The following is a 51,026-nucleotide window of genomic DNA, read 5'->3' as shown; positions in this document are numbered from 1 at the left end:
CTTCTCGTCGCCCTCAGCTCAATGGCCCGCCAGAACAGGCCATGGCAAGACAAACCGCCCTCCAAGACTTGACGTCAGACACAGTCGCCAGGGGGACGTGGAGCGCTGCCGCCCTGGATTGCTTCGCTGCGCTCGCAATGACGGGCGTCGGTTCGCGTGAAAACAACACCCTGGTCTCCCCCTCCTCACAATGACGCTCTCCGCCGAAAGACGGCTTTCGCATTCCCCGGAATCTCCCCTATGCTGCATCGCAACAAAGGGAGAGCAAACATGAGCGCTGCCGAAGCCGCCGCCGAACCGCAGACGCAAGGCTCCGCCGTCGCGCTCATCGCTGCCGCTCTGCCGGGCTTCGAGGCGCTGCTCGAGGAGGCGATCGCCGCGCTGCGCCGCAAGGTGACGGCCGACGGCAAGATCTCCTCCGCCAGGCTCGAGGCCGAGCAGCACGCCGCCCATGGCCTGTCCTGGCTCGCGACCTATGTCATGGCGCTGCGCGAGATGAAGGCCTATGGCGAGCGCCTCCAGGCCGAGGATCGCTACGGCGCCATCGAGGATTATGCGCTGCGCGTCGGCGCCGGCGAATATGCTGCGCAGATCTTCGGCGGCATCCCGATGAGCCAGGGCGAGATCGTGCGCCTGCCGGCGCTCGGCCTCTCGGCCGATGCGGTCGCCTCGGCCTGCGGCGATGCGGCTGAAGCGCTGATCGCCGAGGGCAATACGCCCGAGAACCGCGCCCGCCTCGTCGCCCTGTTCAGCCAGAGCGACGGCCTCGCCAGCGTCGGCGATCCCGGCCTCGACGAGATGCTCGAGGCGATCCGCTCGGAGATGCGCCGGTTCTGCGCGGCGGAGGTGACGCCGCATGCCCATGACTGGCACCTCGCCAACGACTACATCCCGATGCCGGTGGTCGAGAAGATGGCCGAACTCGGCGTCTTCGGGCTGACCATCCCCGAGGAATTCGGCGGCATGGGCCTCTCCAAGGTCTCGATGTGCGTCGTCTCCGAGGAGCTCTCGCGCGGCTATATCGGCGTCGGCTCGCTCGGCACCCGCTCCGAGATCGCCGCCGAGCTGATCCTCAACGGCGGCACGGCCGAGCAGAAGCAGAGATGGCTGCCGCGGATCGCCGCTGGCGAGATCCTGCCGACCGCCGTCTTCACCGAGCCCAATACCGGCTCCGACCTCGCCTCGCTGCGCACCAAGGCGGTGCGCGAGGGCGATGTTTTCAAGGTCCATGGCAACAAGACCTGGATCACCCATCCCGTCCGCGCCGACATCATGACGCTGCTGGTGCGCACCGATCCCGATGCGCCCGGCTATCGCGGCCTCTCCATGCTGATCGCCGAGAAGCCGCGCGGCACCGATGCCGACCCGTTCCCCGTCGAGGGCCTGACCGGCGGCGAGATCGAGGTGCTCGGCTATCGCGGCATGAAGGAATACGAGCTCGCCTTCGACGGCTTCGAGGTGAAGGCGGAGAACCTGCTCGGCGGCGTCGAGGGGCAGGGCTTCAAGCAGCTCATGCAGACCTTCGAGGCGGCCCGCATCCAGACCGCGGCGCGCGCCGTCGGTGTAGCGCAATCGGCCTTCGATCTCGGCCTGCGCTATGCCCAGGAGCGCATCCAGTTCGGCAAGCCGCTGATCGCCTTCCCGCGCGTCGCCGACAAGCTTGCGATGATGGCGGCCGAGATCCTGATCGCCCGCCAGCTCACCTATTTCGCCGCCCGCGAGAAGGATGCCGAGCGCCGCTGCGATCTCGAGGCCGGCATGGCCAAGCTGCTCGGCGCCCGCGTCGCCTGGGCCGCGGCCGACAATGCCCTGCAGATCCATGGCGGCAACGGCTTCGCGCTGGAATACCCGATCAGCCGCGTGCTCTGCGACGCCCGCATCCTGAACATTTTCGAGGGCGCGGCGGAGATCCAGGCGCAGGTGATCGCGCGGCGGCTGGTGGAGGGGTGAGCCGGCGCTCGCACCATCTGATGCAGCGCCATTGCCCCGGCGACGAGCCTTGATCGCTTCGTGCCAAGCGGGGAATTTCGTGACCCTGGCTTGCGCATCGGCTTGAAAAGCTGATTGCGATCAAGGCGCTGGATCACCTGACCGGATACGATATCGGTCCGATGATTGAGAGCATCTTCGGATCGGCGGCGCCGCAATGCTGCCGACCAAGGCGCGTCGGCCATCCACCGCAACGCCGCGTGAGCTTCGGCGTGCGGTTTGTCAGCGCTTCCACCCCGAACTTCATCAATCGAATGGCCTTCAGCGCCGCCACCGTTGCGCAAGGGGGAGCGTCCACGCGAGCTCGTAATGTCGTCTTGCATTCCAAATTGCATGCAGTACGCTTGCTGCAAAGAACAAGATCGGGGAAACGCAAAATGGATTGGACGAGGAGAAATCTGTGCGGCGTGCTGGCCGGCGGGGTCTCTGCGCTGACGCTGGCGCGGATCGAACCGCTCGGCGCGCAGGAGGCCTATCCCACGCGCGGCGTGAAGGTGGTCGTGCCGTTCCCGGCCGGTGCGGGCTCGGACGTGGTGATGCGGCTTATCGCGGAGCAGATGGCGCGCGATCTCGGCCAGAACTTCATTATCGAGAACCAGATCGGTGCGTCCGGAGCGATCGGCACGGCGACAATCGCCAAAGCCGCGCCCGATGGCTATACGCTCGGCGTCGGCGGCACCTCGGCCCTCGCGACGGCGGAGCGGCTCGTCCCGAACCTGTCCTATAATCCGCGGAACGATCTCACGCAGATCGCCTTGCTCGCGACATTCCCGCAGATCCTCGCGGTCAACGGCAAGCTCGGGATTTCGAGCCTTGCGGACCTGATCGCCCAGGCCAAGGCGAACCCCGGGAAGCTGAATTTCGGCTCGCTCGGCCGCGGCACGAGTTACCATTTCGGCGGCGAGCTCTTGAAGCTGCGGGCGGGCGTCGACCTGACCCACGTCCCGTATACGAAGTCGAGCGATCTGCTGTCCGACCTGATGACGGGGCGCATCGACCTGTCCTTCTCGCTGTGGCCGATCATCCAATCGCAGGTGAAGGACGGCACTCTGAAGGCGCTTGCCGTATCGACGCCAGCCCGCCTGCCGGGACTTGCCGACGTGCCGACTTTTGCCGAACTCGGCTTCGACAATTTCAACCTGATGGGCTGGATCAGCCTGATGGGGCCGGCGAAGCTTCCGCCCGAGATCGTCGCCAAGCTGAACAAGTCCGCCAATGCCGCGTTGGCGACACCGTCGGTCGCGGAGAAGATCGCGGCCACCGGGGGCACGCCCGGCGGCGGTACGCCGGAGGCGATGCAGCGTTATCTCGAGAGCGAGATCGCGCTGCTCGGCCAGCTCATGGACCATCTCGGGATGACGAAGGCTTGACAGCAAGGGAACGAAAAATGGTCAGTTGGTCGCTGCATCACGTTAATCTCAACGCTCACAACGTCGCCGAGAGCGCGAAGTTCTTCGGGGAGATCCTTGGTCTCGACGGCGGCCGCTCCCGCGACGCCATTGCCGGCGTCACCTCGAACGCCAAGACCGGCGCCTATTATTTCGGCGAGGGGACCTCGGGCCTGCATATCTGCCGGCCGGATCTCATGCTCGCCCTGAAGCACAACATGCCGATCAACCCGAGTGTCGGCGGGCATGTCGCCATCACCGTGCAGGATCTCGATGCCGTCAAACGCCGGCTCGATGCGGTGGGAATCGTCTATGCGGATCCGGGGTCCTGGGCGATCGCCGGCCTCAGGCAGATCTATGTCTGCGATCCCAGCATGAACGTCATCGAACTCAACCAGATCGTCGGCTGACCCAAAGCATTTTCGAGCGAAGTGGATTCCGGTTCGCGTGAAGAAAATGCGTAAAAACAAATAACCCAAGCATTTTCGAGCGAAGTGGATTCCGGTTCGCGTGAAGAAAATGCGTCAAACAAATAACTGGAGAATCTTTGCGGTTCGGAGAAGCGCGAAAATTCTCTATCCCCGCAGCCGATACTTCGCAAAGCCCTCGCCGCCATCGCCCGCCGGCTCGGCCTTCAAGCCCTCCGGCAGCTTCCCGGCCGCCGCCGGCGAGGTCACGAAGGTCACGTTCACGCCCTCCGGCAACGGCTTCAGCGACCAGTTGCCGTCGGCCTTGGGCTCGATCGTCTTCTTCTCGATGATGTAGCGCACGATCGCGTCGCGGTTGAGATCGGGCGCCTCCAGCACGACGGTGGTCTTGGTGCCCGGGAAATTGCCGCCGCCCGAGGCGCGATAGTTATTGGTGACGATGATGAAGCTGGCCTTCTCGTCGATCGGCTGGCCGTCGAAGGCGAGATCGACGATCCGGTTAGCGCTGGCATTGGCGAGCCCGCCATTGCCGTCATAGCGCGAGGGCTGGGTGACATCGATCCTGTAGGTCACGCCGTCGATCACGTCGAAATTGAAGGCCGGGAAGCCGGGGTCGATCAGCGCCTGCTCCTCGGTCTTGGCCGGATCGATCCGGTTGAAGATGCCGGCCGAGCGCTCCAGCCATTCGCGCACCTGCGCGCCGGTGACCCTCACGATCTGGATCGTGTTCGGATAGAGATAGATGTCGGCGACGTTCTTGATCGCGATCGGCCCGGCCGGAATGTCGGTGAAGAAGGAGGGGCCGGCGCGTCCGCCAGACTTGAACGGTGCGGCCGCGGAGAGGATCGGCAAATCCTTCCAGCGTGTCTGCGCCATCAGCGGCGTGGCGTAGGCGATCTGCGCCTCCGAGACGATCTGCACGGACGGGTCGTCCGTCACCAGCGCGAAATAGCTGTTGATCGGGCTCGCGGTGGCGCCGACCGGCTCACGCATATAGACCAGCGTCGCCTCGTGATCGGCCTTCACCGTCGCCAGCACATTGGCCTCGGCATTGGCCTTGGGCACGATCTTGCGGTCGGGCGTGCGCTCATAGATCGGCCGCGGCTCGACCTTGAAATCGGCGATCCTCCAGCGCCCGTCGCGCTGCGCCAGCTCGAGATCGACGATGCCGAGATGCGAGCCCCAGAAGCCGGGCTGGCAGGCCGGCTTGCCGTTGAGCGCGCCCTTCTTGTTATCGACGCCCGGCAGGTCGTCAAAGGCCTTGCCACCCGGGAAGACCAGATGCTGGTGCCCGGTCAGGATGACGTCGATGCCGTCGAGCCTGGAGAGATGCAATGCCGCATTCTCCTCCATGCCCTTGCGCTCGCCGCCGGCAATGCCGGAATGGCAGAGCGCGATCACGAGGTCGGGCTTGGCCGCGAGCAGGTCCGGCAGGTGCTTGCGGGCCGCGTCGACAATGTCGGTCGCCACCAGCTTGCCGTCGAGATTGGCCTTGTCCCATTGCATGATCTGCGGCGGCACGAAGCCGATGATGCCGAGTTTCAGGACGTGCTTCTGTCCGGCCTCGTCCTCCAGGCTCTGGTCGATCACGATCCACGGATCGATCAGCGGCGCGCCTTCGACCTTGGTGACATTGGCGCAGACCAGCGGGAATTCGGCCTTGGCGAGGCCGTTCTCGAGGAACTCCATGCCATAGTTGAATTCGTGATTGCCGAGCGTGCCGCAGACGTAAGGGAGCGCGTTCATCGCGGCGACCATCGGGTGGGTGTCGCCGGCCTTCAGCCCCTTCTTGTAGGCGACATAGTCGCCGAGCGAGGAGCCCTGCAGGAAGTCGCCATTGTCGAAGAGCAGGCTGTTCCTGGCCTCGGCCTGGGCGATCTTGATCAGGTTCGCCGTCTTGGCGAGGCCGACCGTGTCGTCGGGCGCGTCGCGGAAATAATCATAGGGCACGACATTGACGTGGAGATCGGTCGTCTCCAGCACGCGCAGCTTCAGCTTGGCGGGCGTCTGCGCCGCGAGCGAGGCGGGCAGGGCGGCGCTGGCCGCGATCGCGGCTCCCGCCTTCACCATGTCACGGCGGTTGAAACACGAATCCTGTGCCATGGCGCTCTCCCGGGGCAATGCGCGCAGAAGGAGACGCTAGCACTGCGGCGCGACCGTGACACGCTGAAGATGCGGGCCCGGTGAAACCGCCGCCGGTAGCCGTTACGCCCCATCATCACGATGGTCAAATGAGTGTCATTCTCGCAACGGCCGCGGAGAGATGGCGCGGAGTTCGGCATTCGCATTGCAGAATCGGCGGGTGCTCTTTTACGTCTTGGTCGGTTTGAATGAAGCGATTGCGCAAACTTGGCCGTGGTGACCCGTCGATAATGTCGCTGCGCAAGCGCAAGCCAAGCTCGTGCATGTCTCTTCATATCACTTCTTAGCTGCCGGAACTCCGGCGGCGCCGCCGTGAGATGCCGATGCCTGCGCCTGCTTCGCCTTTGCCTGCCGCCCGCCAGCCGAACGGCCGCTCGCGAACAATCAGGGTGCTGCGTGCCTCCGCCCTTCTCTCGGGTGTGGCGCTCCTGAGCATCCTGGCCGTCAACCCGGCCCTGGCAGTATGCCCCGACACTTCGACGATGAATGGTGCCAACGCCATCGGGGGCGCAGGCGGCTCGGGTTGCGGTCCCGGCGACATGGGCGGACTGGCCGGGACGGCCGGCACCGTGACCGGCGGGGGCACCTTCGGCGGCAGCAACGGCATTCCCACCGGGTTCCCATCTCCCGGCCCGGGCTTGGGCGCGGGAAATGGCGGGAACGGTGGTGGAAGCGGAACTGGCGGCGGCGGCGGCGCCGATAGCGGTGGTGGTGGCGGCTATAATGCGGGCGGCGGCGGAGCCGCCGGGAGTGGCGGCGGCGGCGCGGATGCGGCTGGCGGCGGAACAGCGGGCGGAATCGATGGCGGGTCCGGCGCGGCAGGCGGCGGCGGAGGTGGCGGAACGCTTGCCGCCTCGATCAATCCCGGCGGCCCGATCGGCCCATCGGTCGGTGGCAGCGGTGGAAATGGCGCGAGTACCAGCAATTATGGCGGCGGCGGTGGCGGCGGTGGAACCGCTGCCATCCTCAGCACCAGCGGCCCGTTCGATGCATCGGGCTCGACCCTGATCGGCGGAGCGGGCGGTGCGGGTGGCAACGGTTCCTTCGGCTGGGCCGCCGGCGGCGGCGCCGGCGGTCAAGGCATCCTCATGGGAGGCAGTGCCGCCCTGACGATCGATCCGACGTCTTCCATCGTGGGCGGCCACGGTGGCTCCGGCGGCGTCGGAGGCTCCGGCGGCGGTGGCGGCGGCGGCGGTGGCGGTAGTGGTATCTACGTCACGTCAGGTCAGGTCGAGAATGCCGGGTCCATCACGGGCGGAGCCGGTGGTGCAGGCGGGACCGGCAATGCCGGCTTCGGCGGTGGCGGCGGCGGCGGTGGCGGCAACGGTATCGCGCTCTGGGGCAGCGCCGAACTGACCAATTCGGGCACCATAGCCGGTGGCGCAGGCGGTGCAGGCGGCACCACCTCGAACGCCAGATTCGGTGCGTCCGGCCTCGGCGGTGCGGGCGTCTATGTGAATGCTGCCGGCGTCACCATCAGCAATACCGCGGGTGGCCTGATTAGCGGTGGCGGCAACGGCACCTTCGGCGGCGCCGGCATTCTCGTCGCTCCCACAGCGACCAACGTCTCCATCATCAATTCAGGCGCGATCGACGCGGCGAGTGGCTCCGCCACCGCCATGAGCCTGAGCGCCGGCACGACGCTGGAGATCCGGCCCGGATCCTCCGTCGGCGGCAATGCGCTGGGCAATGGCGCGGTCCTGGCCCTGGGCGGAACGGGGCCGGCCAGCTTCGCTGCCAGCAGCATCGGCGACAGCGCGACCTATCGCGGCTTCAGCACGGTCAACAAGATCGCCAGCGGGACCTGGACACTGATCGACGCCACCACCGCCACCATCCCCTGGGTCGTGGCGGATGGCACACTGGCCCTGTCGGGCGCGGCATCGATCGCGACCGCAAGCAGCGTCACCGTGAACGGCACGCTCGACATCTCCGGCACCACCCTGAGCGCCGTTGCCATCTCCAACCTCTCCGGCTCGTCGGCGGGAACGCTGAGCCTGGGCAGCAAGACGCTGAACCTCAACCAGGGCAGTAACACCGCCTTCGCGGGGGCCCTGACCGGCAGCGGCACCTTCGCCCTGGCGACCGGCACCGGCACGCTCACCTTCTCGGGTGATAGCAGCGCCTTCACGGGCGCGGTCGGCGTCCAGTCCGGGACCCTGGCCCTGGCCGGCGCCGCGTCCTTCGCCGCGGCGTCATCCGTCACCGTCGACGGCATATTGGACATTTCGAACACGATTTCGGGCACGACGATCGCGCAGCTGAGCGGCGTATCGAGCAGTGCGCTGGTGAATCTTGGCACCAAGTCGCTGACGATCGGCCAGAACGGAGACGGCACCTTCGCGGGCGCGTTCCAGGGCTCCGGCGACCTGATCAAACAGGGGACCGCCACCCTCACACTCTCCGGCGACAGCAGCAGCTTCGCGGGCGGCACCACCGTCAGCAACGGGACCTTGGCGCTCCTGTCGGGCAGCACCCTCGGCGGGAATGTCGGCGTTTCGAGCGGTGCGCGCCTCGCGGGTTCCGGAGGCACGGTCGGCGGCGCCGTCACCATTGCGTCCGGCGGCATCCTCGCGGGCGGTCCGGGCGGCGGCCTCGCCATGGACTCCCTGACGCTCCAGGACGGCGCCATCGTCAACGTGACGCTCGGCGCTGCCGGTCCCTCGCCGCTCTTCACCGCCAATGCGCTCAGCCTGGACGGTACGCTCAACGTCGCCAGCGATACCGGCTATGGCGCGGGCATCTATCGGGTCTTCAAGAGCAACGGGATCCTGACGGATTCCGGCCTGGCGCTTGGAACCGTGCCTGCGGCCAACTTTTCCGTCGCTATGGACGTGGGTGCCACGGCCGTCGACCTCGTGGTGACCGCCTTCGACACCAGCATCCAATATTGGAGCCCCAATGCCGGCACGCTGGGCGGCAGCGGAATCTGGGACTCCAGCACCACCTGGCTGAACCGCGACAATTCCCGCTCCACCTGGGCCGGCGATTTCGGTGTATTCGACGGCACGCCCGGCCTGGTGGCGGTGCAGGGCACGCAAAGCTTCGGTACCCTGGAATTCCTCACCTCGGGCTTCATCATTGCGACCGGCCTCGGCGGCGCGCTCGATCTCGGCACCGGTGGCCGGCTCTGGGCGGAGGGCGCGGACACAACCGCCACCGTCTCGGCCGAGATCACCGGCACCGGCGCCCTCACCAAGACGGGTGCCGGCACCATCATCCTCGCGGGGTCCAACACCTATCAGGGCGGAACGGTCATCCAGGCCGGCACGCTGCAGATTTCCGAGAATGACGCCCTCGGCGCTGGTTCCGGCGGGGTGAGCTTCGACGGCGGCAGGCTTGCGGTCACGGCGACGATGACCACGCCCCGCGCTTTTGAGTTCGATGCGGGCGGCGGCACATTCGACGTGGCAAGCGGCCAGACGCTGCGGATGACCGGCGCCTTCACCGGTGCCGGCCGCCTCACCAGCACCGGCGCGGGCACCCTTCTTGTCGGCGGGGACCTCAGCGCCTTCACCGGAAGTGTCGCGATCGAGCAAGGGACGCTGTCGCTGTTCCGGACCGCGAGCCTTGCGAGCGCAAGCAGCGTGACGGTGAACGGCACATTGAACATTGCGGACCTGACGCCGGCTGCGACGACCATCCCCAGCCTGTCCGGCGGGGCGGGCGGCCAGGTAACCCTGGGCGGCAAGGCCTTGACCGTGGCGCAGACTGCAGACGGCACCTTCGCCGGCGTCATCTCGGGAACAGGCAGCCTCACCAAGGATGGCACCGGCCGGCTGATCCTGACCGGCGCCAACAGCTATGCCGGCGGCACCACCGTCGCAGCGGGCACCTTGCAGCTCGGCGCCGGCGGCACGAGCGGCTCGCTCCTTGGCGATGTCGTCAATAACGGCACGCTCGCCTTCGACCGCTCCGATGCGGTGAGCTTCGCCGGGGCGATCTCCGGCTCCGGTTCGCTCGCCCAACTCGGCTCGGGCACGCTGACGCTCACCGGCACGAGCGGGCTCACCGGCGCGACCACGGTCGCGGCCGGGCGGCTTGCGGTCGACGGCTCGCTCGCGAATTCGGCCGTGACCGTGCTGGATGGCGCGACGCTCGGCGGCAACGGCACGGTCGGCGCCACCACGATCCAGTCCGGCGGCACGATCGCGCCCGGCAACTCGATCGGAACGCTCACCGTCAACGGCAACCTCGTGCTGGCGCCCGGCTCGACCTATGAGGCCGAGATCGCCGGTAACGGCTCGTCCGACCGCATCGTCGTAAGCGGCAGCGCCACGCTGACCGGCAGCCGGCTCGCGATCAGCGCGCTCGATCCGCAGACCAGCTACATCAACGGCCAGCGCTATACGATCCTGACCGCGACCGGCGGCGTCACCGGCAGCGCCCAAGGCCCGGTCTCATCATCGGCCTTCCTCGATCTCACGGTCGACCAGCAGCCGGGCCAGGTCGACCTCGTCATCGCGGTCAAGGGCAGCGATCCCGGCACGCCGCCTGGCGGCGATCCCGGTACGTCTCCCGGAGGTAATCCAGGCACGCCGCCGGTCACCCCGCCGGTCACGCCGCCGGCCGTGTTCCAGACGGTGGCGCAGTCGCCGAACCAGTTCTCGACCGCGCTGGCCCTGAACAGCCTGCCGCAGCTGGGCGGGACCTTGGCTCTCTACAACAGCCTGCTCATGCTCGATGCGCCCGGTGCGCGCGCCGCCTTCGACGCGCTCTCCGGCGAGATCCACGGCTCGGCGAAGACGGCGCTGCTCGAGGAAAGCTGGCTGCTGCACAACGCGATGAACGATCGGCTGCGCTCGGCCTTCGGCGCGGTCGGCTCGGCCCCGATGGCGACGATGAATTACGGCTTCACGGCCGATCTCGCGCCCGCCGTGAAGGGGCCGATGCCGCGGCTGAACACCGAGCGCTTCGCGGTCTGGGGACAAGGCTTCGGCTCCTGGGGCAGGAGCGACGCCCAGCCCGGCATCGCCAAGCTGACACGCTCGACCGGCGGCGTTGTCGTCGGCGCCGATCTCGGCGTCTTCGACACGATGCGCTTCGGCCTCCTCGCCGGTTACAGCCACAGCGAATTCGATGTGAAGGGCCGGCTCTCCTCAGGTGAGAGCGACAATTATCACCTCGGCCTTTATGGCGGCGGGCAATGGGGCGCGCTCGGGCTGCGCACCGGTGCCAGCTATACCTGGCACGACGTCTCGACCCGCCGCAGGGTTGCCTTCGCCGGCTTCGGCGACGGGCTGCAGAGCGACTATAATGCCGGCACGGCGCAGGTCTTCGGCGAGCTCGGCTATCGCATCGAACTCGGCCAGGCTTCGTTCGAGCCCTTCGCAGGCTTGACCTATGTCAGCCTGCACACCGACGGCTTCAACGAGATCGGCGGCGCGGCGGCGCTGTCGGGCCGCGGCGACGATACCAATCTCGGCTATGCGACGCTGGGCCTGCGTGCCTCGACCGCGTTCGCGCTGTCGGGCATGGACCTGACGCTGCGCGGCACCTTGGCCTGGCGTCATGCCTTCGGGGATGTCGACCCGGCCACGACGCTCGCCTTCTCGGGTTCCAACGCCTTCACCGTGGCCGGGTTGCCGATTGCGAAGAACGCGGCGCTGGTCGAGGCCGGCCTCGACCTCGCCATCAGCAAGAACGCCACGCTCGGGGTGTCCTATGCCGGCCAGCTCGCGACCGATACGCAGGACCACACCTTCAAGGCGAATCTGGCGGTGAAATTCTGAGGGCGAGGCGAGGGCAGGACAGGAATGCGCCGCGTTGATCGGGTTGCCGGCCGCATTCCTGGCAATCGGGTATCTCCGGCGGGACTGAGGAGCTCCTTTCATAGCGCCTCACGGCCGGTAGCCGACACGGTGCAGTGCAGCTTTGCGGCCAGCACGCCACCCAAGCGCTGTTCATTTCAAACGGCATCGGTATGATCACGCCCGTTGGATCGAACGGAAAGGGGAGGCTGGTGGCGCACCACTGCTTCCAGGCGCAAACCCGAGGACCTGTCTCCGCCCCGCGCTTCACCTCGCGGGGCTGACCGGGAGCGCATCGCCGTCTCATCGTCAGTCCTTTTCGGCGCGTTTTCGCGCGCCTGCCTGACTCAATGAGACTCCGATGTCCCTGATCGCCATCAAAGGCCTTTCGCTCGTCCGCAGCTCGCCCCTGTTTGCCGGGCTCGATCTCTCAATCGCCAAAGGCGACCGCCTTGGCCTCGTCGCCGCCAATGGCCGCGGCAAATCCTCGCTCCTGCGCATCATGGCCGGCGAGGACGAGGCCACCACCGGCAGCGTGACCCGCGCGCGCGGCCTCGTCACGGCATTGGCGCCGCAAGACCCGCCCGAGCGCCTGATGTCCCTGAGCCTGCAGGAGGCGGTGCGCGATGCGCTGGACGCCGCGACCGCGGAGGCCGAGAGCTGGCGGGTGGATGTCCTGCTGGATGATCTCGCCGTCGACGAGGCCCTGCGCGATCGACCGGTTCGTGGCCTGTCCGGCGGCTGGCAGCGGGTCATGCTTCTGGCACGGGCCGCCGTGGTCGAGCCCGATCTTCTGCTGCTCGACGAGCCGACCAACCATCTCGATCTTCAGCGGATCGGCGTGCTGGAGCGCTTCCTCGCCGCGTTGCCGCGTGATTGCGCCGTGGTTGCGGCGAGCCACGACCGTGCGTTTCTCGACGACACCAGCACGCGCACCTTGTTCCTGCGGCCGCAGGACAGCGCTGATTTCGTCCTGCCCTATGCGCGCGCCCTGCAGGCTCTGGAGCAGCGCGATGCGGCCAGGGAGAGACGATTCGAGAACGACATGCGCAAGGTCAAGGCGTTGCGGCAGCAGGCGGCGAAGCTCAAGAATATCGGCATCAATTCCGGATCCGACCTGCTGGTGGTCAAGACCAGGCAGCTGTCCGAGCGGGCCGACAAGCTGGAGGAAAGCGCGCGGCCTGGACACAAGGAGCGCTCGGCGGGGGCAATCCGCCTGACCAATAGCGGCAGCCATGCCAAGGCGCTCCTGGCGATCAAGGACACCGCGATCGTCGCGCCGGATGGGCGGCTGCTCTTCCGCACTGGGGAGCTCTGGATCGAAAATGGCGATCGGATCGCCCTGCTGGGTGCCAACGGAACCGGCAAGACACGGCTGATCGGGCGGTTGCGGGCAGCATTGGACGGATCGGACCCGGCCATCCGCGGCGCGGCGAGCCTGAAGGCCGGCTATTCCGATCAGGCGCTCTCGCAGCTCGATGCCTGGCCAACGCCCTGGGAGGCGGTCAAGCGCTCAAGCGATCTCGGCGATCAATTGGCGCGCACCGTGCTCGCCGGAGCCGGAATTGCCAGCGATGCCCAGGGCGCGCCCATCGCCCGGCTGTCGGGCGGGCAGAGGGCGCGGCTCGCCATGCTCCTGCTGCGTCTCGTCCAGCCCAATTTCTACCTGCTGGACGAGCCGACCAACCATCTCGATGTCGCAGGCCAGGATATGCTGGAACACGAGTTGATCGAGCATGGAGCCGCCTGCCTGCTGGTCAGCCATGATCGCGCCTTCATCCGCGCCGTCGCAACGCGGATCTGGGTGATCACAGGCAGGAGATTGGTCGAGGTCGATGATCCCGAGCCGGTCTTCGACAGGCTGATGGCTGGCTGATCGCCCATGATAGTCGCGGGGGCCTTGCGCCCTCGCGATCTGACCTGGAGAACGCTGGCACGCAGAAGCTGTCGGCGGCGTCCGGGCCGGCTCCCGGCCAGTTGCCGATCTGTTCGTCACTCCGCAATCGAATGAATGGCCCGCGCCGGATTTCCGCCGACAAGGGTGTTCGGCGGAACGTCCCTGGTGACGACTGACCCCGCCGCCACGACCGAATTCTCGCCCACGGTGACGCCGCCGACGACAATCGCACCGGCTCCGATCCAGACATTTCTCTCGATCACGATGGGTCTTGCGACGACGCCGGCGCGACGCTGCGAGGGAGCAAGCGGGTGGCCGGACGTGATGATGCTGACATTGGGCCCGATCATCACGTCGTCGCCGATGTCGAGCCCGCCGAGGTCGTAGAAGGTGCAGTTCTGGTTGACGAAGACGTTGCGCCCGACACGGGTATCGGCTCCGCCGGTTGCATAGAACGGCGGTAGCAACACAAAGCTGGCGTCGACCGTCCTGCCGATGAGATCGCTGAACAAGACTCGGATCTGATCCGCATCATCGGGGGGCAAGCGATTGAGAGCGGCGGTGATCGCCATCGCTCGCCTGACCTCTGCCGACATGGCGGCGGATTCCGGCGTTCTCCTGGGAATGAACTTGGTGCGCTCGTCATTCGCCATTCGTCAGGACCTTCGGGCGCGGTGCATTTTCGAGCGAAGTGGGAGTGCCGGGATAAAAGTTGATTAGCCGGCTCTATTCATCCCCTCCATGCGCACGCCGCCATCGTCCCCCTCGGTCCAGGCCGCGATGGCGCCATCCGGCAGGCGCTTCGCCTTCACCTTGAACGGCGCGCCGGCGATCAGGGGAGCGAGGCCGCGATAATCGAGCCGGATCGGCTCGCCGCCGGAGAGCGTCGCGATGATGTTCATGATCAGCGTCGCCTGGATCGGCCCATGCACCACCAGCCCCCCATAGCCTTCCTCCTGCGTCACATAGGGGAAGTCGTAATGGATGCGGTGGCCGTTGAAGGTGAGCGCCGAATAGCGGAACAGGAAGACCGGCGAGCTCTCGACCTCCCAGGTCAGGTCGGCCGGGCGCGGCTCGACCGATGCGGGCGCTGCCTGGGCCGGGGCGCCCGGCTTCGCCGCCTCGCGATAGACGATGTTGTGGCGCTCGCGCAGCGCAAGGCCGCGCGGCGTCAGGATCTCATGGTCGACCGCGACGAAGCAGAGCGGCCCGCTGCGGCCTTCCTTGTAGGAGACGTCGCCGATCACGGAGCGGCGCGTGACCTCCTCGCCGATGCGCAGGGGCTGAAGCGTCTCGATCGTCCCGCCCGCCCACATCCGGCGCGGCAGCGGCACCGGCGGCAGGAACTCGCCCTTCGCCGCATGCCCGTCCGGGCCGAGCGCGGACATGGGCGAGATCGGCGGCGCCAGGCACCAGTGCAGCGCCAGCGGTGCTTCGCCTTCGCGATGAGCAGCGAGATTGGGCGCGAAACTCGCCTGGAAGCTCTGCACCAGCCGCTTCGTGACGATGTCGGAAGCGTCCTCGCTCCTGCCGATCCAGTTGCTGAGCGCGGCGATGTCGATGGTCATGTCTGTCTCGAACCCAACTTTAAAAAGGCGCGGGAAACCCTCTCCTGTAACGAGAAGGCTCCCGCGCCACTCGTCAATAGCGCGAGCCCTGCCACGAGTGCACGCGGCAACGGCATCCCGGCATCGCCCCGACCATTGCCAAAGCCGCTCGCGCCATGCTCGAAGCTTGGCCAACGGATTTGGAAGGACGCCCCATGACCCATTTCATCAACGGCCGTCGGGTCGCAGGCCGCAGCGGCGAGACCATGGCCGTGCTCGCGCCCGCGACCGGCGAGGAGTTCACCCGCATCGCCTGCGGCACCGCCGAGGATATCGATGATGCCGTCAATGCGGCGCGCGCGGCCTATGAGGGCGCCTGGGGCAAGCTGACAGCCGCCGAGCGCGGCCGGCTGATCTCGAAGCTCTCCGCCAAGGCAGCCGATCATTTCGACGAGCTGGCGAAGATCGAGGCGCGCGATACCGGCAAGCCGATGGCGCAGGCGCGCGCCGATATCGAGGCGACCGTGCGCTATTTCGAGTTCTATGGCGGCGCGGCCGACAAGGTGCACGGCCATGTCATCCCGTTCCTCAACGGCTACAGCGTCAATGTCGTGCACGAGCCGCATGGCGTTACCGGCCATATCCTGCCCTGGAACTATCCGGCGCAGATGTTCGGCCGCTCGCTGACCGCTTCGCTCGCCATGGGCAATGCCGTGGTGCTGAAGCCGGCCGAGGAAGCCTGCCAGACGGCGCTGCGCCTCGCCGAGCTCGCCACCGAGGTCGGCTTCCCCGATGGCGCGATCAACATCGTCACCGGCCGCGGCCATGAGGCGGGCGCGGCGCTCGCCGCCCATCCCGGAATCGGCTTCATGTCCTTCACCGGCTCGCCGGAGACCGGCAAGCTGGTGCAGAAGGCCTGCGCCGAGAACCTGATCGCCTGCACGCTCGAGCTCGGCGGCAAGTCGCCCCAGATCGTCTTCAGCGACGCCGATTTCGACGCCGCCGTGCCGATCGTCTGCAAGGCCATCGTCCAGAACACCGGGCAGACCTGTTCGGCCGGCAGCCGCGTGCTGGTGCAGAGGCAGGTCTATGACGACTTTATCGGCGCGGTCGCCAGGGAGTTCGTCAAGCTGCGCGCCGGCACGCCGGAAATGGACCTCGATTGCGGCCCGGTGATCAACGCGAAGCAGCGCAGCCGCGTGCAGAGCTTTGTCGATCAGGCGCGCGAGCAGGGCATTCCGGTCATAGCCGAGGGCCAGATCGCGCAGGGCGTGCCCAATGGCGGCTTCTATGTCACGCCGACCCTGTTCGGCCCGGTGCCGCGCGGCAACCGGCTGGAGCAGGAGGAGGTCTTCGGCCCCGTCCTTTCCGCCTTCCCCTTCGATGACGAGGCCGACGCCATCAAGCTCGCCAATGCGACGTCCTACGGCCTCGTCGCCGGCATCTGGACGAAGGATGGCGGGCGCCAGCAGCGCGTCGCCAAGAGCGTCCGCGTCGGCCAGGTCTTCATCAACGGCTACGGCGCCGGCGGCGGCATCGAATTGCCCTTCGGCGGCATGGGCAAGAGCGGCCATGGCCGCGAGAAGGGCTTTATGGCGCTGGAAGAATTCGCGGTCACCAAGACGATCGTGCACAAGCACGGCTGAGGGCAGCCGTCATGCTCGGGCTCGACCCGAGCATCTCGTGAAGGAGGGGCACCCGTGACAGGGAGCCCCTTTCTGCTTCGCTCTGCCCGAGAATGACCCGCGGGGCAGCCCGCCGTCAGCCCTTGACGCGCCGCGGCCATTCCTGGGTGATCCCCGGCTGGACCGGGCGTTCCAGATAGGTCGACAGCACGACATAGCTGCGCGTCGCGGTGACGCCGGGCACGTCGTAGAGCTTCGCCAGCAGGCCCTCGAGCGCATGCGTGCTCTCGGTGCGCACCTTCAGCAGCATGCAGGTATCGCCCGCGACCGAATGGATTTCCTCCACCTCCGGATGGGACTCGACGGCGAGGAGCGCCGTGGTCTTGCCCCAGCCGGTCGTGTCGACATGAACGAAGGCTAGCAGCGTCTTGCCGGTCGCCTCCGGCTCGATCAAGGCAGCGACCCGCTTGATCGCGCCCGAGCGTCGCAGCCGCTTCACCCGCTCATGAGCTGCGGGCGGGGACAGGCCGACGCGCTCGCCGAGATCGGCATAGCTCGTGGTCGCGTCCTCGACGAGAACGCCTAACAGCTTTCGGTCCATCGCATCGAGTTCGCGATCGGAACCGCGGTTGCGCCGAACCCCATCTGTTTTTCCGAGCATCCGAGAATTCTCCGTTGAACCAGAATATCATTCGGCCATTCTGCGGGAATGACGAATACAGATCAAACAATCTCGGCCTCGCCCCGGATTCCCGCCGCGGCCTATGCGCTCTGCCTGTGCATCGGCCTGATCGGCGCGAACTCGCTCGCGCTGGGGCCGATCGCGCCGCGCGTGGCGGCGAGCTTCGCCAGCGACGTGCCGGCGGTGATGTCGGCCTCGGCCGCCTTCGGCATCGGCACGGCGGCGAGCGCGTTGCTGCTCGGCGGATTGATCGACCGTTTCGGGCCGGGCAGGGTGCTGCGCTTCGCCCTGCTGGTCTTCCTGGCCGCGCTCGCGGCGAGCGCGGCAGCGCCCATTCTCTCCGCCTTCGTCGCCGCACAGCTCCTGGCCGGCCTCGCCGCCGGCCTCGCATTGCCGTCGATCTATACGCTTGCCGCGCTGGCGGCTCCGTCTGGCCGCGAGAGCGATACGCTCGGCGTCGTCCTCTTCGGCTGGACGCTGAGCATGGTCGCCGGCGTCTCGCTCTCGGCCGTGATCGCCGACATGGTCGGCTGGCGCATGGTCTATGGCATCGTCGCTGTCGCCGGCCTGGCGGCAATCGCCGGCACCGCGACGCTGGGCGCAAGCGGCGCATCCGCGCGCCCGGCGCAATCGCCGCTCTCGGCGCTGCGCGTGCCGGGCATCACGCCGCTGCTTTGCGCCTGCGCCGCCTTCATGGCCTCGTTCTACGGCGTCTACGCCTATGTCGGCGACCATCTGCACCATGCGCTCGGCCTGCCGGTCAGCGCCGGCGGGCTGCTCGCCCTGTGCTATGGCCTCGGCTTCGGCGCGACGACCTTCCTCGATCGGGCAATCGACCGTCTCGGACCGGCCCGCTTGCTGCCGGCCTTCTTCCTCGCGGTCTGCGGCATCTATCTGCTGATGGCCCTGGCTGCTGCGTCCTATGCCGCCCTGCTCGCGGTGGTCTTCGGCTGGGGCATGGCCAATCATGCCGCCCTGAACGTCCTGATCGTCCGGCTTGCCGCGCTCGATCCCGGCCGCCGCGGCGCGATCATGGGCCTCAATAGCGGCGTGACCTATCTGGCGCTCTTCGTGGGGACGGCGGGCTTCGGGCCGATCTACGCCGCCGCGGGCTTCGCGGCCCTGGCCGGGCTGGCGGCCGCGCTCACGCTCGTGGCGGCTCTCGCCGCCACGCTCGCGCCACGTCCCGCCGTCGCGAGCGACTAGCGTATTCTCGAGCGAACCGTTATCCGCGTCGCTCGAAAGTGCCTTAGAGAGACATAGCGTGGCCCACACCCAGGCGTCTGGCCTCGCGGTATGCGAGGTCGGCGGCCACCATATCCTCCATGGCGACGCCCATGGCCTTGTAGATCGTGATCTGCTGATCTGACGTCCGGCCTGGTCGCTGCCCCAGCAACATCGCACCAAGGTCGGTGCCTGCCTCCGGATCGATATTTGCAAGTTCGCAGCAACCCACCGGTGTTGGCAAGAAGGAGTCCCGCGCCTCGACGAAGAGCTTGCCGCGAGCGATCAGGTCGATCGGCAACTCGCCGCCGGGTGGCGCGACGCCGACCGAAGACACATGCGTCCCCGGTCGAACCCATTCCGCGGATATCACCGGGACGTAGGAATGCGTCGCGAGGCACACGACATCCGAAGAGCGCACCGCGGCCTCGAGGTCCTCGACGGCTGTGACACCTGGGTGGCGTGAAGCCAGCGCCTGCGCATCGGCAAAATCCTTCGAGACGACCCGGATGTCCTGAAAATCCCGAACGAGCGGCAACAGGTGAAGGTGTTGGCTGGCTTGAACGCCGGCGCCCACGACGGTCGCGACCTTGGCATTGCGCCTGGCGAGCTCCCGCACCGAAAGGACGGCCGAGCCGGACGTGCGTACGGCCGTGATGTAGGTGCCATCCATCATGCAAACAGGCGCGCCTGTTTCTGGATCGAAGAGGTGGATTGTCGCGAGGTGGCTTGGGATTCCCCGGGCGATATTCCCTTCGAACACATTGACCAGTTTTACGGTCAAATGCATGCCCTTCATCCAGGCCGGCATCGCCAGCGAATAGCCTGCACCGGGAATATCGAGCTGCGGTCGCGCCGGATTGGCGACATGACCGTCGGATAGTGCTTTGAAACCCTCCGCCAATGCGTCGAGCAGGTTGCGGAGGTCGATACATTCTTTGACCTCCGCTTCGCTCAGCGAGAGAATCCTGATCTCACCCTTTGCGTGATTGCTCGAGGCAGGTTGTGTGCTGTCCATGATGCTGCTTGCCTTCGTTCCGGCCAGGCGTTCAGTGCCTTTCAAACCGTATTGCGGCAAACCGGCGTGATGAAATATGCTGATTTCGATGAGTTTGCGTGATTGTCACGCTTCTTGGCCCAAAAGGGTGCGAATCCAATATGAGTGATCTGGACCGCGTCGACCGGATGCTGCTGGGGCTGTTGCAGGAAGATGGTCGTCGGACCGTGCTCGACCTCGCCCAACGCGTCGGGTTGTCACCGACCGGCGCATCGCAGCGCATCAAGCGTCTTTTCAGTGAAGGCTTTATGCGCGCCGTCCGGGCCGTGCTCGAACCCTCTAAGATCGGACGCGGCACGCTCGTCTTCATCGAGGTGAGGCTCGATCATACCGCCCCGCACGTCTTCGACCGCTTCGCGGACGCTGTTGCGAAGGCACCCGAAATCATCGAATGCCATATGGTGATTGGTGGTTTCGACTACCTGGTCAAAGCACGAATAGCTGACATGGCGACATTTCAGGACTTCCTGCAGAGGGTCATCCTGCCGCTTCCAGGCGTCAGGGAAACGCACACTTACGCATCGATCGGCGACGTGAAGCCTGACGCGTTGTTGCCGCTTTGACAGCTCCGGTCTTCGGGACCGTCTGAAGGGCGCGGCCTCACATCACGATCACATGCCGGATGGTGCGGCCTTCCGCCAGGGCGTCGAAGCCCTCGTTGATCCCGTCGAGCCCGCTGGTGCTGGTCAGGAGCTTGTCGACCGGCAGCTTGCCGCGCTGATAGAGCTCGATGAAGCGCGGGATGTCGCGCAGCGGGATGCAGCTGCCGACATAGGAGCCCTTCAGCGTCCGCTCTTCGGCGACGAGCTTGACCGGCGCCAGCGAGAGCGAATGCGAGGGCGCCGCGAGCCCGGCAGTCGTCGTCGTGCCGCCACGTCGGGTGATCTGGTAGGCAAGGTCGAGCGCCTTCACCGAGCCGGCCATTTCCAGCCCATGGTCGACGCCGCCCCTGGTCGCGGCCTTGATCCTGTCGATCACGTCCGGATCGGCGGCGTTGAACGTATCGGTCGCGCCGAGCTCGCGTGCGATCCTGAGCTTGTCCTCGGCGAGGTCGACCGCGACGATGCGCGAGGCGCCGGCCGCTGCCGCGCCGAGCAGGGCGCTGAGGCCGACGCCGCCGAGACCCACCACGGCGACGCTCTCGCCGGCCCTGACCTTGGCCGTGTTCACCACCGCGCCGACGCCGGTCAGCACGGCGCAGCCGAAGAGTGCCGCGATCTCGTGCGGAATCTCGGCCTCGACCTTCACCAGCGAGCGGCGCGAGATCACCGCATGCTCGGCGAAGGCGGAGACGCCGATATGATGGTTCACCGGCTTGCCATTGGCGGAGAGCCGCTTGCCGCCGCCGATCAGCTCGCCCCGCCCATTGGCGGCATTGCCCGGCTCGCACAGCGCCGGCCGGCCCTCGCTGCACGGCGCGCAATGGCCGCAGGAGGGCACGAAGACCATGATGACCCGGTCGCCCTTCTCGAGGTTGTCGACGCCCGGCCCGGGCTCGACCACCTCGCCCGCGGCCTCGTGGCCGAGCACCATCGGCACCGGGCGCGGCCGGTTGCCGTCGATCACCGAGAGATCGGAATGGCAGAGGCCCGCGGCCCGGATCCTGACCAGCACCTCGCCATGGCCGGGCGGGGCGAGCTCCAGCTCCTCGATTGCGAGCGGCTTTGTCTGCGCATAGGGCGCGGCGACGGGGCTGGCGTTCAGGACGGCGGCGCGGATCTTCACGGCGTTTCCTCGATGCATGACCACGATCTGCAGCATCCGGAGCGGATATCGATCCGGTCAGATGCTGCAGCTTGTCCTGCGAGCTTATCAGCCCGATTGTTCCGCCCGCCAGTTCCGAGACGAGACCGACCGATGCGCGAGCCCGCTGCCGACCATGCCGAGATCCGTGAGGAGGTGCGCAAGCTCTGCGCCGGTTTCCCCGGCGAATACTGGCGCAAGCTCGACCGCGAGCAGCGCTACCCGGCCGAGTTCGTGACGGCGCTGACCGAGGCCGGCTATCTCGCCGCCCTGATTCCCGAAGAGTTTGGCGGCGCCGGTCTGCCGCTGTCGGCCGCCGCGGCGATCCTGGAGGAGATCCAGCGCGCCGGCTGCAACGGCGCCGCCTGCCATGCCCAGATGTACATCATGGGCGCGCTGCTGCGGCATGGCAGCGAGGCGCAGAAGCAGCGCTACCTGCCGGCGATCGCGCGCGGCGAATTGCGCCTGCAGGCCTTCGGCGTCACCGAGCCGACCAGCGGCACCGATACGACCTCGATCAAGACCTTCGCCACTCGCAAGGGCGATGTTTACGTGGTCAACGGCCAGAAGGTCTGGACCTCGCGCGCCGCGCAATCGGACCTGATGCTGCTGCTTGCCCGCACCACGCCGAAGGATCAGGTGGCCAAGCGCACCGACGGCATGTCCGTCTTCATCGTCGACATGCGCGCCGCCAGCCAGGCCGGCATGAGCATCCGCCCGATCCGCGCGATGATGAACCATTCCACCACCGAGGTCTTCTTCGACAATGTCGAGGTTCCCGCCGAGAACCTTGTCGGCGAGGAGGGCAGGGGCTTCCGCTACATCCTCTCCGGCATGAATGCCGAGCGCATCCTGATCGCGGCGGAATGCGTCGGCGATGCCAAATGGTTCATCGAGAAGGCGAGCGCCTATGCCGGCGAGCGCGTCGTCTTCGGCCGGCCGATCGGCCAGAACCAGGGCGTGCAATTCCCCATCGCCAAGGCCTATGCCCAGATGCGCGCCGCCGAGCTGATGGTGCGCGAGGCAGCGCGGCTCTACGAGGCCGGGCTCGATTGCGGCGCCGAGGCCAATATGGCGAAGCTGCTGGCGGCGGAAGCGTCCTGGGCGGCGGCCGAGGCCTGCGTCCAGACCCATGGCGGCTTCGCCTTCGCCGAGGAATATGATGTCGAGCGCAAGTTCAGGGAGACGCGGCTCTATCAGGTCGCGCCGATCTCGACCAACCTGATCCTGTCCTACCTCGCCGAGCACGTACTCGGCCTGCCGCGCTCCTACTAAAGGGTCTTTGGGAATCTCAGAGCTCTCGCAGCGGCCGCGGCACCGTCACGGGCCGCGCCTCGCGGGCCTGCGCAGCCAGCCTGACCGGCGCGTTGACCGCGCCGAAGCCGGAATAGCCGCCGCGCCGCTCGACGATCTCGAAGAAGAAGCGCTGCGCGAAGACATGGGTATAGACCTGCAGGAACTCGGCCTCGCCGTCGCGGTCGTAGAGGATATGGTGCTCCTGCAGCCGGTCGATGAACTCAGGGTCGAGCCCGTGCCGCGCCTCCAGATCCTCATAATAGTTCTCGGGAATGTCGAGGAATGACAGTCCCGCCGCCCGCATCGCGTCGACCGCCGCGAAAATGTCGGGCGCGTCGAAGGCGATATGCTGCACGCCCGAGCCGAAATGCTCGGAGACGAAGCGCGAGGACAGCGTCCGCTGTGCCTGCGAGCCGTTCAGCACGAAGCGCACGGCGCCGTCATGGCTGATGATCGGCCGGCTCTCGACCAGCCCGGCCGGGTCGGCGACCGCGGTCTGCGGAATGCGCTCCAGCTCGAACAGCGCGGTGTAGAACAGCAGCCAGGACAGCATCTCCTCGTAGTCCATCGACTGCGAGATATGGTCGACGCTGGTCAGCAGCGCCGGCGAGGACGCCTGCGCCTCGGCCGAAGCGACGAACTCCTTCTCCCAGACATGGCCGAGATCGCCCTTCGGCTCGGTGAAATAGATCAGCGAGCCGCCAACGCCGCGGATGGCCGGGATCTGCATCTCGCCCGCCGCGACCGGCTGCTCGAAGGAGGGAATGCGCAGGTCGCGCGCCCGCGCCATCGCCTGGCCGACATCGGCGACGCGCAGGCCGATGGCGCAGACGCCGGGCCCGTGCATGATCGCATGCGACTGGGCGAAGCCGTCCTTCTCCGTGTTGAGCACGAGGTTGATGCCGCCCTGGCTCCAGCGCGTCACGGCCTTGCTGAGATGCGTGCCGGTCTGGCGGAAGCCGAGCGCGGACAGGAGATTTGCCAGCTCATGCGCGGTCTCCTCGTCGAGTGCGAACTCGATGAACTCGACGCCGAGGCAATGCGCGCGCGGCGGCAGGGTCGGCTCGATCTGGTCCGCAAGCTGGATCAGCGAGCGCACCCCGTCCGTCGCGAGCCGGCGCGCCGAGCCGGCACGGAACTGGTCGTTGAAGATCTCCAGCGACAGCGCCCCCTTGTAGCCCGTCGCCTCGATCGCCCTGACGAAATCGGCGACCGGCAGGTCGCCCTGGCCGGGGAAGCAACGGAAATGCCGGCTCCAGCTCAGCACGTCCATCTCGAGCTGCGGCGCATCGGCGAGCTGGACCAGGAAGATGCGGTCGCCGGGAATCGAGGCGATCGGCCCCAGCGGCGAGCGGCGGGCGAAGGTGTGGAAGGAATCGAGGATGAGCCCGATACTGGAATGGCCGGCGCGGCGCACGATCTCCCAGGCGTCGCGATAGTCGCTGACATGCCGGCCCCAGGCGAGCGCCTCGAAGCCGACCTTGACGCCGTGCTTCTCGGCCAGCGCACCGAGGTCGTGCAGATCGGCGGCGGCGCGGTCGATCCCGCCCAGCGCCTGCGGCGAGACATTCGAGCAGATCAGCATCAGCTCGGCGCCGAGCTCGTTCATGATCCCGAATTTGCGCTCGGCCCGGGCGAAGGCGCGAGCACGCAGCGGCTCCGGCATGCCCTCGAAATCGCGGAAGGGCTGGAACGCGGCGATCCTGAGGCCGAGATCGGCGATCATCCTGCCGACATCGCGCGGGCTGCCGTCGAAGGTCAGGAAATCGTTCTCGAAGACCTCGACCGCATCGAACCCGGCCGAGGCGATGGCGGCGAGCTTTTCGGCGAGATCACCGCTGAGGGAAACGGTGGCGATCGAGGTCGGGTTCATGCCGCGCGCATCCCGCTGAAGCTTGGATCGGAGAGTGAGACGATGCTGCCGGTCGCTGCCGCTTCGCTCACGGCTTCGACCACGGCGAGCGTTTGAGCCGCATCGGCGGCGCTGGTGATCGGCTGTTCCTCGCCGCGGATCACCGCACAGAAATGTCGGAGCTGTTCGGCGAGCGGCTCGACGGCCGGGACGCCGCGATCGCTCTGCGAGAGCGGCTCCCACCAGCCGGCCTTGCCCTCGTAGCGCCAATGCTCGAGCTTCGGCAGGGCGAGCGAGCCCTCGCTGCCGGCGATCAGGTAGCAATGCCCGTCGCGCTGCGGATAGGCCTTGTTCTCGCCTGAACTGAGCTCCCAGCTCCAGGGCGAGGGCGTCGCGTCGGAGACCGTCGCCGTGCCGAGCGCGCCATTGGCGAAGCGGAAGATCAGCGCTGCGGTATCCTCGACGGCAAGGCCACGCGTCGCGCTGGACACCATCGCCTGCACGCTCGCGATCTCGCCGCAGATGAAGCGCAGGTTGTCGATATCGTGGATCAGGTTGATCAGCACCGGCCCGCCGCCCGGCTCGCGCCGCCAGGCGACCTCGAAATAATCGTCGGGCTTGCGGATCAGGAAGAGCGCGTTGACGGCGACCAGCCGGCCAATCTCGCCGCCCTGCACGATGCGGCGGGCTTCCCTTACGATCGGGTTGTGGCGGCGGTGATGGCCGGCAAGCACGGCGATGCCGGTCCGCGCCTGCGCATCGATCAGCCTTTGCGCCGCGGCGACGCTCTCGGCCAGCGGCTTCTCGACCAGCACGGGAACGCCGGCTTCCAGGCAGTCGATGGCGCCAGGCACATGCAGCGCATTGGGTGTCGCGATGATCGCGCCGTCCGGCTTGATCAGCGCCAGCATCTCGCGCTGCGAGGGAAACCAGCGCACGCCGCGCTCGGCCGCGAGCGCCTGCGCCGCTTCCGTCGGGTCGCAGATCGCGGCGATCGCGCAATCCGGCGAGGCCTCGATCCGGGTGAGATGCGCGCGCCCGATCAGCCCGGCGCCGATCAGCGCGATCTGGAGCTTTGCGCTCATCGAGCTGGCCCTTCCACGGAAATGCGACCTGCCGCCTCGCGCGACGCCTGCCGATAGGGACGAGCAAGGTCGCGCGACCCATCATCCGTCTCGGCTACGCCGAGCCACCTTCTCCCGCAGGGGGAGAAGGGCAGGTTCCCGCAGGGGAAGAAGGGCAGATGCGCCTTGTCCGTCATCACGCCGCCTCCGTCATCGCGCCGCCCAGGAAGAGCTGGCCGACGCGCGGGTCGGCGAGGATCTCGGCTGCCGGGCCCTGCATCCGGGTCTGGCCGAGTTCGAGCACCAGGCCTTCGTCGGAGATCTCCAGCGCCGAGCGCGCGTTCTGCTCGACCATCAGGATGGTGACGCCGCGCGAGCGCAAATCCCTGAGGATGCCGAAGGTCTCCTGCACCATCATCGGCGAGAGGCCGATCGAAGGCTCGTCGATCAGCACGAGCTTGGGGTCGAGCAGCAGGCCGCGCACGATCTCGAGCTGTTTCTGCTCCCCGCCCGACAGGGTCGAGGCCTGCTGGTCGGCCTTGCGGCGCAGCGCCGGAAAGCGGTCGAGCGCGGCCTCGAGCCGCCGGGGCATGTCGGTGATATGGCTGTGGGCCGCGACCGAGCCGAGCTCGATATTGTGCCGCACGGACAGTTCCGGGAAGATGTTGCGGCCCTGCGGCACGTAGCAGATGCCGGCCTCCAGCAGCCGGCGCTGGTTCCAGTTGGTGATCTCCTTGCCTTCGAGCCGGATATGGCCCTCGCGCACTTTCAGCAGGCCGAAGATCGCCTTGAACACGGTCGATTTGCCGGCGCCATTGGGGCCGATCACGGTGGTGATCGCGGCGCGCCTCACCTTGAACGTGGTGCCGTTGAGGATGGTCATGGCGCCGTAGCCGCCGACCACGCCGTCGAGTTCGAGGATGTGACTGTCCATCACGTTTCTCCCGTCGTCTTGCGCGTCATGCCCGGGCTTGTCCCGAGCCTCTCCTGCAGGAGATTCTCGGGTCTGCGTTCGCTTCGCCCGAGAATGACGTGGCCGTTTCAGTGTCCCAGATAGGCCTCGATCACCTGCGGGTTCGCCCTGACCTCCGCCGGACTCCCCTCAGCAAGAACCTTGCCTTCCGCCAGCACCAGCACGCGGGTGCATAGCGACATGACGAAATCCATGTTGTGCTCGATCACCACGAAGGTCGCGCCCTGCTCGGCATTGATGGCGCGCAGCCGCTCCTTCAGGTCGCCGAGCATGGTGAGATTGACGCCGCCGGCCGGCTCGTCGAGCAGCACGAGGCGCGGGCCGGCCATGAAGGCCATCGCGGCGTCGAGCAACTTCTGCTGGCCATAGGAAAGCCCGCCGGCCTTGGCGTCGACGAGATGGCCGAGCTTGAAGAAGCCGATCATCTTGTCGGCCTTTTCGGAGAGCCCGGCATCGCGCCGCCCGAAGAAGCGCGAGAGCATCGTGCCCTCATGTTCCTGCCCGGCGAGGATCAGGTTCTCGCGCACCGACAGCTCGGGGAAGACCTGCAGCAACTGGAAGGTGCGGCTGACGCCGAGCCGGTTGAGCTCGGAGGGGCGCATGCCCGTGACCTCCTTGCCGTCCAGCTTCACCGAGCCCTCGCTCGGCTCGAGCTGGCCGAGGATGCAGTTGAACAGGGTCGACTTGCCGCAGCCATTCGGGCCGATGATGCCGAGGATCTCGCCTTCGTTGACGCCGAAGGAGACGCCGTTCACCGCCTTGATGCCGCCGAAGGCCTTGTGGATGTTGGAGACTTCGAGGACCTGTCCCATCAGCGCGCCCCGGTCTTGGCGAGATTGTTCTTGCCGGTGAGTTTCGCCCAGCCGCGCTCGAGCAGCCCGCTGACGCCCTGCGGGCAGGCGATCAGCAGCAGCATGACGATGGTGGCGAAGACGATCAGGTAGAGCGAGCCGACGACGCGCAGCCATTCCGGCAGCACCACCCCGAGCAGGGCGCCGATGAACGGGCCGAGCAGGTAGCCCGAGCCGCCGGCGACCACCATAAGCAGCAGGAAGAAGCTCTGCGACAGCGAGAAGGGCGAGGGGTCGATGAACTCGACCAGCGGCGCATAGAGCGCCCCGGCGAAGCCGGCATAGGCCGAGCCGATGGCGAAGGCGAGCAAGGTGTACATGCGCGTGTCGACGCCGAGGCTCGCCGCCCGCACCGGGTTCTCGCGCAGGGCCATGAAGGCGCGGCCCCAGGGCGAGCGGATCATCCACCACAGCGCGATGGCGAGGATGAAGGTCACCACCACGACGAAGCGATGGAAGGCGAGCGCGCCGTCGAGCTTCAGGCCGAAGACGCTCGGGCGCGGGATGTTGGAGAGGCCGAAGACGCCGCCGGTCAGCCATTGCTCGTTGCGCAGGATCAGCCAGATCAGCGTCGAGAAGGCGAGCGTGACGAAGGCAAGGTAATGCGCCTGCACGCGCAGCGCCGGGAAGCCGAGCAGCAGGCCGACCGCGAAGGTGATCAGCCCCGAAATCGCGAAGGCGGCGTACCAGTTCATGCCGAGCTTGCCGGTCAGCAGCGCCGTCGCATAGGCGCCGAGCCCCATGAAGGCGGCCTGCGCCAGCGATTTCAGGCCGGCATAGCCGAGCGTCAGGTTCAGCCCCATCACGGCGATGCTCATCACCAGCCAGAGCGAGAGCACATAGGTGCCGTAGCGGCCCATGCCGACCGGCGCGAACCAGAGGATGACGGCGCCGAGGACGAGCGTGACCAGGATGCCGTCGACCGAAGCAGGCAGGGCGGCGATGCGGCTCTGGCGTGGCGTGGCGGAGCCGTGGGTTGCGGGCGCGGTCATACGCGGCGCTCCTCTTTGCGGCCCATCAGGCCTTCCGGCTTGAGCAGGATGATGACGACGAGCAGGATAAGCGGCACGGCGAGCCGATAGGAGGCGGAGATATAGGCCGCCGCAAGGCTGTCGACGATGCCGACCAGCAGCCCGCCGACCAGCGCGCCGCGCACCTGGTTGAAGCCGCCGACGATGGCGGCGATGAAGGCGAACAGGCCGATCACCTCGCCATTCGAGAATTTCGCCAGGTAGATCGGCGAGATCAGCACGGAGGCGACGACGGCGAGCGCGGCATTGATGACGAAGGTCAGCAGCACCATGCGCTCGACGGGGATGCCGAGGATGCGGGCGACCGTCGGGTTCTGCGCGGTCGCCTGCATCTGCCGGCCGAGCCTGGTGCTGCCGACGAACCATTGCAGCAGGCCGATCACGGCGAAGGCGACGATGATGATCGCGACATGCTGCAGCGAGATCGAGGCGCCGAGCACCGAGATCGTCTCGGTCGGCACGAAGGAGGGGAAATTCTGCGCCTCGGCCGAGAACGCGTCCTTGGCGCCTTCCTTCATGATGATCGAGAGGGCCATGGTGGCGATGGCGAGCGGCAGCACGCCGTGCCGGATCATCGGATCGACCACCGCGAGCTTGAAGCCGGCGCCGAAGATCAGGATGAAGGCGGCGATGCCGATCAGCGCGCCGAGCCAGATCGGCGCGCCGAACAGCTTGATCGCCAGCAGGACGAGCACGGCCGGCAGCATGACGAACTCGCCCTGGGCGAAGTTGATCGTCTGCGAGGTCTGCCAGACCAGCGTGAAGCCGATCGCGGCCAGCGCATAGATCGCGCCCGTGGCGATGCCGGCGATGAGATAGGCGATGAATTCGGCCATGGCTTGTCTCGCTCTGCTAGAGCATTTTCCACGTTTCTCCGAAACGCGGTGGTCCAGCCACCGGCAGCGGCGGGACAGGACAAATCCGTCATTGCGAGGAGCGTAGCGACGAAGCAATCCAGGGCCGCCGGGCACCCGGTCTTACTGGATTGCTTCGCTGCGCTCGCAATGACGCCAGCGCTTCGGGCCTTACGGCTTGATCTTCGGCAGCGTCGCCGTGATCACCTGCTTGCCGTCCTTGACCTCGGCCAGGAAGCTCTCGCGGTCGAGATCGCCATTCGGCTCGATCGTGGTCTCCATCAGGATGCCCGGCTCGTCCGAAGGCTTGATCGTCGCGCCGCGCAGCGTATCGGCGACGCCCTTCTTGTCGAACTTCTTCTGCTTCTCGGTCGCCCACTTGACCATGTAGACGGCCATGTAGCCCTTCAGGCCGTTATGGTCGGAGGCGTAGTTGTACTTCGCCTGGAACTTCTTGCCGAACTCCTGGAAGGCCGGGATCGGCGCGTCGATCGAGAGGCCGACATGGCCCTTGACGCCGTTGGCGGCATCGCCCGCGAGCTCGATCACCTTGGCGCCGAGCAGCGTGGTCTCGCCGATCATCGGCTTGGTGATGCCCTGCTGCTTGGCGGCGCGCAGGAAGCGGGCGCTCTCCTCCTCGTTCAGGTAGACGAAGACGGCGTCGGCATTGGAATTCTTGACCTTGATCGCGTCGGCCGCGAAATCGGCCTGGCCCTGCTCGGTCGGGATGTCGACGGCGACCTTGATGCCGGACTTCTCGAGCTCGGGGATGATGGCGTCGCGGCCGCCCTTGCCAAAGTCGTTATTGACCCAGACCACCGCGACCGAGCCGGCCTTGACGGTATCCTTCAGGTATTTGGCGATCTTCGGCATCGCCGCCGTCTGGCTGAGCGAGGTGCGGAACAGGTACTGGTTGCCCTGCTTGGTCAGGTTGGCGGCCTCGCCGCCGACGAGCTGCGCGATCTCGGCGCGCTGGGCGATCTGCATGGAGGCGCCGATCGGGCCGGAGAAGACCGGGCCGAGCACCGCATAGGCGCCTTCGTCGATGGCGCGCTGCACGGCGGCGCGGCTGTTCCCCGGATTGGTCTGCGTGTCGTAATGGACGATCTCGATCTGCTTGCCGAGGATGCCGCCCTTGGCGTTGATATCGGCGACGGCGAGATCGATGCCGTTCTTCCAGTTGGTGCCGGCGGTGGCGCCCGCGCCCGACAATTCGACCACGTCGACCAGCTTGACCTTGTCCTGCGCCAGCGCCGGCAGGCTGAGGGCGCCGAGCGCGGCGGCCAGAATCCATTGCATCTTCATGGTGTTGCTTCCTCCACTCATCTCTGTTTCTTGTCGCGCCCGGCTCTTGGATCAGTCGCATCGGCCTTTTCCCGAAAACCGCAATCCACGTTTCGGACCGATGCGCCAGCCGGGGTCTTCCTCATGCGGCGCGTTCCGCCCCAGCCCGCTCCGCCATGATCCTGTCGAAGGTCTCGCTCATCGCCCGCTCGGAGGCCTCGATCCCGGTGAACAGCCGGAACGCGTCGAGCGCCTGGTGGATGGCCAGTTCCCGCCCGGTCATCACCGTCGCGCCGGCCTTCTGCGCGGCGAGGAGCAGGGGCGTCCAGAGCGGGTAGTAGACCGCGTCCGCCACCCATTGCGAGGCGTCGATCAGCGTCGGCGGCACCGGCATGTCGCGGTTGGGCAGCATGCCGAGCGGCGTGCAGTTGACGATGCCGGCGGCGCCTTCGACGGCGGCCGCGACGCTGCCGGCGATCTCGATATCGACGCGCCGCTCCAGCAGCCGCGCCAGCGCGGTCGCGCGCTCGCGGTCGAGATCGAACAGCCGCAGCCGCGTCACCCCGCAAGAGCTCAGCGCGAAGGCGATCGCCCGGCCGACGCCGCCCGCGCCGATGATCGCGACCGGCCGCTCGCCGTCCTGACGTTTCAGCGCGCGATAGGCGGTGGCGAAGCCGCTCGCATCGGTGTTGTGGCCGATGAGCTGGCCGTCATCGACCACGACCGTATTCACCGCGCCTATCGCCTCTGCCGCCGGTGAGAGCGCGTTGAGCAGCGGGACCACGGCCTCCTTGTAGGGATAGGTGATGTTGACGCCGGCAAAGCCGAGCCGGCACACGCCCTCCAGCATCACGGCGAGATCCGTGCGCCCGGCGCCGGCGACTTCGATGAGATGGTAATGCGCCTCGAGCCCGGCCGCCCGCGCCGCCGCCTCATGCATGGCCGGCGAGGCCGAATGCCCGACCGGCGATCCGATCAGGCCGAGCAGCAGGCGCTGCGCCTTCTTCGCTGTGGCAAATGCCGCCATTTCTTCCCCTCGGCTCACCCGTCTGTGAAGCGGGCGTTGCCATAGCTCACTTAGACAGATTTGGCTTCATAACGCGATAACCAATCCATCGTGATTACCTAACCCGATGTTATCTTTTGGGCGATGCCGAACCGCGATGTCTCCCGACGGGGCGATACCACGGCATTCATCTCTTCGCGCAGCAGCTTCACGAAGGTCTCGGCATAGAGCGAGGGCGCCTTGTCGTTCTTGATCGCGACATAGGTCTGGAACTGCGTCGGCTCCGCGATCGGTACCGCGACGATGCCCTGCATCGAGTCATGCGCCACGGTGAACTGGTCGATCACCGCGATGCCGAGCCCGGCCCTGACCAGCGAGCACACGGTGGTGCCGAAGCGCGCCTTGATCCGCATGTCATAGGCCAAGCCCTGCCGGCCGAAGATCTCGCTCATGATCCGGCCGTAAGGGTCGTTCGGGTCGATGCCGATCAGCTCGTGGCGCACGATCTCCTTCGCCGAGATGACGGGGCGGCTCGCGAGCTCATGCGCCTGCGGCACGATGCAGAGCAATTCGCCCATCGCCAGTGGCATGAAGTCGATGCCGGGATGGTCGAGCTTGTAGCTCATCGCGGCGATCTCGCCCTTGCCGAGCAGGAGATAGTCGAGCGCCTCCTCGATCTTCAGGATGTTGATGTCGATGCGCAGGTCGGGATGCTTGCGCCTGAGCCGCTCGATCGCGCGTGGCACCATGACATGGCAGATGCTCGGCACCGAGCCGAGGCGCAGCTCGACATCGCCGCCGCGCTCGATCCGGGCCAGCGTGTAATGCAGGTCGTCGACCTTCTTGTAGACGCCGTTGATCTGCTCGAAGATGTCGTTGGCCTCCGGCGTCGGCACATAGCGGCCATGGCGGCGCTCGAAGAGTTTCAGCCGCAGCGAGCGCTCGGTATGTTTCATCAGCCGGCTGATGCCGGGCGCCGAGACATTGAGCAGCTTTGCCGCCCCGGCGATCGTGCCGGTGATCATGATGGCGCGGATCACCTCGATCTGGCGCAAGGTCAGCATGACCGGCATGTCCCCTTATGCTTTGTTTTGCCGCAAACGGAGGCGAGCAGCCCCGCACTGTCAAGCCAGAGGACGCGCGTGATGGCCAAGACCGATTTCAAGTCGGTGGACGAGTATATCGCCGCCCAGCCCGAGGCCGTGCGCGGGATCCTCGAAACCATTCGGAGCGCCATCCGCAAGGCGCTGCCCGACGCCGACGAGGTGATCTCCTACCAGATCCCCGCCTACAAGCTGGAGGGCGGCGCGGCGATCTACTTTTCGGGCTGGAAGAAGCATTATTCGCTTTATCCGGTCACCGAGGGACTGGTCGCCGCCTTCAAGGACGAGTTCGCGGAATGGGAGGTCGAGAAGGGCACGATCCGCTTTGCCCTGACGAGACCGGTCCCGACCGGACTGATCGAGCGTATCGCCTCCTTCCGCGCCGCCGAACTCGTGGCGGAGCGCAAGCGCAAGGTGGCTGCGAAAAAGCGATAAGAGGCTGGCGGCGGCTGCGCCGGTGAACCAATTTTCGGTCGTGGCCGAAGGGGGAGTGGGGATGGACGTCGAGATCAAGCTGGTGACCCCTGGCGATGCCGGCCTTTTCGGCCGCGTCGCCGAGGATGTCTTCGACGAGCCGATCCATCCCGAGCGCCTCAAGGCCTATCTCGCCGAGCCCGGCCATCCGATGGTCGTCGCGCTCGCCGGCGGCGAGATCATCGGCCAGGTCGCGGCCGTCATCCATCGCCATCCCGACAAGCCGACGGAGCTGTATATCGACGAGGTCGGGGTGACGCCGGCCTGGCAGCAGCGCGGCATCGCCAAGCGGATGCTGGACGCCATGCTCGTGCATGGCAAGGCGCTTGGTTGCGAGGAGGCCTGGGTCGGTACCGAGCCGCATAACCTGCCGGCGCGCCGGCTCTATGAACGCCATTGCCGCGAGGCGGAGACGTTCGTGATGTATCTCTGGCCGCTCTGAAAGATTGAGCGAGCGCATCGGCCCGAAAAGTGGATTGCGGTTTTCGGTAAAGCCGATGCGAAAACAAGAAGCTAGATCATAGGACCGGATATCCGGTCCTATGATCTAGTCGGTGGCCGGCAATGCCTTGGCCTGCCTTGCATAGTCCTGCAAGGTCGCGAGATTCTTGCTGGCGAAGCTCTTCAGCTCTGCGTCGGACCCGCGCTCGGCATAGGCCGCGAACAGGGCTTCCGCCTCCTCGTTGGCCGCTTGCTGGGCTTGCACATAGGCGCGGTCGAATTCCGGACCCTGGAGATTGCCGAGCTGGCGCAGGATCGCCTGGCGCTTGTCGTCGGGCATCTCCGGCGCGCTGATGCCGGTGCGCTTGGCCACGATCTGGCGCAGGCCGGTGCCGAGCGTGGTGCGGTCGCTCACGGCCTGATGCGCGAATTTCTTGATTTCCGGGGAATTGCTCTTCTGCAGCGCCATCGTGCCCGCCTCGATGGCGAACATGTTGGAGATCGCAGCCTCGGTGATGAATTGTTCGGGCGCCGGCACCTGCGCCCGCGCCGGCAGGGCGGCGAGCGCAAGCATCGCCAGCCCGAGCAGGAACGATTTCGGAATCATGTTGAAGCGGCCGGTTTCCATGGACGGTCATGGAACCGTGGAATGCGCCGAAGGTTCCCTGCCGCTCCGGCCTGAATGCGCGTCAGAGCACTTCGCGCACGCGCTCCAGGGTCGAGTCCATATGCCGGCCGATGATCTCGGCGAGCGTGTCGGCGTCGCGCTTCAGCAGCGCCACCATCATTTCCTCATGCTCGGCCACGGCGCCGGCCCATTTCACCGGCCCTTCATTGCCGATGAAGCGCAGCCGCTTGATCCGCGACTGCAAGGTGCTGTGCATCTCGACCAGCACCGCATTCTCCGAGGCCGCGACGAAGGCGCTGTGGATCGCCTGGTTGAGCTTGAAATATTCGAGCCGGTTGCTGGCCCGATAGAGCTCCATCATCTCGACATGCAGGTCGTTGATCGCCGCGATCGCAGCGTCGCTCGCCTGCTCGCAGGTCATCCGCGCGCCGAGCTGTTCCAGCGCCTTGAGCACCTGCAGGACCTGGTAGAGATCCTTGGCGGTGAACTTGCGGACGACCGCGCCCTTGGCCGGCTGGATCTCGACGAGGCCCTCGCTGGCGAGCGTCTTGATCGCCTCGCGCAACGGGGTGCGGGAGACGCCGAGCTGCGCGCCGACCTGCCCCTCGTTGATGCGCTGGCCCGGCGCGAGCCGGCCTTCGATGATCATGTCGCGCAGGCGCTCGAGCACCTCTTCATGCAAGGTGCGGCGTGTGATGCGCGGATAGAGCTCGGGCCCTTCGCTGGTCGTCTCGGCTTCGCTCGTCATTGCCGCTCCTGTTTACATCGTTACGGCACGCGGTTCTAACCCTGTCAACGCGTTGCGGCGGCGCGCTCCACTTGGTTTTCGGCGAAGATCGCGTCCTGCTTGCGCCGGGTCTGCAGCAGGATCGAGCTCTCGTCGATCTCGACATCGCCGAACCTGATCGCCTCGCCGGCCTTGACCGGGCGCACGAGCTTGCGGTCGGCGACGAGATAGAACGGGGCAGGGCGGTCCGCCGCCAGCGCCGCAGCCGGGCGCATCTCGGCGCCGACGCCATCGATATTGTGATGATGGCCACCCATGTGCAGCACGGTGCCGGCGGGCAGGTCGCGCTGCGCCACGGCGACGAGATCCTGGCGCGGGCGGTAATCCTCGCCATAGCCGGAGCGGCCGAGCCCGACCGCGTCGAGCACGCTGGTCGCGGCTTCCACGCCAAGCAGATGGCGCGGCAGGTAGATCATCGCCGTGCCCGCCGCCTTGCTGACGACATGGCCCTTGCCGGCGAGCACGTCCCAGGTCGTGTCGTCCTCGCAGCGCACCACGATGAAGACGCCGCCGGCGAAGCTCGCTTCCTCGGCGAGGCGGATATGGTGGAAGACGTCGACCTTGTTCGTGCCGGCGATCAGCCCGCCCTGGCGCTGCTGCGCGAACAGGTCGGCGAGCTCGGGAATGCGCGCCGGCGGCGAGTGGAAGGCGGCCGTGTCGGCGCTGAGCCCGGTCGCGTTGGCGACCAGCGTCATCTCGCAGAGATCGGGCACGGCACGCAGCGGGAAGGCCGAGCCGAGGATGCGGGCGCGCTCGGCCGCGACCGAGACGGGCGAGCGCTCGCCGGCGAGCCAATGGTCGCGCAGCTCCGGCAGCGATTTGGTCACGCCATTGCAGGTCACGTCGCCGGTCCTGGCGTCGAGCACGAAGTCGTACTCGCTCGACTTGCCGGCGGCGATGATCTCGAGCCCGAGTACCTCGGCCCAGGTCACCAGCGCGACGAGCAGGCTCGGCTGGTCGCCGTCGACCGGGGTGATGACGAGCCCCTTCTCGCGCGCCAGATGGGCAAGGCCCGGCCCGACGACGCTGTCCGCTTCCTTGGAGACCAGCGCGACATGCTTGCCGGCCTCGATCGCCGCCAGCGTGTGGCGCGTCGCCGCTTCCGGCCCGCCGGTCGCCTCGATCAGCAGGTCGAAGGGCAGCCCGATCACGGTGTCGAGCTTGCCGGCGGCGACATAGCGGCCGGCATCCCAGGCCGCCTTCGCCTCCATGGCCGTCTCGCAGGCGACGATCTCACGCGGATCGATCCCCGCCGACGCCATCGCGCGGGCCGCGCCCTCGGAGGTCATGTCGATCGCGATACGCGCATTCACCAGCCGCATCCGCCGGGCCTGGCCGAGGAAGCTCTGGCCGAAGCTGCCGCTGCCGACGAGGCAGGTCTCGACCGGCTTCTTGATGCTGGCGTAATACGCGTGAAAGTTCATTCTGTGCCTCCCAAAGCGATAGCCGTCACGACTCTTGGACGGTCGCCGTTACACCCGTTCTATAGCAATTAGATTATGCTGCATACAGCATACTTGTTGCCTCCGACCGGCCATGCTAGGTCATGGCCCAAGCCGAGGATGCGGAGAACGAGAACATGGAAACGCGCGCTAACGGTCCCTTGCCCACGATTGCCGTCGCGATGGGCGACCCTTCCGGCATCAGCCCGGAGCTGATGGCTCGCATTCTGGCCGAGCCGGATCTGCGCGCGGCGGCACGCTATGTCGTCTTCGGCGACAAGCGCCTGCTCGATCTCGGCGCAGCGGACGGCAAGGCCGATCCCGATGTCCTGGTCATTAAGGACGGCGACGAGATCCCGGCCGAGTCCGCCAGGCCGGTCTTCGTCGATCTCGGCAATTTCGACCCCGCGACCACGCTCCAGCGCGGCACGGCGACGCTCGCCGGCGGCACCTTCGCCACCGAGAATTTCCGCCGCGCGCTGCGCTTCGCCAATGACGGCAAGGCCGATGCCGTGTTCTTCACGCCCTTCAACAAGGCGGCGATGCGCTTCGCCTATCCCGGCTATGACGACGAGATCCGCTTCGTGCGCGATGCGATCGGCTTCGAGGGCCCTGCGAGTGAGTTCAACGTGCTCGACGGCCTGTGGAACTGCCGCGTCACCTCGCATATTCCGCTCTCCGAGGTCGCTGCGAACATCACCCAGGAGCGCATCCTGCGCTCGCTGACGCTGGCCGACGCCAACCTGCGCGCCGCCGGCTTCAACCCGCCGCGCATCGCGGTCGCGGGCATCAACCCCCATGCCGGCGACGGCGGCAATTTCGGCCGCGACGAGATCGACACGATCGAGCCGGCGGTGAAGGCGGCCAAGGCCAAGGGCTTCACGGTCGAGGGGCCGTTCCCGTCCGATACGGTGTTCCTGCGCGCCAAGAATGGCGATTTCGACGCCGTGCTGACCATGTATCACGACCAGGGCCAGATCGCGATGAAGCTGATCGGCTTCGACAAGGGCGTCACCCTGATCGGCGGCTTCCCGTTCCCGATCTGCACGCCGGCCCATGGCACGGCCTACGAGATCGCCGGCAAGGGCATCGCCAATCTCGGCGCCACCCGCGCCGCGCTGACGCTGGCGATCAAGATGGCCAGCGAAGGGAAGGGCGCGCGCAAGGCGGCCGCCTGAGTTTTTGAACAATCCAGCAGGGCGGCCGTTTCATGAGCCGCCCGAGAGCAATCAACCAGGGAGAAACAGATGAAGAATCTCTGCATTGCAGCCGGGCTCGCCGCGGCCTCGTTCGGTTTCGCCAGCGGGGCCCAGGCCTGGCAGCCGACCAAGCCGGTCGAGTTCGTGGTCACCTCCGGCCCCGGCGGCGGCACCGATAATTTCGCCCGCGTCGTCCAGTCGATCATCACCAAGCACAAGCTGTTCGATCAGCCGATCGTGGTGGTGAACAAGGGCGGCGGCTCGGGCGCCGAAGGCTTCATCCACGGCAAGGCCGGCAAGGGCGACCCCCACCGCGTCGTCTTCGGCACCAACAACGCCTATCTGCTGCCCTATGTCGCCAAGCTCGGCTACAAGTATTCGGACCTGACCCCGGTCGCGGCGCTGGCGCTCGACGAGTTCATCATCTGGGTCAATGGCAGCGCCCCCTATAACGACGCCAAGAGCTATATCGACGCGGTCAAGGCCAAGCCCGGCACGTTCCGCATGGCCGGCAGCCAGTCGAAGGACACCGACCAGACGCTGACCTCGATGATCCAGATCGCCACCGGCGCCAAATGGATCTACGTGCCGTTCCAGGGCGGCGGCGCCGCGGCGGTGCAGCTCGCCGGCGCGCATGTCGATTCCAACACCAACAACCCGAACGAGAATGTCGGCCAGTGGAAGGCCGGCCAGGTCAAGCCGCTCTGCGTCTTCTCGCCGAACCGCCTCGCCAAGAGCGAGCCGGTCTTCGAAGGCAAGGGCTGGGGCGATATCCCGACCTGCAAGGAAGCCGGCCTGCCGCTCGAGACCTTCCAGATGCCGCGCACCGTCTGGCTGCCGGCCGAGGTCCCGGCCGATGCGGTCGCCTTCTACGCCGACATCATGGAGAAGGTCTCCAAGACGCCGGAATGGCAGGAATTCGTCACCCGCACCGCCCAGACCGGCCGCTTCATGACCGGCAAGGAATTCACCGACTTCATCGCCAAGGATGATGCGGCGAATGCCAAGGTCTTCGAGGCCGAAGGCTGGGTCGTCAAGTAATCGCCGCCGTCATTCGGCGTACATCCCGGGGCGATCGCAGGTCGGCCCGGGATTCCATCATAGAGCGGCGCCTTTGGCTGTGACCCGGCGCCGCGCTTCGCTCCGGCCGGGAGCGGATGACAATCCGGAATGGCCGGCGCCAATCAGACAGGGAGCGCGCTCATGATCACCCGCTTCTGGGCCGAATCCGCCACTGCCGTCGCGACGATGGTCTTCGGTCTCGTCATCGTCAAAGGCGCGCTCGAATTCGGCATCGGCTGGGATTCGTCGGGGCCTCAGCCCGGCGCCTTCCCGTTCTATACCGGGCTGCTCGTCGCGCTCGCCAGCCTGGGCACGCTCGCCATCACCATCGGCAAGCGCTTCGCCGGCAGCGGCGGGCTGCAGGAGATCAGCCTCGACGGCGAGCAGTTCAGGCGCGTCGCCGCCTTCTTCCTGCCGCTGCTCGGCTTCGTGCTGCTCAGCGTCACGCTCGGCATGTATGTCGCGACGATCCTCTACCTCGTCTTCGCCATGCGCTTCCAGGGCGGCTATGGCTGGCTGCCCTCGCTGGCGACGGCGATCGGCGCGGCCGCCTTCTTCTATCTCGCGCTGGAAAAATTCTTCCAGATCGGCCTGCTCAAGGGGCCGCTCGAGCCGCTGCTCGGCCTCTGACCTCGCAATATACCGAACCGGTGCCCGCTCATGGATAATGTCGCCTCCCTGATGCACGGCTTTTCGGTCGCCCTGACCACGCATCACGTGCTGCTGATGATGGCGGGCGTGCTGCTCGGCATCCTCGTCGGCGTGCTGCCGGGCCTGGGCGCGCCGAACGGCGTCTCGCTGCTGCTGCCGCTGACCTTCAGCATGGACCCGGTCTCGGCCATCATCCTGCTGACCTCGCTCTACTGGGGCGCGCTCTTCGGCGGCTCGACCACCTCGATCCTGTTCAACATCCCTGGCGAGCCGTCCTCGGTCGCGACGACATTCGACGGCCACCCGATGGCGAAACAGGGCAGGGCGACCGAGGCGCTCTCCTTCGCCTTCCTCTCGGCTGGCTTCGGCGCCATGGCCGGCGTCATCCTGATCACGCTGCTCTCCGGCTGGGTCGCGAATTTCGCGCTGAAATTCTCCTCGCCCGAGTATTTCGCCGTGTATTTCATGACCTTCGCCAGCTTCATCGGGCTCGGCGGCGCCTCGCCGCTGAAGGCGATCGTCTCGATGGGCATCGGCTTCGCGCTCGCCTCGATCGGCATGGACTCGGTCTCCGGCAATGTCCGGCTCACCTTCGAGTTCGACGCGCTGCTCGGCGGCGTCAGCTTCCTCATCGCCGTCATCGGCCTGTTCGGCATCGGCGAACTGCTCCTGACCATGGAGGAGGGGCTCAAGTTCGACGGCGTCCAGGCCAAGGTCCGCATCGGCGACGTGCTGCGCACCGCCGCCAAGCTACCGCGCTACTGGCTGGCGCTGCTGCGCTCCAGCATCATCGGCATCTGGATGGGCATCACGCCGGGCGGCCCGACCGCCGCCTCCTTCATGAGCTACGCCATGGCCAAGCGCTCCTCGCGCCACCCGGCCAAGTTCGGCAAGGGCGAGCCCGAGGGCGTGATCTCGCCCGAGACCGCCGACCATGCCGCCGGCTCCGCAGCCATGCTGCCGATGCTGGCGCTCGGCATTCCCGGTTCCGCTACCGCGGCCGTGATGATGGGCGGGCTGATGATCTGGGGCCTCAATCCCGGCCCGACGCTCTTCACCGAGCGGCCTGATTTCGTCTGGGGCCTGATCGCCTCGATGTATCTCGGCAATGTCGTCGCGGTTATCGTCGTGCTCGCGACCGTTCCCCTGTTTGCCTCGATCCTGCGCATCCCCTTCGCCATCATTGGCCCGATCATCGTGGCGATCTGCTTCATCGGCGCCTTCACCGTCGCCGCGAAGCCCTTCGACATCTGGCTGGCGCTCGCCTTCGGCATCGTCGGCTATGTCTTCAAGAAGCTGGATTATCCGATCGCGCCGCTCGTGCTCGCCATGGTCATCGGCGACAAGGCGGAGGATGCCTTCCGCCAGTCGATGATCTTCAGCCAGGGCTCGCTCTCGATCTTCTGGTCGAACCCGCTGGTCTCGACCCTGATGGCGATCGGCCTGATCCTCCTGCTCCTGCCGCTGGTCGGCCCTGTCGCACGGCGCTTGCGCGGCAGGACGGCGGCACGCACGGTGTAGCAGCCGTATCGCGAGTTCGAATCCCGCCCTGTCCGCCAGCCCCAGAGATGACGCCATGACCGAACCCTACAAGGGCATCCTGCCGATCGCGCCGACCATCTTCCACGACAATGGCGATCTCGATATCGAGGGCAACAAGCGCGTCATGGACCTGATGGTCGACCAGGGCGTCGACGGCATCTGCATCCTCGCGAATTTCTCCGAGCAGTTCCTGCTCACCGATGCCGAGCGCGAGCAGGTCATGCACCTGTCGCTCGAGCAGGTCGCCGGGCGCGTGCCGGTCATCGTCACGACCTCGCATTTCTCGACGCGCATCGCCGCCGAGCGCGCCAAGGCCGCGGCGAAGGCCGGCGCCAAGATGCTGATGATGATGCCGCCCTATCACGGCGCGCTGCTCAAGGCCGAGGAGCAGGGCATGATCGAGCATTTCAAGGCGGTCGCCGATGCCTGCGGCATCCCGATCATCCTGCAGGACGCGCCGCTCTCGGGCGTGACCATGACCGTGCCCTTCATGCTGCGCCTCAACAAGGAGGTGCCGCTCGTCCGCTACTTCAAGATCGAGGTGCCGGGCACCGCCAACAAGCTGCGCGCCCTGATCGAGGCCGGCGGCGCGGCCGTCGTCGGCCCCTTCGACGGCGAGGAGGCGATCACGCTGATGGCCGATCTCGACGCCGGCGCGACCGGCACGATGACCAGCGCCATGATCCCCGACCTGATCAGGCCGATTCTCGGCCTGCACGCCTCGGGCGACCGCAAGGGCGCCGCCGCGCTCTATGGCAAGCTGCTGCCGATCATCAACTACGAGAACCGGCAATGCGGCCTGCGCTCGGCCAAGGCGGTGATGAAGGAGGGCGGCGTCATCAGGAGCGAGGCCGTGCGCCATCCGCTGACGCCGTTGCACCCGAAGACCCGCGAAGGGCTGATCGAGCTGGCGCGCGAGCTCGATCCACTGGCGCTGCGCTGGGGCAAGTAGCGCATCGGCCCTCAGGCCTTCGTCCAGACCGCGAGCTCGTAACCATCCGGGTCGGCGAAATGGAAGCGCCGGCCGCCCGGGAAATCGTAGGCGGGCTTGACGATTCGCCCGCCTGCCGCCTCGATCCTGGCCTGTGTCGCGGCGAGGTCGTCGGCATAGAGGATGACCAGCGGACCGCCCGGCCTCGACGCGCCCTGCGTGGTGAAGCCGCCTTCGAGCCGGCCATCGGCGAAGGCGCAGTATTCGGGTCCGTAATCGGTCATCGTCCAGCCAAAGGCGGCCGCGTAGAAGTCACGCGCCCGGGCGAGGTCGGCCACGTTGAACTCGATATAGTCGATGCGCCGATCGTTCTGTGATGCGCTCATCATATTGTCCTCTGAAGCCAGGCCTTGAAGCGCGTGCGCCTGTCAGCCGGCGGCAGGATACCCGCCCGGCATGGTTCCTCTGTGGCCAACGCCTTGTTCAAGGGTACCTCGCTGCTGTAGCAGCTTGGCAAGCATCGCGCGGCCTGCGCACGATGCTTGCAACGACACGCCACCGACAGGGACGGACAGACCATGGCCACGACGACCGAAACCAAGCTGACCGAGGCCTTCGTCAAGGCGCGGCGCGAGCGTAAGCTGGTCGATATCGAGACCTTGCCTGTTCCGGCCGATCTCGAGGAGGCGCTCTCGGTCCAGGCCGATGTCAGCGCCGCGCTCGGCTATTCGCATCTCGGCTGGAAGGTCTCGATCGGCGAGGGCGGCCGCGGGCTGATCGGCCTGATGCCGGGCCCGTTCCTGAAGCCCGGCGACACCTATCGCTCGGTGCCGGGCGCCGAGCTGCGCGTCGAGATCGAGATCGGCATCCGTCTCGGCCGTGACATGCCGCGCCGGCCCGGCAAGCCCTATTCGCGCGAGGAATTGCTGGCGCATTGCCACAGCGCCTTCGTCGGCATCGAGATCATCGAGAGCCGCATCGCCGACTGGACCAATGTCCCGTTCCCGCTCTGGCTCGCCGATGCGATGGGCCATGGCGGCTACCTGATCGGCCAGGACGTGCCGCTCGAGGTCTTCGATTCGATCGGCGAGCTGAATTGCACCGTCGAGCTCGACGGCGACGTGCTGCACGACAAGCCGGCCGTCCATGGCAATGGCGATGCGCTCGCTCCGGTCCTGGCCTGGGCCAATCGCGAGCAGGAGAGCGCGCTCGGCGGGCTCGTCGCCGGCCAGGTCATCACCACCGGCAGCCTCTGCGGCGGCGTGCTGGCGCCGACGCTCGGCCCGGTCATCACCCGGCTCGACCCGCTGGCGGCGATCTCCTTCGCCCTGGCCTGAGCGGGCGGCTTCGGCCGCCGGCGCATCGGCCCGAAAAGTGGATTGCGGTTTTCGGAAAAGCCGATGCGAAAACAAGACGCTGGATCATCGGCCCGAAAAGTGGATTGCGGTTTTCGGAAAAGCCGATGCGAAAACAAGACGCTAGATCATCGGACCGGATCGGATATCCGGTCCGATGATCTAAAGGATATCTTCAGAGCATCCTGAGACGCTCCGCGCGCCCAGAGGCAATTGCCGCCGGGCGGGCGCCGTAAAGATTGTTGAAAGGGGTGCGCTCCACGCCGGATTGTGGTCAAGTCGCGGCGGGATCACAAAAACATCTCATTCTTTTGGTTTGAGTTGAGTTGCGTCGGAGGGTGGATGCGGGATTGGTGGCGGCAGGTGCGTAGCGTAGCGGGGCATTCTGGCTGCGCCTTCGCCGTTATGCTTGCCGTCCAGCCCGCCCCGGCCCAGGCCTTCGACTGGTCCTCGCTCGACATCTTCGGCCTGTTCACCTCCAAGGATCAGCCGCCGGCGGTCAGCCCGCAGACGCTGCCCTACAAGCTCGAGTTCGATCTCGGCGACGCCGCCGACGCCAAGGCGCTGACCCGCACCTTGCAGGACGCCTCGCTGCTCTACCGCCTGCGCCAGGATGCGCCGCCCGATGGCGAGACGCTGGCGCGCCGCATGGCGGCCGATCTCAATCCGATGGTCGATGCGCTCTGGTCGCAGGGCTATTTCAACGCCGACCTGACCTTCGAGGTCGATGGCGCCCGGCTGCGTGTCGGCCAGGAGCCCGATGCGCGGCTCGTGCGCGCGCTCGAATCCTATCGCAACCGCGAGGCCGCCCCGATCAAGATCGAGGTCGTGCCGGGCCCGGTCTTCAGCATGCGCCGCGTCGATATCGCCGAGCGCGGCGACTATGACGCGCCGACCATCCCCGATCCGCAGAAGGTCGCAAAGCTCAAGCCCGGCGATCCCGCCACCGCCTCGGCCCTGCGCTCGGCCCAGGCCGCCCTGGTGGATTACCTGCGCAACCAGTCGCGCCCGCTCGCCAAGATCGTCGAGCTCCGGCCTGTCGTCGACCATGCCGCGCGCATCATGGACGTGACCTATGTCGTCGATCCCGGCCCGCTCGCCGGCTTCGGCGATATCGCCATCGGCGGCACGGTCGATGTCCCGCCCGAGGTCGTGCGCTCCTTCATCTATCTCGAGCCGGGCGATCCCTATTCGCCCAAGGCGCTGGCCGATACCCGCAAGTCGATCACCTCGATCCCGGCCATCGGCTCGGCCCGCATCCGCGAGGGCGACAAGCTCGACCGCAACGGCAACCTGCCCATCTTCGTCGAGGTCTCGGAGCGGCCGAAGCACCTGATCGGCTTCTCCGCCCGCTATTCGACCATCGACGGCCCGGCGCTCAGGACCTACTGGGAGCATCGCAACCTCTTCGGCGGCGCCGAGCGGCTGCGGCTCGAAGGCGATATCTTCTACGTGCCGCGCATCGACGGCTCGAAGGTCCAGAGCTTTGGCGATTTCGAGCGCTCGGATATCGGCGGCCGCTTCGCCTTCAGCTTCATGAAGCCGGCGCTGAAGGGCAGCCGCTACGACCTGCTCGTCGACGGCTTTGCGACGCGCGAGCGTGTCGGCACCAACCGCTATGGCGGCTATACCGCGCGCTACGCCAACGTCACCACCGCGATCCGCCGCCGCTTCAGCGACACGTTCTCGGTGCAGGCCGGGCTCGAGGCCGAACGCGGCCAGACCAGCGACGTGCTCGGCCAGATCGACTACACGCTGGTCGGCATCCCGCTCTCGGTGAAATACGACTCGACCGACAGCCTGCTCGATCCGACCCGCGGCGTCCGCGTCTCCGCCTCGGTGGCGCCCTATCTGATGTTCAGCGACGGGAACCACGGCCTGTTCCAGAGCAAGGCGTCGATCTCCGGCTATTACGCGCTCGACGAGGATGCCCGCTATGTCCTCGCCGGCCGGATCGGCTTCGGCTCGATCACCGGCGCGGCGCTCGACGAGATCCCGCCGACGCGGCTGTTCTTTGCCGGTGGCGGCGGCTCGGTGCGGGGCTATGCCTATCGCACACTCTCGCCGCTCGGCCCCTACAACCAGCTGATCGGTGGCCGCAGCCTGTTCGAGGCCTCGGTCGAGGCGCGCGTCAAGATCACCGAGACCATCGGCATCGTGCCCTTCGTCGATGTCGGCATGGCCTTCGAATCCGCGTTCCCCGATTTCAAGGAGACCCTGCATTTCGCCGCGGGCCTCGGCCTGCGCTACTATACGCCGATCGGGCCGATCCGGCTCGATGTTGCTGCGCCCCTCAATCCGCGCAAGGGCGACAAGCCCGTCGCGGTCTATATCAGCATCGGGCAGGCCTTCTGATGCGGAAGCGACCGACCATAGCGCGCATCGCGCTCTTCGCGCTCCTGCTGCTCGCGGGGCTGGCCGTATTCGCGCGCTTTCCCGGCGAGGCCCAGAATGCCGACAGCGACCGCGGCATCGTCGCCGACCTGATCTCGCGCGCGCTCTCGACCCCGAACAGCCAGGTCTCGATCGGCGCCGTCGACGGCGCGCTCTCCTCCGATGTCGTGATCCGCGACATCGTCCTCTCGGACCGCGACGGCGCCTGGCTCAGGCTCGACCGCGTCAGGCTGATCTGGACGCGCAGCGCGCTGCTGCTGCGCCGGCTCGAGGTCAACCGGCTCGAGATCGGCAAGCTCGAGATCCTGCGCAAGCCGGCGCCGCAGCCGCCCGGCGCCGCGCCGCCGAGCGATGCCCCGATCCTGCCCGAACTGCCGCTGAAGGTGATCGTCACCGCCTTCCAGCTCGGCGAGCTTTCGCTGGGCGCACCGGTCATCGGCACCGCCGCTCGCCTGGGCGCGACCGGCGCCGCGACGCTGGGCCCGCCGGCCGAAGGGCTCGATCTTCGGCTCGAGGCGCGCCGCCTCGACAGGCCCGGCGAATACACGGTCCGGGTCAATTTCGTGCCGCAATCGACGCGGCTCCAGGTCGCCGCCAAGGTCGACGAGCCGCCGGGCGGGCTGATCGCGCATGTCGCCGGTCTGCCCGACCAGCCGCCGGTCAAGCTCGACCTCAACGGCGATGGCCCGCTCGACGCCTTCCGCTCCAACCTGACCTTCACCGCCGGTCCGACCATCGGCGCGCAGGGCTCGGCCAATCTCTCGCGCGCCGGCAATGCCCGCAATTTCGCGCTGGCGCTCGATGCCCGCATCGAAGGCCTGATGCCGCCGCCGGTCGCGCCGGTCTTCGCGGGGTCGACCAGGCTCGACGGCACGGTCGGCATCGTCGATGACGGCGCGGTCAATGTGACCGGCATCTCGCTGGTCTCGGCGCTGGCACGGCTCGATGTCCGCGGTCGCTACGGCGCCGACAAGACGCTCGATTTCCGCATCACCGCCGGCGCCATCCCCAACACCAACGGCCGCACCGTGGCCTCGGGCGCCGAGATCGCCAAGCTGGCGCTCGATGCGACCATTGTCGGCCCGGCCGCCGGTCCGCGCGTGACCGCGAGCCTCGATGCCGAGGATGCCCGCCTGCCGCTGGGCGAGCTCGGCAAGCTCGCCATGCGTTTCACCGCCACGCCGAACGGCTCGATCGGCGATGCCAATACGCGCATCACCTTGGTTGCCGATGGCGATGCCTCGGGCGTCGCGCTGGCCGATCGCAAGATCGCGCGGATCGTCGGCGATCGCGTCACCTTCACCTTGCGCGGCACCGGCGACGGCGAGGGCAGCGCCGATTTCGAGACGCTGCGCCTCGCCATGTCCGGCGTCGAGCTCGACTACAAGGGCCGGCTCAGCAAGGCCCGCATCCTCGGCGAGGCCAAAGCGGTCCTCCCCGATCTGTCGCGCCTCGACGATCTCGCCGGGCGCAAGCTCTCCGGCAAGGCGCGGCTCGGCGCCGCCGTCGATGCCGTGCCCAAGGACAATGCCTATACCGCGATGCTGTCGGGCCGCGCCGACGATCTCGCCACCGGCGAGGCGGCGATCGACCGGCTGACCGGCGGCGAGCTGAACCTGGCCGGCCAGGTCCGGACGCTGACTGCCGGCGGCCTGTCCGTGTCCGGCCTGCGCCTTGCCGGCCAGCATGTCGCCGCCACCGCCGATGGCGGCATCGGCCCGCAAAGCTCGGACCTGCGCGCCGCCATCACCTTGCCCGACCTGAAACGCGCCGATCCGCGCCTCTCCGGCCGCGGCGAGGTCACGGCCCAGCTCAGCGGTCCGCAGGACAAGCTCGACGCCACCGCCCGCATCGCGGTCACCAACGCCACGGCGCTGGGCCGTCCGATTCCGCGCCTCGCGATCGACGCCGTCATCCGCGATCTCCAGGGTGCGCTCGATTCCCGCGTGACCCTCTCGGGCGAGATCGAGGGCAAGCCGGCGACGGGCGGGCTGCAACTCGCGCGCACCCAGGACGATGGCTGGAACCTCTCCTCGCTCGACATCGCCATCGGCTCGGTCAAGCTCACCGGCGCCGTGACGGTCGATCCGGCGACGCGCGCCGCCGGCCGCCTGACTCTCGCCGCCCGCAATCTCGACGATCTTTCGGCCCTGGCGCTCACCAAGCTCGGCGGCCAGCTCGACGCCGATCTGGTGCTGGCCCTGCCCGAAGGGCGGCAGAATATCGATCTCACCGCCCGCGGCAGCCGCATCAACGCGGCGGGGATCTCGCTCGACAAGCTCGATGCCACAGCCGGCATCGCCGATCTCTACGGCCGCCCGGCGATCAACGCCGCCGTCGCCGTCGACCGTGCCGTGCTCGCCGGCGAGGCGATCAGCGCCATCCGCTTCGAAGCCAAGGGCGGCGCGCAGGCGAGCGATTTCACGCTCTCCGCCAATGCCCGCGGCTTCACGCTGAACGGCGCCGGCCGCCTCGTGCCCGGCGAGCCGCTGCGGCTGGAACTTGCTTCCTTCGATGCCCGCCGCGACGGCCGCCGCATCGCCCTCGCCAATCCGGCCGCGTTCAGCTTCCCGGCCGGCGGGGTCGAGATCGCCAATCTCGCTGTCAACGTCGATAGCGGCCGGATCAGCGTCGATGGCAAGGCCGGCGAGACGCTCGACCTCAAGGTCGCCGCCACCAACGTGCCGCTCTCGGCGGCGAAGCTCGCCGTCCCGAAGCTCGACCTCTCCGGCACGCTGAACGCGGAGGCGCAGGTCACCGGCAAGCCCGATGCGCTGTCCGGCCCGTGGAAGTTCAGCATCGCCCGCCTCGTCACCCCGGAGACCCGCAATGCCGGCCTGCCGCCGATCGAGATCAACGGCAATGGCCGCTTGAACGGACGCCAGACCAGCGTCGAGGCGAGCGTCGTCGCCGGCAGGGGCGCCAATCTGACGATCCGCGGCACGGCGCCGCTCAGCGCCACCGGCGCGCTCGACCTCGCCGCGCAGGGCAGGGTGGATGCCGCCCTCGCCAATCCGCTGATCGCGGCGCAGGGCCAGCGCCTCACCGGCGCGGTCGCGATCGACATGCGCGCCGGCGGCACGGCCTCGGCTCCCCGTCTCAGCGGCGCGGCGACCTTCTCGAACGGGACCTTCACCGATGCGCTCCAGGGCGTGCGCCTCACCGGCATCGAGGCCCGCATCGCCGCCAATGGCGACAACCTGACGATCGAGCGCGCCGTCGCCCGCGCCGCCAATGGCGGCACGCTCTCGGCCTCGGGACAGGTCAAGGTCGATCCCGCCGCGGGCTTCCCCGGCTCGCTGCGCATCCAGGGCAACCGCGCCCAGCTCGTCTCCAACGGCATCGTCACGGGCGTCGCCGATCTCAACCTCGAGCTGTCCGGCCCGCTGGCCCAGCGTCCCCGCATCAGCGGGCGGATCGACGTCGCCTCGCTCGATGTCGCGGTGCCGGACCGGCTGCCGGCCTCGCTGCGCCCGGTCGACGGCATCAAGCATCTCCATGCCAAGGGCACCGCTGCGGCGCGCCTCGCTGCCCAGCGCAGGGCGCAGGCCAAGGCCGCCGGCAGGGGTGGGCGGGCGGCGCCCGCCTTCGTCGCCGCGCTGGCCCTGACCGTCTCGGCGCCGAATCGCGTGTTCATCCGCGGGCGCGGCATCGATGCCGAACTCGGCGGTGAATTGCGCGTCGGCGGCACCTCGGCGGCGCCTCAGCTCGATGGCGGCTTCGAGCTGCGCCGCGGGCGGCTCTCGATCGCGAGCCAGCGGCTCGATTTCAGCCGCGGCCGCATCACCTTTGCCGGCGGCGTGATTCCCGAGCTCGACTTCGTCGCCGAAACCCGCGCCGCCGACGTCACCGCGCGAATCCTGATCACCGGTCCGGCCGACCAGCCCGCCTTCGCCTTCACCTCGAGCCCGGAACTGCCCCAGGACGAGGTGCTCTCGCGCCTGCTCTTCGCGCGCGCTTCGGGGGCGCTCTCGCCCTTCCAGGCGCTGCAACTGGCGCAGACCGCGGCGCAGTTCTCCGGCGTCGGCGGCGGCGACGATTCCTTCGAGCGGCTGCGCAAATCGCTCGGCGTCGACAATCTCGACATCCAGATGGGCGCCAGCGGCGGCCCGACCATCGGTGTCTCCCGCTATATCGGCGACAATGTCTCCGTCGGCGTGAAGGCCGGCGCAAAGCCCGAGGATAGCGGCGTCTCGGTCGGGATCGACGTCACCAAGCGGCTGAAGCTCCAGGCCGAGACCGGTGCCGATGGCAGTGCCGCCGTGGGCGTCGGCGCGGAGTGGGAATGGTAGCCTGAACGGATTGTGCGCTGGCCCGGGTCCTGAGAATCGGACCTTTGCGCGACGGCTTCCAGCGTTAGCGATTCTGCAACACTTTGCCCGGTCGACGGCCTCAGGCGGGGCCGTGCGGTTAATGCACGGTAAAATTCGCCCCTCAAAGCGTGGCGCGCCTGCAACACCGGGTTCCAAAGCACCCCTGCGAGCTGTGGAGCAGTTTGATCTCAGTTGATCGCCAATCCGGCTTTCGTATGGTGGTTCTGCGTCGGGACGTTCCCGGTCGCTGTTTTTCGTCTTCGCCTCTGAATGGTTCAGGGACGCGGGCGAAAGACCGGGAATAGGCGGGTTCGCCGGTTGGTCTCCTGGGGCCGTTGCCGAGAATACGCCGAAGCCCGAGGGTCTCGAAACTCTTTTGGAGGTTACCAATGAAGCTCGTTAAGAGCCTCCTCCTCGGTTCCGCCGCCGGCATCGCCGCGGTTGCCGGGGCTCAGGCCGCCGACCTTCCCTCGCGGAAGGCCGCTCCGGTCGAGTACGTTCGCGTCTGCTCCGCCTACGGCGCAGGCTTCTTCTACATCCCGGGCACCGACACCTGCCTTCGCGTCGGTGGCCGTGTTCGCGCTGAATACGCTGTCGGCACCCGCTTCGGCGACTACCAGGACGCTTACGGCACCCGCGCTCGTGGCCGTCTGAACATCGACGCCCGCACCGCGACCGCCTACGGCACGCTGCGTACGTTCTTCCGCTACGAGCTGACCAACAACACCGGTCTGTACAACTCGGGCGCCATCACCCCGTTCAACACCGGCGCGGTCGTTCCGGGCTCGGTCCGCGGCGCTGCTCCGGCGGCTTCCTCCAGCGCTCTCGTCGATCTGGCCTTCGTCCAGTTCGGCCCGATCACCGCTGGTCGCGCTCAGTCGTTCTTCGACTTCTATGCGAACGACTACAACTTCGCTTCGACCCGCACGTCGGACACCCGTCTGAACCTGTTGGCCTACACCGCCACCTTCGGTTCGGGCTTCTCGGCCACGGTGTCGTTGGAAGACCGCGTTTCGGGCAC

The 51,026-nt window shown here is 67.3% G+C and carries 39 protein-coding genes; 20 read left to right on the top strand and 19 right to left on the bottom strand.

Annotated elements, in window-relative coordinates:
- Positions 1-270 precede the first annotated feature (270 nt).
- The 3 genes from EV560_RS35390 to EV560_RS35380 all read left to right on the top strand — a co-directional run bounded on the left by EV560_RS35390 (position 271) and on the right by EV560_RS35380 (position 3,787).
- Positions 271-1,950, top strand: coding sequence for an acyl-CoA dehydrogenase family protein (locus tag EV560_RS35390; protein ID WP_131860578.1), 1,680 nt, complete (start codon positions 271-273; stop codon positions 1,948-1,950).
- 416 nt (positions 1,951-2,366) lie between these two features.
- Positions 2,367-3,359, top strand: coding sequence for a Bug family tripartite tricarboxylate transporter substrate binding protein (locus EV560_RS35385; RefSeq protein ID WP_165923788.1), 993 nt, complete (start codon positions 2,367-2,369; stop codon positions 3,357-3,359).
- A 17-nt stretch (positions 3,360-3,376) separates the two neighbouring features.
- Entirely contained in the window at positions 3,377-3,787 is a 411-nt protein-coding gene (locus EV560_RS35380; RefSeq protein ID WP_131860576.1) for a VOC family protein, read from the top strand.
- A 165-nt stretch (positions 3,788-3,952) separates the two neighbouring features.
- Here EV560_RS35380 and EV560_RS35375 read toward each other — a convergent pair whose 3' ends face one another.
- Positions 3,953-5,908, bottom strand: coding sequence for a bifunctional 2',3'-cyclic-nucleotide 2'-phosphodiesterase/3'-nucleotidase (locus EV560_RS35375; protein WP_131860575.1), 1,956 nt, complete (start codon positions 5,906-5,908; stop codon positions 3,953-3,955).
- Positions 5,909-6,270: 362 nt separating this feature from the next.
- On the opposite strand from EV560_RS35375, the gene EV560_RS35360 reads away from it, so the two are divergent.
- Both EV560_RS35360 and EV560_RS35355 read left to right on the top strand, forming a co-directional pair.
- Positions 6,271-11,679, top strand: coding sequence for an autotransporter domain-containing protein (locus tag EV560_RS35360; protein WP_282568898.1), 5,409 nt, complete (start codon positions 6,271-6,273; stop codon positions 11,677-11,679).
- A 379-nt stretch (positions 11,680-12,058) separates the two neighbouring features.
- Complete coding sequence (locus EV560_RS35355) at positions 12,059-13,573, top strand: ATP-binding cassette domain-containing protein (protein WP_131860573.1); 1,515 nt, start codon at positions 12,059-12,061, stop codon at positions 13,571-13,573.
- Between the two features lie 116 nt (positions 13,574-13,689).
- Here EV560_RS35355 and EV560_RS35350 read toward each other — a convergent pair whose 3' ends face one another.
- Both EV560_RS35350 and EV560_RS35345 read right to left on the bottom strand, forming a co-directional pair.
- Positions 13,690-14,247, bottom strand: a complete 558-nt coding sequence (locus tag EV560_RS35350) for a sugar O-acetyltransferase (protein WP_131860572.1) — start codon at positions 14,245-14,247, stop codon at positions 13,690-13,692.
- Between the two features lie 63 nt (positions 14,248-14,310).
- Positions 14,311-15,162, bottom strand: a complete 852-nt coding sequence (locus tag EV560_RS35345; RefSeq protein WP_248312368.1) for an HTD2 family dehydratase — start codon at positions 15,160-15,162, stop codon at positions 14,311-14,313.
- Between the two features lie 194 nt (positions 15,163-15,356).
- Here EV560_RS35345 and EV560_RS35340 point away from each other — a divergent pair, with 194 nt between their 5' ends.
- Positions 15,357-16,787 carry an aldehyde dehydrogenase family protein gene (locus EV560_RS35340; protein WP_131860571.1) on the top strand — a complete coding sequence of 477 codons (1,431 nt, stop codon included), beginning with the start codon at positions 15,357-15,359 and terminating at the stop codon, positions 16,785-16,787.
- A gap of 115 nt (positions 16,788-16,902) precedes the next feature.
- Here EV560_RS35340 and EV560_RS35335 read toward each other — a convergent pair whose 3' ends face one another.
- The gene (locus EV560_RS35335) at positions 16,903-17,427 is read right to left on the bottom strand and encodes an Lrp/AsnC family transcriptional regulator (RefSeq protein ID WP_131860570.1); all 525 of its coding nucleotides are present in this window, start codon (positions 17,425-17,427) and stop codon (positions 16,903-16,905) included.
- Between the two features lie 48 nt (positions 17,428-17,475).
- Between EV560_RS35335 and EV560_RS35330 the strand changes: the two genes are divergently transcribed.
- Complete coding sequence (locus tag EV560_RS35330) at positions 17,476-18,654, top strand: MFS transporter (RefSeq protein ID WP_131860569.1); 1,179 nt, start codon at positions 17,476-17,478, stop codon at positions 18,652-18,654.
- 43 nt (positions 18,655-18,697) lie between these two features.
- Here the strand turns inward: EV560_RS35330 and EV560_RS35325 are convergent, their stop codons facing one another.
- Complete coding sequence (locus EV560_RS35325) at positions 18,698-19,690, bottom strand: ornithine cyclodeaminase family protein (RefSeq protein WP_131860568.1); 993 nt, start codon at positions 19,688-19,690, stop codon at positions 18,698-18,700.
- Positions 19,691-19,830: 140 nt separating this feature from the next.
- On the opposite strand from EV560_RS35325, the gene EV560_RS35320 reads away from it, so the two are divergent.
- Entirely contained in the window at positions 19,831-20,292 is a 462-nt protein-coding gene (locus EV560_RS35320) for an Lrp/AsnC ligand binding domain-containing protein (protein ID WP_131860567.1), read from the top strand.
- A gap of 37 nt (positions 20,293-20,329) precedes the next feature.
- On the opposite strand, the gene EV560_RS35315 is transcribed toward EV560_RS35320, so the two are convergent.
- Positions 20,330-21,454, bottom strand: coding sequence for a zinc-dependent alcohol dehydrogenase family protein (locus tag EV560_RS35315; protein ID WP_165923786.1), 1,125 nt, complete (start codon positions 21,452-21,454; stop codon positions 20,330-20,332).
- Between the two features lie 132 nt (positions 21,455-21,586).
- On the opposite strand from EV560_RS35315, the gene EV560_RS35310 reads away from it, so the two are divergent.
- Positions 21,587-22,747 (top strand): acyl-CoA dehydrogenase family protein, encoded by a 1,161-nt coding sequence (locus EV560_RS35310; RefSeq protein ID WP_131860565.1) that lies wholly within the window; start codon positions 21,587-21,589, stop codon positions 22,745-22,747.
- 16 nt (positions 22,748-22,763) lie between these two features.
- On the opposite strand, the gene EV560_RS35305 is transcribed toward EV560_RS35310, so the two are convergent.
- From EV560_RS35305 to EV560_RS35265, 9 genes are all read right to left on the bottom strand, one after another.
- Positions 22,764-24,641 carry a bifunctional sugar phosphate isomerase/epimerase/4-hydroxyphenylpyruvate dioxygenase family protein gene (locus EV560_RS35305; RefSeq protein WP_131860564.1) on the bottom strand — a complete coding sequence of 626 codons (1,878 nt, stop codon included), beginning with the start codon at positions 24,639-24,641 and terminating at the stop codon, positions 22,764-22,766.
- Positions 24,638-25,705 carry a Gfo/Idh/MocA family protein gene (locus EV560_RS35300; protein ID WP_131860563.1) on the bottom strand — a complete coding sequence of 356 codons (1,068 nt, stop codon included), beginning with the start codon at positions 25,703-25,705 and terminating at the stop codon, positions 24,638-24,640. Before EV560_RS35300 ends, EV560_RS35305 begins: the two co-directional genes overlap by 4 nt.
- A gap of 175 nt (positions 25,706-25,880) precedes the next feature.
- Positions 25,881-26,618 (bottom strand): ABC transporter ATP-binding protein, encoded by a 738-nt coding sequence (locus EV560_RS35295; RefSeq protein ID WP_131860562.1) that lies wholly within the window; start codon positions 26,616-26,618, stop codon positions 25,881-25,883.
- A 107-nt stretch (positions 26,619-26,725) separates the two neighbouring features.
- Positions 26,726-27,469, bottom strand: coding sequence for an ABC transporter ATP-binding protein (locus tag EV560_RS35290; protein WP_131860561.1), 744 nt, complete (start codon positions 27,467-27,469; stop codon positions 26,726-26,728).
- Positions 27,469-28,500, bottom strand: a complete 1,032-nt coding sequence (locus EV560_RS35285) for a branched-chain amino acid ABC transporter permease (protein ID WP_165923785.1) — start codon at positions 28,498-28,500, stop codon at positions 27,469-27,471. The genes EV560_RS35290 and EV560_RS35285 overlap by 1 nt, the downstream gene beginning before the upstream one ends.
- Positions 28,497-29,375, bottom strand: coding sequence for a branched-chain amino acid ABC transporter permease (locus EV560_RS35280; protein WP_131860560.1), 879 nt, complete (start codon positions 29,373-29,375; stop codon positions 28,497-28,499). The genes EV560_RS35285 and EV560_RS35280 overlap by 4 nt, the downstream gene beginning before the upstream one ends.
- Before the next feature lie 189 nt (positions 29,376-29,564).
- Positions 29,565-30,698 carry an ABC transporter substrate-binding protein gene (locus EV560_RS35275; protein ID WP_465247070.1) on the bottom strand — a complete coding sequence of 378 codons (1,134 nt, stop codon included), beginning with the start codon at positions 30,696-30,698 and terminating at the stop codon, positions 29,565-29,567.
- A gap of 121 nt (positions 30,699-30,819) precedes the next feature.
- The gene (locus tag EV560_RS35270) at positions 30,820-31,704 is read right to left on the bottom strand and encodes a shikimate dehydrogenase (protein WP_131860559.1); all 885 of its coding nucleotides are present in this window, start codon (positions 31,702-31,704) and stop codon (positions 30,820-30,822) included.
- Positions 31,705-31,802: 98 nt separating this feature from the next.
- The gene (locus EV560_RS35265; RefSeq protein ID WP_131860579.1) at positions 31,803-32,747 is read right to left on the bottom strand and encodes a LysR family transcriptional regulator; all 945 of its coding nucleotides are present in this window, start codon (positions 32,745-32,747) and stop codon (positions 31,803-31,805) included.
- Between the two features lie 81 nt (positions 32,748-32,828).
- Between EV560_RS35265 and EV560_RS35260 the strand changes: the two genes are divergently transcribed.
- A complete protein-coding gene (locus EV560_RS35260) occupies positions 32,829-33,221 on the top strand; it encodes an iron chaperone (protein WP_131860558.1) in 393 nt (130 codons plus the stop codon).
- A 61-nt stretch (positions 33,222-33,282) separates the two neighbouring features.
- Positions 33,283-33,702 carry a GNAT family N-acetyltransferase gene (locus tag EV560_RS35255; protein ID WP_131860557.1) on the top strand — a complete coding sequence of 140 codons (420 nt, stop codon included), beginning with the start codon at positions 33,283-33,285 and terminating at the stop codon, positions 33,700-33,702.
- 105 nt (positions 33,703-33,807) lie between these two features.
- Here the strand turns inward: EV560_RS35255 and EV560_RS35250 are convergent, their stop codons facing one another.
- The 3 genes from EV560_RS35250 to EV560_RS35240 form a co-directional block, all read right to left on the bottom strand.
- Positions 33,808-34,329 (bottom strand): DUF4142 domain-containing protein, encoded by a 522-nt coding sequence (locus tag EV560_RS35250; RefSeq protein WP_131860556.1) that lies wholly within the window; start codon positions 34,327-34,329, stop codon positions 33,808-33,810.
- Positions 34,330-34,390: 61 nt separating this feature from the next.
- A complete protein-coding gene (locus EV560_RS35245; protein WP_131860555.1) occupies positions 34,391-35,077 on the bottom strand; it encodes a GntR family transcriptional regulator in 687 nt (228 codons plus the stop codon).
- Between the two features lie 44 nt (positions 35,078-35,121).
- Positions 35,122-36,540, bottom strand: coding sequence for an SAF domain-containing protein (locus tag EV560_RS35240; RefSeq protein WP_131860554.1), 1,419 nt, complete (start codon positions 36,538-36,540; stop codon positions 35,122-35,124).
- A 155-nt stretch (positions 36,541-36,695) separates the two neighbouring features.
- On the opposite strand from EV560_RS35240, the gene EV560_RS35235 reads away from it, so the two are divergent.
- From EV560_RS35235 to EV560_RS35215, 5 genes are all read left to right on the top strand, one after another.
- Entirely contained in the window at positions 36,696-37,736 is a 1,041-nt protein-coding gene (locus tag EV560_RS35235) for a 4-hydroxythreonine-4-phosphate dehydrogenase PdxA (RefSeq protein ID WP_131860553.1), read from the top strand.
- 69 nt (positions 37,737-37,805) lie between these two features.
- Positions 37,806-38,798 carry a Bug family tripartite tricarboxylate transporter substrate binding protein gene (locus tag EV560_RS35230; RefSeq protein WP_131860552.1) on the top strand — a complete coding sequence of 331 codons (993 nt, stop codon included), beginning with the start codon at positions 37,806-37,808 and terminating at the stop codon, positions 38,796-38,798.
- A 162-nt stretch (positions 38,799-38,960) separates the two neighbouring features.
- Complete coding sequence (locus tag EV560_RS35225; RefSeq protein WP_248312367.1) at positions 38,961-39,449, top strand: tripartite tricarboxylate transporter TctB family protein; 489 nt, start codon at positions 38,961-38,963, stop codon at positions 39,447-39,449.
- A 30-nt stretch (positions 39,450-39,479) separates the two neighbouring features.
- Complete coding sequence (locus EV560_RS35220; protein ID WP_131860550.1) at positions 39,480-40,991, top strand: tripartite tricarboxylate transporter permease; 1,512 nt, start codon at positions 39,480-39,482, stop codon at positions 40,989-40,991.
- Positions 40,992-41,046: 55 nt separating this feature from the next.
- Positions 41,047-41,964, top strand: coding sequence for a dihydrodipicolinate synthase family protein (locus EV560_RS35215; RefSeq protein ID WP_131860549.1), 918 nt, complete (start codon positions 41,047-41,049; stop codon positions 41,962-41,964).
- 11 nt (positions 41,965-41,975) lie between these two features.
- Here the strand turns inward: EV560_RS35215 and EV560_RS35210 are convergent, their stop codons facing one another.
- A complete protein-coding gene (locus EV560_RS35210) occupies positions 41,976-42,329 on the bottom strand; it encodes a VOC family protein (RefSeq protein ID WP_131860548.1) in 354 nt (117 codons plus the stop codon).
- Positions 42,330-42,521: 192 nt separating this feature from the next.
- On the opposite strand from EV560_RS35210, the gene EV560_RS35205 reads away from it, so the two are divergent.
- From EV560_RS35205 to EV560_RS35190, 4 genes are all read left to right on the top strand, one after another.
- Positions 42,522-43,280 (top strand): hypothetical protein, encoded by a 759-nt coding sequence (locus tag EV560_RS35205; RefSeq protein WP_131860547.1) that lies wholly within the window; start codon positions 42,522-42,524, stop codon positions 43,278-43,280.
- Between the two features lie 381 nt (positions 43,281-43,661).
- Positions 43,662-45,653 carry an autotransporter assembly complex protein TamA gene (locus EV560_RS35200; protein WP_248312366.1) on the top strand — a complete coding sequence of 664 codons (1,992 nt, stop codon included), beginning with the start codon at positions 43,662-43,664 and terminating at the stop codon, positions 45,651-45,653.
- A complete protein-coding gene (locus EV560_RS35195; RefSeq protein ID WP_131860545.1) occupies positions 45,653-49,984 on the top strand; it encodes a translocation/assembly module TamB domain-containing protein in 4,332 nt (1,443 codons plus the stop codon). The genes EV560_RS35200 and EV560_RS35195 overlap by 1 nt, the downstream gene beginning before the upstream one ends.
- Positions 49,985-50,394: 410 nt before the next feature.
- Positions 50,395-51,026 (top strand): porin (locus EV560_RS35190; protein ID WP_131860544.1); only part of this gene is annotated, 632 nt, incomplete at its 3' end.

Source organism: Allobosea sp. BK604 (genome assembly GCF_004341515.1).
GTDB lineage: Bacteria > Pseudomonadota > Alphaproteobacteria > Rhizobiales > Beijerinckiaceae > Allobosea.
This window is presented reverse-complemented; position numbering and strand designations above follow the sequence as displayed.

Excerpts from the sequence above, each read along its gene's own strand:
- EV560_RS35320 (WP_131860567.1), top strand. The coding sequence starts at position 19,831 with ATGAGTGATCTGGACCGCGTCGACCGGATGCTGCTGGGGCTGTTGCAG.
- EV560_RS35280 (WP_131860560.1), bottom strand. The coding sequence starts at position 29,375 with ATGGCCGAATTCATCGCCTATCTCATCGCCGGCATCGCCACGGGCGCG.
- EV560_RS35235 (WP_131860553.1), top strand. The coding sequence starts at position 36,696 with ATGGAAACGCGCGCTAACGGTCCCTTGCCCACGATTGCCGTCGCGATG.
- EV560_RS35325 (WP_131860568.1), bottom strand. The coding sequence starts at position 19,690 with ATGGACAGCACACAACCTGCCTCGAGCAATCACGCAAAGGGTGAGATC.
- EV560_RS35375 (WP_131860575.1), bottom strand. The coding sequence starts at position 5,908 with ATGGCACAGGATTCGTGTTTCAACCGCCGTGACATGGTGAAGGCGGGA.
- EV560_RS35215 (WP_131860549.1), top strand. The coding sequence starts at position 41,047 with ATGACCGAACCCTACAAGGGCATCCTGCCGATCGCGCCGACCATCTTC.
- EV560_RS35255 (WP_131860557.1), top strand. The coding sequence starts at position 33,283 with ATGGACGTCGAGATCAAGCTGGTGACCCCTGGCGATGCCGGCCTTTTC.
- EV560_RS35250 (WP_131860556.1), bottom strand. The coding sequence starts at position 34,329 with ATGGAAACCGGCCGCTTCAACATGATTCCGAAATCGTTCCTGCTCGGG.
- EV560_RS35230 (WP_131860552.1), top strand. The coding sequence starts at position 37,806 with ATGAAGAATCTCTGCATTGCAGCCGGGCTCGCCGCGGCCTCGTTCGGT.
- EV560_RS35195 (WP_131860545.1), top strand. The coding sequence starts at position 45,653 with ATGCGGAAGCGACCGACCATAGCGCGCATCGCGCTCTTCGCGCTCCTG.
- EV560_RS35290 (WP_131860561.1), bottom strand. The coding sequence starts at position 27,469 with ATGGGACAGGTCCTCGAAGTCTCCAACATCCACAAGGCCTTCGGCGGC.
- EV560_RS35265 (WP_131860579.1), bottom strand. The coding sequence starts at position 32,747 with ATGCTGACCTTGCGCCAGATCGAGGTGATCCGCGCCATCATGATCACC.
- EV560_RS35340 (WP_131860571.1), top strand. The coding sequence starts at position 15,357 with ATGACCCATTTCATCAACGGCCGTCGGGTCGCAGGCCGCAGCGGCGAG.
- EV560_RS35295 (WP_131860562.1), bottom strand. The coding sequence starts at position 26,618 with ATGGACAGTCACATCCTCGAACTCGACGGCGTGGTCGGCGGCTACGGC.
- EV560_RS35220 (WP_131860550.1), top strand. The coding sequence starts at position 39,480 with ATGGATAATGTCGCCTCCCTGATGCACGGCTTTTCGGTCGCCCTGACC.
- EV560_RS35285 (WP_165923785.1), bottom strand. The coding sequence starts at position 28,500 with ATGACCGCGCCCGCAACCCACGGCTCCGCCACGCCACGCCAGAGCCGC.
- EV560_RS35275 (WP_465247070.1), bottom strand. The coding sequence starts at position 30,698 with ATGAAGATGCAATGGATTCTGGCCGCCGCGCTCGGCGCCCTCAGCCTG.
- EV560_RS35260 (WP_131860558.1), top strand. The coding sequence starts at position 32,829 with ATGGCCAAGACCGATTTCAAGTCGGTGGACGAGTATATCGCCGCCCAG.
- EV560_RS35390 (WP_131860578.1), top strand. The coding sequence starts at position 271 with ATGAGCGCTGCCGAAGCCGCCGCCGAACCGCAGACGCAAGGCTCCGCC.
- EV560_RS35360 (WP_282568898.1), top strand. The coding sequence starts at position 6,271 with ATGCCTGCGCCTGCTTCGCCTTTGCCTGCCGCCCGCCAGCCGAACGGC.
- EV560_RS35330 (WP_131860569.1), top strand. The coding sequence starts at position 17,476 with ATGACGAATACAGATCAAACAATCTCGGCCTCGCCCCGGATTCCCGCC.
- EV560_RS35205 (WP_131860547.1), top strand. The coding sequence starts at position 42,522 with ATGGCCACGACGACCGAAACCAAGCTGACCGAGGCCTTCGTCAAGGCG.
- EV560_RS35345 (WP_248312368.1), bottom strand. The coding sequence starts at position 15,162 with ATGACCATCGACATCGCCGCGCTCAGCAACTGGATCGGCAGGAGCGAG.
- EV560_RS35310 (WP_131860565.1), top strand. The coding sequence starts at position 21,587 with ATGCGCGAGCCCGCTGCCGACCATGCCGAGATCCGTGAGGAGGTGCGC.
- EV560_RS35300 (WP_131860563.1), bottom strand. The coding sequence starts at position 25,705 with ATGAGCGCAAAGCTCCAGATCGCGCTGATCGGCGCCGGGCTGATCGGG.
- EV560_RS35335 (WP_131860570.1), bottom strand. The coding sequence starts at position 17,427 with ATGCTCGGAAAAACAGATGGGGTTCGGCGCAACCGCGGTTCCGATCGC.
- EV560_RS35385 (WP_165923788.1), top strand. The coding sequence starts at position 2,367 with ATGGATTGGACGAGGAGAAATCTGTGCGGCGTGCTGGCCGGCGGGGTC.
- EV560_RS35380 (WP_131860576.1), top strand. The coding sequence starts at position 3,377 with ATGGTCAGTTGGTCGCTGCATCACGTTAATCTCAACGCTCACAACGTC.
- EV560_RS35225 (WP_248312367.1), top strand. The coding sequence starts at position 38,961 with ATGATCACCCGCTTCTGGGCCGAATCCGCCACTGCCGTCGCGACGATG.
- EV560_RS35270 (WP_131860559.1), bottom strand. The coding sequence starts at position 31,704 with ATGGCGGCATTTGCCACAGCGAAGAAGGCGCAGCGCCTGCTGCTCGGC.
- EV560_RS35240 (WP_131860554.1), bottom strand. The coding sequence starts at position 36,540 with ATGAACTTTCACGCGTATTACGCCAGCATCAAGAAGCCGGTCGAGACC.
- EV560_RS35245 (WP_131860555.1), bottom strand. The coding sequence starts at position 35,077 with ATGACGAGCGAAGCCGAGACGACCAGCGAAGGGCCCGAGCTCTATCCG.
- EV560_RS35305 (WP_131860564.1), bottom strand. The coding sequence starts at position 24,641 with ATGAACCCGACCTCGATCGCCACCGTTTCCCTCAGCGGTGATCTCGCC.
- EV560_RS35355 (WP_131860573.1), top strand. The coding sequence starts at position 12,059 with ATGTCCCTGATCGCCATCAAAGGCCTTTCGCTCGTCCGCAGCTCGCCC.
- EV560_RS35210 (WP_131860548.1), bottom strand. The coding sequence starts at position 42,329 with ATGAGCGCATCACAGAACGATCGGCGCATCGACTATATCGAGTTCAAC.
- EV560_RS35350 (WP_131860572.1), bottom strand. The coding sequence starts at position 14,247 with ATGGCGAATGACGAGCGCACCAAGTTCATTCCCAGGAGAACGCCGGAA.